At 44.8% G+C, this 57671-nt stretch carries 53 protein-coding genes (2 of these 53 only partly in view); 26 read left to right on the plus strand and 27 right to left on the minus strand.

Features of this window, described 5'->3' with window-relative positions; genetic code table 11:
• A protein-coding gene (locus JGK07_RS07630; RefSeq protein ID WP_293185051.1) for a PfkB family carbohydrate kinase crosses the window boundary here: on the minus strand, positions 1–990 show its 5' portion. It extends 102 nt beyond the left edge of the window; only the first 990 of its 1092 coding nucleotides appear in the window; the start codon lies at positions 988–990; its stop codon lies off the left edge, out of view.
• 303 nt (positions 991–1293) lie between these two features.
• Positions 1294–1851: a response regulator gene (locus JGK07_RS07635; RefSeq protein ID WP_293185050.1), complete on the minus strand. Its 558-nt coding sequence runs from the start codon at positions 1849–1851 to the stop codon at positions 1294–1296.
• Between the two features lie 1011 nt (positions 1852–2862).
• Here JGK07_RS07635 and JGK07_RS07640 point away from each other — a divergent pair.
• Complete coding sequence (locus JGK07_RS07640) at positions 2863–3834, plus strand: lipoyl synthase (RefSeq protein ID WP_293185049.1); 972 nt, start codon at positions 2863–2865, stop codon at positions 3832–3834.
• A 166-nt stretch (positions 3835–4000) separates the two neighbouring features.
• Positions 4001–4105, plus strand: a complete 105-nt coding sequence (psaX, locus tag JGK07_RS07645) for a photosystem I protein PsaX (protein WP_366934277.1) — start codon at positions 4001–4003, stop codon at positions 4103–4105.
• Between the two features lie 354 nt (positions 4106–4459).
• Here psaX and JGK07_RS07650 read toward each other — a convergent pair whose 3' ends face one another.
• Entirely contained in the window at positions 4460–4846 is a 387-nt protein-coding gene (locus JGK07_RS07650; RefSeq protein ID WP_293290803.1) for a hypothetical protein, read from the minus strand.
• Between the two features lie 78 nt (positions 4847–4924).
• Here JGK07_RS07650 and JGK07_RS07655 point away from each other — a divergent pair, with 78 nt between their 5' ends.
• Positions 4925–5515, plus strand: a complete 591-nt coding sequence (locus tag JGK07_RS07655) for a DJ-1/PfpI family protein (RefSeq protein WP_293185044.1) — start codon at positions 4925–4927, stop codon at positions 5513–5515.
• Between the two features lie 226 nt (positions 5516–5741).
• On the opposite strand, the gene JGK07_RS07660 is transcribed toward JGK07_RS07655, so the two are convergent.
• Positions 5742–6632, minus strand: a complete 891-nt coding sequence (locus tag JGK07_RS07660; protein WP_293185043.1) for a carbohydrate ABC transporter permease — start codon at positions 6630–6632, stop codon at positions 5742–5744.
• Between the two features lie 211 nt (positions 6633–6843).
• Between JGK07_RS07660 and JGK07_RS07665 the strand changes: the two genes are divergently transcribed.
• The 3 genes from JGK07_RS07665 (at position 6844) to JGK07_RS07675 (ending at position 9604) form a co-directional block, all read left to right on the plus strand.
• Positions 6844–7428: a GNAT family protein gene (locus JGK07_RS07665; protein WP_293190408.1), complete on the plus strand. Its 585-nt coding sequence runs from the start codon at positions 6844–6846 to the stop codon at positions 7426–7428.
• 278 nt (positions 7429–7706) lie between these two features.
• Positions 7707–8369, plus strand: a complete 663-nt coding sequence (gene purN / locus JGK07_RS07670) for a phosphoribosylglycinamide formyltransferase (protein WP_293185039.1) — start codon at positions 7707–7709, stop codon at positions 8367–8369.
• A 125-nt stretch (positions 8370–8494) separates the two neighbouring features.
• Positions 8495–9604, plus strand: a complete 1110-nt coding sequence (locus JGK07_RS07675) for a bifunctional 2-polyprenyl-6-hydroxyphenol methylase/3-demethylubiquinol 3-O-methyltransferase UbiG (protein WP_293241976.1) — start codon at positions 8495–8497, stop codon at positions 9602–9604.
• Positions 9605–9740: 136 nt separating this feature from the next.
• On the opposite strand, the gene rlmN is transcribed toward JGK07_RS07675, so the two are convergent.
• Both rlmN and JGK07_RS07685 read right to left on the minus strand, forming a co-directional pair.
• The gene (rlmN, locus tag JGK07_RS07680; protein ID WP_293185035.1) at positions 9741–10850 is read right to left on the minus strand and encodes a 23S rRNA (adenine(2503)-C(2))-methyltransferase RlmN; all 1110 of its coding nucleotides are present in this window, start codon (positions 10848–10850) and stop codon (positions 9741–9743) included.
• 111 nt (positions 10851–10961) lie between these two features.
• On the minus strand, positions 10962–12029 hold the full coding sequence (locus JGK07_RS07685; RefSeq protein ID WP_293185034.1) for an acyltransferase: 1068 nt from the start codon (positions 12027–12029) through the stop codon (positions 10962–10964).
• Positions 12030–12446: 417 nt separating this feature from the next.
• Here JGK07_RS07685 and lgt point away from each other — a divergent pair, with 417 nt between their 5' ends.
• From lgt to JGK07_RS07700, 3 genes are all read left to right on the plus strand, one after another.
• Positions 12447–13340: a prolipoprotein diacylglyceryl transferase gene (gene lgt / locus JGK07_RS07690; protein WP_293185033.1), complete on the plus strand. Its 894-nt coding sequence runs from the start codon at positions 12447–12449 to the stop codon at positions 13338–13340.
• 120 nt (positions 13341–13460) lie between these two features.
• Positions 13461–14240, plus strand: a complete 780-nt coding sequence (cobM, locus tag JGK07_RS07695; protein WP_293217227.1) for a precorrin-4 C(11)-methyltransferase — start codon at positions 13461–13463, stop codon at positions 14238–14240.
• Positions 14241–14456: 216 nt separating this feature from the next.
• Positions 14457–15293 carry a dienelactone hydrolase family protein gene (locus JGK07_RS07700; RefSeq protein ID WP_293185031.1) on the plus strand — a complete coding sequence of 279 codons (837 nt, stop codon included), beginning with the start codon at positions 14457–14459 and terminating at the stop codon, positions 15291–15293.
• Positions 15294–15359: 66 nt separating this feature from the next.
• Here the strand turns inward: JGK07_RS07700 and JGK07_RS07705 are convergent, their stop codons facing one another.
• Positions 15360–16559: a glycosyltransferase family 87 protein gene (locus JGK07_RS07705; protein WP_293185030.1), complete on the minus strand. Its 1200-nt coding sequence runs from the start codon at positions 16557–16559 to the stop codon at positions 15360–15362.
• 286 nt (positions 16560–16845) lie between these two features.
• Here JGK07_RS07705 and JGK07_RS07710 point away from each other — a divergent pair, with 286 nt between their 5' ends.
• Positions 16846–17328 carry a flavin reductase family protein gene (locus JGK07_RS07710; RefSeq protein WP_293149208.1) on the plus strand — a complete coding sequence of 161 codons (483 nt, stop codon included), beginning with the start codon at positions 16846–16848 and terminating at the stop codon, positions 17326–17328.
• Positions 17329–17370: 42 nt separating this feature from the next.
• Here JGK07_RS07710 and JGK07_RS07715 read toward each other — a convergent pair whose 3' ends face one another.
• Positions 17371–17907 carry a peptidase C15 gene (locus JGK07_RS07715; RefSeq protein WP_293185029.1) on the minus strand — a complete coding sequence of 179 codons (537 nt, stop codon included), beginning with the start codon at positions 17905–17907 and terminating at the stop codon, positions 17371–17373.
• A gap of 157 nt (positions 17908–18064) precedes the next feature.
• Here JGK07_RS07715 and hisH point away from each other — a divergent pair, with 157 nt between their 5' ends.
• The gene (gene hisH, locus JGK07_RS07720) at positions 18065–18700 is read left to right on the plus strand and encodes an imidazole glycerol phosphate synthase subunit HisH (protein WP_293185028.1); all 636 of its coding nucleotides are present in this window, start codon (positions 18065–18067) and stop codon (positions 18698–18700) included.
• Positions 18701–19319: 619 nt separating this feature from the next.
• Here the strand turns inward: hisH and JGK07_RS07725 are convergent.
• Positions 19320–20642: an NB-ARC domain-containing protein gene (locus JGK07_RS07725; protein ID WP_293205042.1), complete on the minus strand. Its 1323-nt coding sequence runs from the start codon at positions 20640–20642 to the stop codon at positions 19320–19322.
• Between the two features lie 350 nt (positions 20643–20992).
• Between JGK07_RS07725 and JGK07_RS07730 the strand changes: the two genes are divergently transcribed.
• Both JGK07_RS07730 and JGK07_RS07735 read left to right on the plus strand, forming a co-directional pair.
• Complete coding sequence (locus JGK07_RS07730; RefSeq protein ID WP_293182636.1) at positions 20993–21454, plus strand: CHAP domain-containing protein; 462 nt, start codon at positions 20993–20995, stop codon at positions 21452–21454.
• A 316-nt stretch (positions 21455–21770) separates the two neighbouring features.
• Complete coding sequence (locus JGK07_RS07735; protein ID WP_293211364.1) at positions 21771–22217, plus strand: hypothetical protein; 447 nt, start codon at positions 21771–21773, stop codon at positions 22215–22217.
• Between the two features lie 6 nt (positions 22218–22223).
• Here JGK07_RS07735 and JGK07_RS07740 read toward each other — a convergent pair whose 3' ends face one another.
• Both JGK07_RS07740 and JGK07_RS07745 read right to left on the minus strand, forming a co-directional pair.
• Positions 22224–22382 carry a hypothetical protein gene (locus JGK07_RS07740; protein ID WP_293224249.1) on the minus strand — a complete coding sequence of 53 codons (159 nt, stop codon included), beginning with the start codon at positions 22380–22382 and terminating at the stop codon, positions 22224–22226.
• A gap of 7 nt (positions 22383–22389) precedes the next feature.
• Complete coding sequence (locus JGK07_RS07745; RefSeq protein ID WP_293224251.1) at positions 22390–22536, minus strand: hypothetical protein; 147 nt, start codon at positions 22534–22536, stop codon at positions 22390–22392.
• Positions 22537–22609: 73 nt separating this feature from the next.
• On the opposite strand from JGK07_RS07745, the gene JGK07_RS07750 reads away from it, so the two are divergent.
• From JGK07_RS07750 to hpsO, 6 genes are all read left to right on the plus strand, one after another.
• Positions 22610–22753, plus strand: a complete 144-nt coding sequence (locus JGK07_RS07750; RefSeq protein WP_293182630.1) for a hypothetical protein — start codon at positions 22610–22612, stop codon at positions 22751–22753.
• Between the two features lie 225 nt (positions 22754–22978).
• Positions 22979–23521 carry a 16S rRNA (guanine(966)-N(2))-methyltransferase RsmD gene (gene rsmD / locus JGK07_RS07755; protein ID WP_293182628.1) on the plus strand — a complete coding sequence of 181 codons (543 nt, stop codon included), beginning with the start codon at positions 22979–22981 and terminating at the stop codon, positions 23519–23521.
• A gap of 352 nt (positions 23522–23873) precedes the next feature.
• Positions 23874–25334, plus strand: a complete 1461-nt coding sequence (gene glmM, locus JGK07_RS07760; RefSeq protein WP_293182640.1) for a phosphoglucosamine mutase — start codon at positions 23874–23876, stop codon at positions 25332–25334.
• 368 nt (positions 25335–25702) lie between these two features.
• Positions 25703–27400 carry a glycosyltransferase family 39 protein gene (locus JGK07_RS07765; RefSeq protein WP_293217233.1) on the plus strand — a complete coding sequence of 566 codons (1698 nt, stop codon included), beginning with the start codon at positions 25703–25705 and terminating at the stop codon, positions 27398–27400.
• Between the two features lie 18 nt (positions 27401–27418).
• Positions 27419–28393: a hormogonium polysaccharide biosynthesis glycosyltransferase HpsN gene (gene hpsN, locus JGK07_RS07770; RefSeq protein ID WP_293182624.1), complete on the plus strand. Its 975-nt coding sequence runs from the start codon at positions 27419–27421 to the stop codon at positions 28391–28393.
• 92 nt (positions 28394–28485) lie between these two features.
• Positions 28486–29655 carry a hormogonium polysaccharide biosynthesis glycosyltransferase HpsO gene (hpsO, locus tag JGK07_RS07775; protein ID WP_293182622.1) on the plus strand — a complete coding sequence of 390 codons (1170 nt, stop codon included), beginning with the start codon at positions 28486–28488 and terminating at the stop codon, positions 29653–29655.
• A 145-nt stretch (positions 29656–29800) separates the two neighbouring features.
• On the opposite strand, the gene JGK07_RS07780 is transcribed toward hpsO, so the two are convergent.
• The 3 genes from JGK07_RS07780 to JGK07_RS07790 all read right to left on the minus strand — a co-directional run bounded on the left by JGK07_RS07780 (position 29801) and on the right by JGK07_RS07790 (position 32550).
• Complete coding sequence (locus tag JGK07_RS07780) at positions 29801–30433, minus strand: DUF3455 domain-containing protein (protein ID WP_293196726.1); 633 nt, start codon at positions 30431–30433, stop codon at positions 29801–29803.
• 205 nt (positions 30434–30638) lie between these two features.
• Positions 30639–31271: an RloB family protein gene (locus tag JGK07_RS07785; RefSeq protein ID WP_293182618.1), complete on the minus strand. Its 633-nt coding sequence runs from the start codon at positions 31269–31271 to the stop codon at positions 30639–30641.
• Positions 31264–32550 (minus strand): ATP/GTP-binding protein, encoded by a 1287-nt coding sequence (locus JGK07_RS07790; protein WP_293205028.1) that lies wholly within the window; start codon positions 32548–32550, stop codon positions 31264–31266. The genes JGK07_RS07785 and JGK07_RS07790 overlap by 8 nt, the downstream gene beginning before the upstream one ends.
• Before the next feature lie 99 nt (positions 32551–32649).
• Here JGK07_RS07790 and hpsP point away from each other — a divergent pair, with 99 nt between their 5' ends.
• Positions 32650–33873, plus strand: coding sequence for a hormogonium polysaccharide biosynthesis glycosyltransferase HpsP (gene hpsP / locus JGK07_RS07795; RefSeq protein ID WP_293241970.1), 1224 nt, complete (start codon positions 32650–32652; stop codon positions 33871–33873).
• A 112-nt stretch (positions 33874–33985) separates the two neighbouring features.
• On the opposite strand, the gene JGK07_RS07800 is transcribed toward hpsP, so the two are convergent.
• The 3 genes from JGK07_RS07800 to JGK07_RS07810 form a co-directional block, all read right to left on the minus strand.
• A complete protein-coding gene (locus tag JGK07_RS07800) occupies positions 33986–34543 on the minus strand; it encodes a TerD family protein (protein ID WP_293182612.1) in 558 nt (185 codons plus the stop codon).
• A 540-nt stretch (positions 34544–35083) separates the two neighbouring features.
• Positions 35084–35488: a DUF4359 domain-containing protein gene (locus JGK07_RS07805; protein ID WP_293149171.1), complete on the minus strand. Its 405-nt coding sequence runs from the start codon at positions 35486–35488 to the stop codon at positions 35084–35086.
• Positions 35489–35787: 299 nt separating this feature from the next.
• Positions 35788–36753 carry a M48 family metallopeptidase gene (locus JGK07_RS07810; RefSeq protein ID WP_293196728.1) on the minus strand — a complete coding sequence of 322 codons (966 nt, stop codon included), beginning with the start codon at positions 36751–36753 and terminating at the stop codon, positions 35788–35790.
• Positions 36754–36980: 227 nt separating this feature from the next.
• Between JGK07_RS07810 and JGK07_RS07815 the strand changes: the two genes are divergently transcribed.
• The 3 genes from JGK07_RS07815 to JGK07_RS07825 are packed head-to-tail and all read left to right on the plus strand — an operon-like array spanning position 36981 to position 38277.
• Positions 36981–37532: a cupin domain-containing protein gene (locus JGK07_RS07815; protein ID WP_293182608.1), complete on the plus strand. Its 552-nt coding sequence runs from the start codon at positions 36981–36983 to the stop codon at positions 37530–37532.
• A gap of 2 nt (positions 37533–37534) precedes the next feature.
• Positions 37535–37951: a XisH family protein gene (locus tag JGK07_RS07820; protein WP_293182606.1), complete on the plus strand. Its 417-nt coding sequence runs from the start codon at positions 37535–37537 to the stop codon at positions 37949–37951.
• Positions 37939–38277 carry a XisI protein gene (locus JGK07_RS07825; protein ID WP_293182604.1) on the plus strand — a complete coding sequence of 113 codons (339 nt, stop codon included), beginning with the start codon at positions 37939–37941 and terminating at the stop codon, positions 38275–38277. Before JGK07_RS07820 ends, JGK07_RS07825 begins: the two co-directional genes overlap by 13 nt.
• A gap of 130 nt (positions 38278–38407) precedes the next feature.
• Here JGK07_RS07825 and JGK07_RS07830 read toward each other — a convergent pair whose 3' ends face one another.
• Entirely contained in the window at positions 38408–40030 is a 1623-nt protein-coding gene (locus JGK07_RS07830) for an NAD(P)/FAD-dependent oxidoreductase (protein WP_293224259.1), read from the minus strand.
• A 275-nt stretch (positions 40031–40305) separates the two neighbouring features.
• Here JGK07_RS07830 and JGK07_RS07835 point away from each other — a divergent pair, with 275 nt between their 5' ends.
• Positions 40306–40902, plus strand: coding sequence for a chorismate lyase (locus JGK07_RS07835; protein ID WP_293211350.1), 597 nt, complete (start codon positions 40306–40308; stop codon positions 40900–40902).
• Between the two features lie 408 nt (positions 40903–41310).
• Here JGK07_RS07835 and JGK07_RS07840 read toward each other — a convergent pair whose 3' ends face one another.
• Entirely contained in the window at positions 41311–42621 is a 1311-nt protein-coding gene (locus JGK07_RS07840; RefSeq protein ID WP_293196731.1) for a cytochrome P450, read from the minus strand.
• Positions 42622–42911: 290 nt separating this feature from the next.
• Positions 42912–49178, minus strand: coding sequence for a PAS domain S-box protein (locus JGK07_RS07845; RefSeq protein ID WP_293224261.1), 6267 nt, complete (start codon positions 49176–49178; stop codon positions 42912–42914).
• A 151-nt stretch (positions 49179–49329) separates the two neighbouring features.
• On the opposite strand from JGK07_RS07845, the gene JGK07_RS07850 reads away from it, so the two are divergent.
• The gene (locus tag JGK07_RS07850) at positions 49330–49539 is read left to right on the plus strand and encodes a hypothetical protein (RefSeq protein ID WP_293182595.1); all 210 of its coding nucleotides are present in this window, start codon (positions 49330–49332) and stop codon (positions 49537–49539) included.
• Between the two features lie 768 nt (positions 49540–50307).
• On the opposite strand, the gene JGK07_RS07855 is transcribed toward JGK07_RS07850, so the two are convergent.
• Complete coding sequence (locus JGK07_RS07855; protein WP_293241967.1) at positions 50308–52329, minus strand: ABC transporter ATP-binding protein; 2022 nt, start codon at positions 52327–52329, stop codon at positions 50308–50310.
• Between the two features lie 518 nt (positions 52330–52847).
• A complete protein-coding gene (locus JGK07_RS07860) occupies positions 52848–53360 on the minus strand; it encodes a hypothetical protein (RefSeq protein WP_293182591.1) in 513 nt (170 codons plus the stop codon).
• Positions 53361–53437: 77 nt separating this feature from the next.
• On the opposite strand from JGK07_RS07860, the gene JGK07_RS07865 reads away from it, so the two are divergent.
• A complete protein-coding gene (locus JGK07_RS07865; protein ID WP_293182589.1) occupies positions 53438–53620 on the plus strand; it encodes a hypothetical protein in 183 nt (60 codons plus the stop codon).
• Here the strand turns inward: JGK07_RS07865 and JGK07_RS07870 are convergent.
• The 5 genes from JGK07_RS07870 to JGK07_RS07890 all read right to left on the minus strand — a co-directional run.
• Complete coding sequence (locus JGK07_RS07870) at positions 53617–53823, minus strand: hypothetical protein (protein ID WP_293196734.1); 207 nt, start codon at positions 53821–53823, stop codon at positions 53617–53619. The two genes, JGK07_RS07865 and JGK07_RS07870, sit on opposite strands and share 4 nt — an antisense overlap.
• 321 nt (positions 53824–54144) lie before the next feature.
• On the minus strand, positions 54145–54585 hold the full coding sequence (locus JGK07_RS07875; protein WP_293190425.1) for a DUF3574 domain-containing protein: 441 nt from the start codon (positions 54583–54585) through the stop codon (positions 54145–54147).
• Between the two features lie 486 nt (positions 54586–55071).
• Positions 55072–56154 carry an ABC transporter ATP-binding protein gene (locus JGK07_RS07880; protein ID WP_293182583.1) on the minus strand — a complete coding sequence of 361 codons (1083 nt, stop codon included), beginning with the start codon at positions 56152–56154 and terminating at the stop codon, positions 55072–55074.
• A 247-nt stretch (positions 56155–56401) separates the two neighbouring features.
• Entirely contained in the window at positions 56402–57265 is an 864-nt protein-coding gene (locus JGK07_RS07885; protein WP_293182581.1) for a carbohydrate ABC transporter permease, read from the minus strand.
• Positions 57266–57439: 174 nt separating this feature from the next.
• Positions 57440–57671 carry the end of a carbohydrate ABC transporter permease gene (locus JGK07_RS07890; protein WP_293182579.1) on the minus strand. It continues 668 nt past the right edge of the window, so the window shows 232 of its 900 coding nt (coding positions 669–900); the start codon falls outside the window, past its right edge; the stop codon is at positions 57440–57442.

The following is a 57671-nucleotide window of genomic DNA, read 5'->3' on the forward strand; positions in this document are numbered from 1 at the left end:
AACTGCTGCTTCCCAACCGGATGCACCGACGCACAAAGCTAAAGTCATTGCTGCTACGACTGTATCTCCAGCACCAGTTACATCGAAGACATCAGTCTTGTTAAAAGGGGGAATATCCCAGCTTTGAATGGCAAATTCCCCGTTTTCACAAGTGGATGTTGGAGGGGGTGAATTTTTGATTGGTTCAACCTTCACCCTTTCAAACAAACTCATCCCTTCTTCGCCGCGAGTAATCAGGATTTTTTGAGCTTGAGTTAAGTTCAATAAATCGCGTCCTGCTTGCATTAAAGTTTCAGGGTTTTTGATAGCATATCCGACTGCTTGCTCGGCTTCCGGTAAGTTCGGAGTAAACAGCATCGCTCCAGAATATCGCTGCAAATTTGTTTGAGCGTCTACAATTGTTTTGCCGGGAACCACTGCCGATTCGATCGCCAAACGAGTCAAAACTCCGTCGCCGTAGTCGGAACAAACCACCGCATCGACTGTCGGAATTTGCTGCCGGATGTAGTCTGCTAATTGCAATTGCAAGTCTAAATCCGGCAACTCGTCAGATTTGCGATCGACTCGGACAATTTGTTGAGTCACCGACTGCCGCGCGTGCCCGGAAATGCGAGTTTTGGTAACGGTTGGACGCTGCGAATCGATTAAAATCCCAGCCGTATCAATTCCCGCCGCCTCAAAAATACCGCACAAAGCCTTTCCCTGGTCGTCTTTTCCTACCAAACCAGCAACTTTTACTTTGCCTCCCAGTTTGGCTAAATTGTAGACAGCATTTGCGCCACCTCCGGGTAATTGCCGAGTATTCTCGTAGCGCAAAATCAACACAGGTGCTTCGCGGGAAATTCGCTCTACTTGTCCGGTAAGAAACTCGTCCAAGGTCAAATCTCCGATCGCTAATACCTGGGCTCGATCGAAGCAGTCTAATCTTTTCAACAATTGCTCAGTTGAGGCACGCAGTTGAGGCAAAAAATCGGAATAGTCGTTAGTCATTAACCAAAAAAATGAGACTGAGGAGTTGATAGTTGAGCGTGGCACGAGCGGCAATTAAAAAATCTTAATAAAGATTAATAATTGATTTCCTCCCTGGTTTGATTTTTAACTTTTAATTGATTTTCCCACTGAGATTGTGAGAAATCGGTTGCAGGCGGTTGGCTATCGCGCGCGATCGACAAATTTAGCAAAAAAACTGCGGAGAGAAGGAACCCATTGAAATAAAGTGAGAAAGTTTCACCGTGTAGAAGTTTCCTTCTACATGAGTGTCTTCTGCACGAGTACCTGTAAAAGACCGCAGAATTATTTCGATTTCATCTGCTTGATGATCGTAATCACCTGAGTCATTTGTTTTTTGAGTGCATCAATTTCCGCTTGCATTTTCGCCATTTGCTTAGTCATCACCTGAATTTCGGCAGCACCGGCTCCAGAACTCGGTACAGCAGTGGCGGCGGCAGGGGCTTCTGGTACTGGTTTCTTTTTAGCCAGTACCATCGCCGATTTGATCGCCTCGGTTAGCTGCTTTTTCTCAAAAGGTTTAGCGATGAATGCAAAGAAATGCTTCTCGAAGGGTTTTGGAATTTTCTCCATCACCTCTTCTTCGCGCCCCGACATGATCACCAAAGGTATCTTGCAAAGCACCGGATGGGCTTGCACTTTTTGATACACTTCCCAACCACTGACTTTGGGCAGTAGGAAATCTAACATAATTAGATTCGGTCGGGCTTCACGGATCAGTTTGAGTCCTTCTTCGCCGTCTTTTGCTTCTAGAACTTCAAAGTTACCTTGAGGTAACATCTCTCGAACTCGAACGCGGATGACTTTACTGTCATCGATTACCAAGATTTTTTGACCAGCCACGACTGACTCCTTCAGTAATGAGTGTTGAGGGTCTCAGGGCCATTGAGAGCCACTGAGATTTTTTGAATAGATCGGAAACCAATTTCAAAGGCATTGTCAAGGTGCCTCGCTTTGGCTAAAAACAACTATCTTTCGATGCTGCAATCGCGCTTACGTTATCCTTTTCAAATGCTTTCTCGGTCTATCACTTTGGCCAGTTCGGTACGCTTCCCATCCTGCTGTTACTTGCTCTTTTTGTTTAACGCCCCAATGCGTTTACTAAGTGGCCGGAATTTCTCCGTACTAGGATAGTTCGTTACGCAGACAGATTTACTTACTTGCCTCTAGATTTTGACACTCTCCGACTATAGTGGAACGGAGATTCTTAAGAAACAGCCTGGCGATTGTTCTTAAAGGCGCTGTCAAATCGCCGCTACACGTTCAACCTCACTGACTTTCGCCACGATCGCCATGAGCATTACGTCTACTTTTTTGCTTTATGCTTTCGTTCGCACTTTTCAACACGAAGCCAGTTCGGTACGTTCCCCATCCTGCGTTGCTTGGCTGTGCTGCAAGTCTTTCCCAGTCTAAAATGCTGAGGGTGTCTTACTGCCTGGAATTTCACCGTTCTAGGAATGGTTCAGCAAGTTGATACGCCTACTTGTTTAGCACAATTCAATTCTAATCTAGAGTAATGGCAGCCTTCAAACGGCTGCTGCTGCGTTTCATCCCCGGCTTGAAAGACCGAGGTTTGCGCGTGATGCGCTATAGACTACATACCACGGGGACTAAAGTCCTCCGAGTCGCTTTCCTCTCAGGACTGAATGAAGTCTCTGAGTTTGCCGCTTCCCGTGTGGTCTTGTGATTTGCAATCTTTAGTATATCCCTAAGAGAATTCTACCTAGAATTCTGAACGAGTTTAGTTTAGCTGCAATTGATCCGGATTCTGATTTGGGGTTAGATTCCTACAAGTTGAGGGACTTTGATTTCGGATACGATCGCATATATTAACTCGATCGCCATGCAGGTTTTATGTCGCCCCAAACTCCTCAAACTCCTACTGTCAAAGCAACTGCCGCTCAAATGCGGAGCGAAATCGAGGCGATGCCGGATTGGCTGCGACGGCCGATTGGCAAAGCTAGCGAACTTTCCGCAGTGCAGAAAATTATCAAACAGCGGCAAATTCATACGATTTGCGAGGAAGGCAGATGTCCCAACCGGGGCGAGTGTTACGCCCAAAAAACGGCGACTTTTTTGTTGATGGGGCCGACTTGCACCCGTGCTTGTGCTTTTTGTCAAGTAGATAAAGGTCATTCTCCGATGCCCCTCGATCCCGAGGAACCGCAAAAGGTGGCCCAGGCGGTGCAATTGTTGGGTTTGCGCTATGCAGTGCTGACTTCGGTAGCGAGGGACGATTTGCCGGATGGAGGGGCGGGTTGGTTTGCGTTGACGATCGCCCAAATCCGGCACTTAAACCCCGATACTGAGGTTGAGGTACTAACGCCGGATTTTTGGGGAGGCATCGGTAGGGGCGGTGCCCCCGTGCCCGCCCCCGGGGAGAATTCCGGGCTTGATGAGTTGCAGCGGGAGCGGATTCGGACGGTGGTGGAGGCAAAACCGGCTTGTTACAACCACAATATTGAGACGGTGCGCCGGTTGCAAGGGCCGGTGCGGAGGGGGGCTAAGTACGATCGCTCGATCGACCTTCTGCGTATCGTCAAGGAATTTGACCCAACTATTCCCACCAAATCCGGTTTGATGTTGGGGCACGGGGAAACCGAGACCGAGATTGTGGAAGCGATGGCCGACTTGCGGGATGCCAAGTGCGATCGGCTCACCCTCGGTCAATACATGAGACCATCTCTAGAACACCTCCCAGTCCGCAAATACTGGACGCCAGCCGAATTTGACCGTTTCGGGTCGATCGCCCGCGAGATGGGGTTTGAGCGAGTGCGATCGGGGCCCCTAGTCCGCAGTTCCTACCACGCCGGAGAGAGCCATTGAAATCAATCTGAATTCAACTCGGTATCAAGTCCTAGTTACAAAAAATAACACTCTTAGATTGTGTCATGTGCGACGCTCTCTGCTATTTGTGAATACAGTGACTTGTGAATTAGGAGCTTGAATTATGGCAGACATAGCAAAGAACCAATTAAAATCCGACTCCGTGATGAAAACGGGCAAATTCCCTTACACCTTTCGCGCAGCCTGGTTTTTGGGTCTGTTAGGTATCAATTTGCTGGTTGCAGCCTATTATTTCCATATCATTGAATAGTTCTGCAAGTTGACTTTTAGCATACCCTGCTTTTGGGAACCTCAAAGTCGGAGAGGGGGAGAGGGAGAGGGGAAGAGTGGGAGAGTGGGAGAGTGGGAGAGTGGGAGAGTGGGAGACTTTTTCCTTCTTACTACTTACCTTTTCCTTCTTACTATTTCCCTCTTCCTTCTTACTATTTCCTTCTTCCTTCTTCCTGATGAATAATGACTAATGACTGCTGTTCGCGAGCGGGGACGCTCGCACTTCTGACTAATGACTAATGACTGCTGTTCGCGAGCGGGGACGCTCGCACTTCTGACTAATGACTAATGACTGCTGTTCGCGAGCGGGGACGATCGCACTTCTGACTAATGACTAATGACTGCTGTTCGCGAGCGGGGACGATGATGCTTCTAACTTAGACAACCGCTCTTGAATTTTGAGCACATCCTGCTTAGTTTCAATTGCCAAAGTTGCTAAATTGTCAAACATCGGATCTTCCGAAAGCATTCTAGGATTTGTCCGGCTCGAACTCGGACGGTTCGGAGACTGAGGCCGATTAACTCCAGAACCTTGAGACTGCAAACTGTTGATTTGTCCGCGGAGTTCAGCAATTTGACTTTCTAATTGAGTAATCCGAAACTCTAATTGACTGGTCAATTGAGCCGGGGTAAAAATTGGCGAAATAGTAATTGCTAACGCGCAAACAAGACACAAAAAACCGATTTTTATGGCGTCGCGATGGCGAATATTTTTCGGCATAGCTTTAATGATTTAAATCATAGCATTTATACTCTAACAAATCGCTGCTATTTTTGACCTCTATCAGAAGTATGTGTTATGCCAACTAGGAACGTAGTTATTTTCATGTTCGATGATGTCGAGGTACTGGACTTTGCCGGGCCTTTTGAAGTGTTTTCGGTGACATCAGAATTAAATAAGGATTCACGACCTTTTGCAGTCTCTACCGTAGCCGAAAATCCCGGTGCAGTAAGCGCCCGCAACGGTTTGAGCGTAAATCCCGATTGTACTTTTTCCGATTGTCCGCCACCCGATATTTTAATTGTACCGGGAGGACTAGGCACGAGAAAGTTAATCGATAATTCAGCCGTGATTAACTGGATAAAAGATTGTTCGCAAACAGCAGAATTAGTGCTTTCTGTCTGTACGGGTTCGCTGCTGTTGGCAAAAGCTGGCTTGTTGGAAGGTTTGGCCGCAACTACACACCATGGGGCATTGGATTTGTTGAGAGAATTAGCTCCGAATACAACTGTTGTTGAAAATCAGCGATTTGTCGATAACGGCAAAATCATTACATCCGGGGGAATTGCTGCGGGAATTGATATGTCTTTGCACGTTGTCGGCAAGCTTTTGGGAACAGCGCAAGCCGCACAAACAGCAGATCATATGGAATATACAATTAATAATTGATAATTGGGAATGGAGTATAAAAATTAGGTACGTTGTTGGGCTTTAGCCCTCTTTATATATACGTCGAAAGAGGGCTAAAGCCCAACAACGTACCTTTGTGTGTAGTTGGGCTTGAGCCTCCTTTATATATACGTCGAAAGAGGGCTAAAGCCCAACAACGTACCTTTGTGTGTAGTTGGGATGCGAACCCTCTTAATTTGACACTAATAGCTGTGTCCCTAGCTCATTAAGAATCTTCGCCCCAAACTCGAAGCTGAACATAAACTAATATCAAAGCTATCGCCATCAGAAAAGTTGCTGCTGCGGCTGCATAGCCAAAATCGAATTGGGAAAAAGCTTGCTCGTAAATATAATAAACTAGCAAATTAGTAGAGTTCAAAGGGCCGCCGCCGGTGATGACATAGACTTGCTCGAAACTGCGTAGAGTAAAAATAGCTGTAGTAATGGTAGCAAATACTAAAGTCGGCCGCAAACCGGGTAAAGTGATGTGCCAAAATTGCTGCCAACCATTAGCTCCATCCAATTCTGCTGCTTCGTAACGATTTACCGGAATTGCTTGCAATCCTGCTAAAAATACTACCATATTAAAGCCTAATTGTTTCCAAACAGTGAGCAGAATTATGACTGGCATTGCCCAAACTGTGCTGCTGAGCCAAGGAATTGGATTTAAGCCGATCGCCCTTAGCATATCATTCACCGGGCCTTCGGTCTGAAACAACCACCGCCAACCCAAGCCAACAGCCACTAGAGAGGTAATCGAAGGGATAAAATAAGCAGTGCGGAGAGCTCCTCGCCAAGCAAACGAGCGATTTAGCAAAACTGCCAAACCCAACGGAATTATTAAACTAGGAATGACTGTCGCGGTTGTAAAATAGATCGTGTTTTGGAGAACTTGCCAAAAATCCGGATTTGTGAGCAGGCGCGAGTAGTTATTGGCGCCAATCAAACGCACTCCCGACTGGGTAAAGCTGCCTCTGGTAAAGCTAAGGTAGAATAAATAGGCGATCGGCCCAATCAAAAAAGTACCCAGAAACAGTAAAGCCGGGGCCAGAAATGTCCAAGCTGCGATCGACTCATTGTCCAACCAGTTAAAACGCCCAGATTTTATCGGAACCATTGGCTTGTAAATTTTAGCTTTTAGTTTTAAATGGTATCACAATATAGCGCGTCTAAATGAATTGTACAACCGTCTTTAAGTGTCCGAAGAGAGGAACGAAGCAATCGCCAAGATTAAGATTGCTTCGTTCCTCTCTTCGGACAGGTAATATTTTTTTGTTTCACCTAAATTATACAATTGATTTAGACTCACAATATAGGTCAATGTCAAAATGAAATTGCTCGATATATTAGCAAATTTACCCATTATAGAAACTGAAAGGCTCCTGCTCCGAAAAATCACTTTAAATGATGCCAGCGATATGTTTGAGTATGCTTCCAACCCGGAAGTCTCCGAATACACAATGTGGTCAACCCACACCTCCATCGAAGACACTAAATACTTTCTTAAGTCTCTGACAAAAATGTACAAAAGAAAAGAGCTTGTAGATTGGGGAATTGTCCACAAAGCCGAGAAAAAGTTTATCGGGACTTGCGGATATGTGGAATGGAGCATGACGCACAGCCGCGCGGAAATTGGCTATGCACTTTCTGCGAGATATTGGAGAGAAGGATACATGAGCGAGGCTGTCAATGCAATTATTGAATTTGGCTTTCGGGAGATGTTGCTAAATCGAATTGTGGGTAGATGTGAAGTTAACAATATTGCTTCGGCGAGGGTGATGGAAAAAGTGGGGATGCAGTTGGAAGGGATTTTGCGACAGCAGCTATTTGTCAAGGGCAGATATTGGGATCTGAAAATTTATTCGCTTCTGAGGGAAGAGTTTTTTAATGGTATTGTTGTAGAATCTGATTGAATGTTTTTCAGGCTATTTAAACAGTTGACAGTTGACAGTTGACAGTTGATAACAATTTTTTATGAGGCTGCTCCCAAATCCGATCCCCCCCTAACCCCCCTTAATAAGGGGGGGGACAAGATTTTTCTCAAAGTCCCCCTTCTTAAGGGGGATTTAGGGGGATCCGATTCTATGCAACTTCACATTAAATTGGTATGACAGTTAACCAACAACCAACAACCAACAACCAACAACCAATAACCAATAACCAATAACCAATAACCAATAACCAATAACTTATGACGGTTAACCCAGTATCTACTAATTCCACTGCCAGCCTGATTTCTCCTGAGATTGGCTTTCCGGCGATCGATCCGACTCACCCACCGTTAAAACTAGGAGTTTTAGCCTCTGGTAGCGGTAGCAACTTCGAGGTAATTGCCGAAGCCATCCAACAGGGACAACTCAACGCTAAAATCCCAGTGTTAATTTACAACAATCCCGAAGCTAAAGCTGTCGCCAGAGCGGAAAAATACGGCATTCCCTCGATTTTGCTCAATCACCGCGATTGCAAAAGCCGCGAAGAATTAGATACAAAAATTGTTAAAACTTTTCAATCCCATGATGTAGAATGGGTGGTGATGGCGGGTTGGATGCGAATTGTTACCAAAGTTTTGCTTGATGCTTTTGCAGACAAAGTTATTAACATTCACCCCAGTTTGCTGCCGAGTTTCCCAGGCATTCGCGCCGTTGAGCAAGCACTCGCCGCTAAGGTGAAAATAACGGGATGTACGGTGCACATCGCTCATTTGGAAGTAGACAGCGGGCCGATTTTAATGCAGGCTGCGGTGCCGGTATTGCCTGATGATACGCCAGAAACGCTGCACGCGAGAATTCAGGTGCAAGAGCATAAAATTATGTTAGGCGCGATCGCACTTATTGCCGATCGACCTCCTGTTTAATGTCTGAATCTTGGCAGCAGACAATTATACCAAATTTCGCCACCGAGAGCAACCACCGAGGTTATGATTGTCCGTAATGTCGATCGCACTTTTCCGCAAATTGCGCGGTTATCATCGAAAACATTGTGACTAAAAACCCTACCAGTGCCGCATCTTCCCCAGAATTGCCTGTCAGCGACTCGCCCGAAACTGGCCCGCCGCTGACTGATTCTAATAGCCTGAAATTAATTCTCAAAGAAAGACTCAAAAAGAACATCGGCATCAAGGGAGAATTTTATCTACCTTGTTTGCCATCAATGCTAGACGACTATCTAAAATTACTCTCAGACTTCTTAAAAGTTCTCGGACAAAACCTCGACGCTGCCCAAACCGAAAATTTGCGAACATTAATCGCTAACGCCTTAACAGAAGGATTCAAAAATTCTCCCCACGCTAATCTCATCGTCTCATACTTTCCCGCCAATCCCCAAACTGGCTTAGGCGGCGGGATTACTCTGAATACCAAGATTCAAGTCGAATCGATGGCCCAGAAATATCATACCTGGCCGGATATTCGCCCCGAACCTTTATTTGGCAGCCATCCCGATGCTAAAGTCATGGCAATTGTCGCCGAATTAGGGGAAGCGGGTAAAGCAGCTATTTTAGATGTCGGTGCGGGCCCAGGGCGCAATAGTCTGCCTTTAGCTAGGTTAGGACATTCCGTGGATGCGATCGAGCTAACGCCGATATTTGCCGAAAAACTCTCAGCAGCAGCCACCGCCGAAAAGTTGCCGATTCATGTCATCCAAGGCGACGTTTTAGATCCTTTATTGAGGATGAAAACCTATCGGTACAAATTAGCGATTGCTACCGAAGTTCTCTCGCACTTCCGCTATCCCGAACAAATCCGCTTATTTCTCGGCAAAATGTCCGATGCTGTGTTAAGTGGCGGGTTTATCTTGTTCAGCACTTTCTTAGCTGTCGAGGGCTATGAACCAGATGAGATGGCAAAACAAATGTCAGAATTGTGTTGGTCTTATTTAATTACCAGACAAGAATTGGAAGCAGCTATCGAGGGTTTACCGTTAGAAATTATTGCCGATGAATCGGTGATTGAATACGAACAAAAACATTTGCCTGATTCTGCGTGGCCGCCGACGCCTTGGTTTGTCAGTTGGGCGAGTGGGCGCGATTTATTTCCGGTGCAAGAAACGCCGCCGTTGGAGTTGCGGTGGATACTGGTTAAACGCTTGTAGAGTGTGTTGTAATATCATGTCATCTCGCACAAACACAATCAAAAACGTTCGTAGTGAGGACTTTAGTCCGCATCAAATGAGAGAGGACTAAAGTCCTCACTACGAACCAATTTTACCTAACAGTAAAAATCTACTATTAAACCTCGGAGGCCCGCAATTGTCCGCAGGCGGCATCTGCTTCTAAACCACGAGAATATCGCACGCTAACTGCAATTTTCTTTTCCTTCAAAACCGTCACAAAATTGTTAATTCGATTGGGAGTTGGCCGCTGATATTCAGCTTCTTGAATCGGATTGTAAGGAATCAAATTGACGTGACACTGAAAGCCGCGCAACTGACTTGCTAACTCGGCGGCGTGTTCCGGTAAATCATTCACATTAGCTAAGAGTACGTATTCAAAGCTTAACCTACGTCCAGTCGATCGCACATATTCGCGGCATTCTGCCATTAACTCACCCAAAGGATAAGGGTGGGCGCTGGGAATCAACTCTTCGCGCAGTCTTTGATTGGAGGCGTGGAGGCTGACGGCGAGGGTAACTTGCAGTTGATGTTCAGCTAGTTGGGTGATGCGATTGCGGATTCCGACTGTGGAAATGGTGATGTTTCGCTGTCCAATTCCTACGTCTTGATTCAAACACTTGACAGCAGCTACGACATTATCGAAATTTAGCAGGGGTTCGCCCATCCCCATAAATACGATGTGGCTGACTCGGCGGCCGAAATCTTGCTGTACTGTCAAGACTTGATCGACGATTTCGTGTTTTTCTAAGTTGCGCTTGAAACCGCCTTTTCCCGTAGCGCAAAAGTCGCAGCCCATCGCACAGCCAACTTGGGCTGAGACGCACACTGTCAGCCGTTTTTCGGTGGGAATGCCGACGGTTTCAATGATTTGACCGTCTGCTAATTTTAGGAGATACTTTACGGTGGAGTCTGGTGCGACCGATCGCAAATGAATAGTCGATCGCCCGATCGGAATTTTAGCAACAGTCTCGCGCCATTGTTTCGAGAATACAGAAATGTCAGAGATCGATCGCGCCCCTTTCTCATAAATCCACTGATACAACTGTTTCCCGCGATAAGCCGGTTGTCCCTGCTGCTGTACCCACTCCGTTAACTCAGCCAAATTCGCGCCCAACAACGGCGGAATTTTACCAGACTCAACAGCCAAAGCATCAGTCTTGCGAGACTGATTCGCATCCCTGGAATTACCAGAAGAGTACACCTGAGAAACGGAAGTAGGAGACATAGGTCATCAGAAAATTTAAAACCACCCTCTATATTAAAACTTTTCGACCAAAGCTGCCACCTATCGGTGACGAAATTGGCGAAAATAGACTTGGTAAATTTTTTGTGGCACTTAACTTGATGAGGATGACAACTGCTTGCGTAGCTTTCCGCATGGCATCTCTATATACCTATATATTGCATAGGCTAATATCAAGGAAATCAGCATACTTATCGCTCCTTGCAAAACCACATAAACTTGAGGTAAATAAAGATAAACAGCCTTAATTACAGTATGGTGTACTAAATAAAGCGAGTATGAAAGCAAACCGATAAACCGCATCCAATTCCAATTGAGAATTTGAAATACTCCCCAATCGGGAAAACGGATAGCAGCCATAAAAAGACCATGTAGTGCAATACCTTGAATAGTGTAACGCACTGTACTTTCAAATTCACTAGAATCACATATAAACGATAAAATAATTACAGTAATTCCGGCTGGTAGTACGAAATACTTCCACAGTCTATCAGAGCCATAGGGAGCATCTAATACTGGGTTGCCATTGACCGCTAATGCACAGCCAAACAATATACTATCTATTCTCGTATCTGATAAAAAAATGATGCTATTTTCATCTGCTCCCCTGCCAAACACTAGAACACATCTCCAAATTAGAATAGCTAAGCAAATCCCCCAAATAATTAACATTTGCCTTTGGGGACTCACACGCATTTTGAGTAAACTTATGTAGAGAAAAGGGAAAAGACAGTAGAAGTGTTCCTCCACCGCCAGAGACCAATATACCTGAGTACCAGGAGCTACTCCGGAACCACCAAAAAAAGTTACATAATAGTTATAATAATGGAGAGCCTGGCTTAAAAAAGCTGGTAGTTGTATTTCTCCTTCAAGTACACCTATCCAGGTCAAGATAGATGCTAGGAATAAAATTACATAAAACCCAGGCAAAATTCGCAGAATACGTCGTAAATAAAAATGTTTTAAATTAATGAATTGGTTTTGTTCATATTCACGTCTCAGCAAAGTTGTGATCAAATATCCACTTAAAAAGAAAAACACTGTTACACCAAAGGCCCCAGGGAAAATATTCTCGCCCCCTGCATGAGATAAAAAGACAATGAAAAAAGCAATCGTCCTAATTCCGTCCAAGGAAGGAATGTAAAATTTGGATTTTACCATAATCTTTTTTTAAAGAATATTATTTTTTTGATTAGTGCATACTAACACCCATAGTTTTTTTATGTCAAGCCCGACTGATGCTTACAGCCTATCCCCAGTTTATGAAGTGCAGTATGGAGGGCAGTGCCTTGTCCCAACGGGAATTGCTCGATAAGCGGGTGTACTTCCTAAACCTGCAACCTGCTGTATATTCCTGGAGGCATTGCAAGGTAATTCTGTGATTCTGAGTGTAGCCTTTGAGTCCGTCGTGTCACGTCAACAAGGTTGCAATAACAGAAATCTCGACAACAAAGTTAATTTTCGGCGAAATTCCCCAAATATTGCGTGTAAATGACCGCAGTCACCTAAAATAAACTCTGTAGTTTGTGAAAGGGTATGCAAATTTGACAGCTTTCCACCAAAAATAATTCAACTTTCATGGTGCTAAATATTCTTGCGCTGCCTTTAGGTTTTCAATTCACATCCCCGGGCCCGATTATCTTTCAACTCGGCCCCGTAGCCGTTCGTTGGTACGGGCTGTTGATAGCTTCTGCCGTTTTGATTGGGGTCAGTCTGTCCCAATATTTGGCCGAAAAACGCCGCGTTAACCCGGAATTGCTGGGCGATTTAGCAATTTGGCTGGTTCTGGGCGCTATTCCTTGCGCTAGAATTTATTACGTGGCTTTTGAGTGGCAGCAATACGCCCAGAGACCTGAAGATATTATTGCGATTTGGAAAGGCGGAATTGCCATTCACGGCGCAATTTTGGGCGGCACGATCGCAGCTTTGATTTTTGCGAAAATCCAGCGAGTTTCTTTTTGGCAATTGGCCGATTTGATCGCACCTTCGGCAATTCTTGGTCAGGCGATCGGACGTTGGGGAAATTTCTTTAATTCCGAAGCTTTTGGCAGTCCTACGGATTTGCCCTGGAAACTCTATATTCCGGCAAACAGTCGCCCGATCGCCTATGCTAATTTTGAATACTTCCATCCCACTTTTCTCTACGAATCTCTGTGGAATTTGACAGTATTTGGGTTGCTGCTGACTTTGTTTTTCCGCGATTTGCAGGGCAAAATTAGGTTAAAAACAGGTGCTTTGTTTTTGGTTTACATCGCAGCTTACAGTTGCGGTAGAGTCTGGATTGAAGGGTTGCGAACTGATAGTTTGATGTTCGGGCCGCTGCGGACGGCGCAGATGGTAAGTTTGACTGGGATTGTGTTAGGTTTTGGCGGGTTGGCTTGGCTTTATTTGCTCGATCGACCTTTGCCAGATGTTGTATCAGCCACGGGCGATCGCACAAAGGTTGCTCCCAAATCCCCAGAGGATCAATAAAAAACCCCAGAGACGTTAGTCTCTAGGGTTCAAAACCAGGGTGCATCTACCATCCCTTACTTCCAACCAAAATAGGTGCATCCGGAAACGCCAGTAAATTTCGCAAATTTTTTATCAGCAATGAGTTTGACAGAGATTCAATCCCTAATTCCAGGCGTATACATTGTAGGTGCAGGCCCCGGAGACCCGGATTTGTTGACTGTTAGGGCTCAAAAATTGCTGGCCCAGGCCGATGTCATATTATTTGCCGATTCCCTAGTTCCAAAGCAAATTTTAGAGGGGGTGCGCGCGGATGCTGAAGTTATCCAAACGGCAGATAAGACTCTCGAAGAGATTGTACCTTTGATGGTGGATCGAGTGCGAGCCGGCAAAAGCGTCGTCCGACTGCATTCGGGCGATCCCTGTCTCTACGGCGCAGTCGGCGAACAAATGCACGCTTTGGCTGAAGCGGGAATTGCTTTTGAGGTAATTCCGGGAATTAGCGCTTTCCAACTTGCGGCGGCTAAACTTAAAATTGAGTTGACAGTTCCCGGAGTTGTGCAGACAATTATTTTGACCAGAATTAGCGGCAGAACTGAAGTACCAGAACGTGAAGAATTAGCTAGTTTAGCGGCTCATCAAGCGAGTTTGTGTCTGTATTTGAGCGCCCGCCACGTCGAACAGGCTCAAGCTAAGTTGATGGAACATTACCCGTCTGATTTGCCTGTGGCGATTTGTTATCGGTTGGGCTGGCCTGATGAGAAGATTGTGCTGGTTCCTCTTGACAAAATGGCGATCGCCACTCGCGAACATAATTTGATCAGAACGACGATGTATGTGATTAGTCCGGCTTTGGGAAAAGAGGCCCAAGGGCGATCGCGCTTGTACCATCCAGAGCACGATCGGCTATTTCGTCAGTAGTTATTGGTTATTTGTTATTGGTTATTTGTTATTGGTTATTTGTTATTGGTTATTTGTTATTGGTTGGTTCCTATTCCCTATACCCAATGCCCTATACCCAATGCCCAATGCCCGGCGCGGGCCTTCTTCCCAATAACCAATGCCCCATTCCCAATGCCCAATGCCCCATTCCCAATGCCCAATGCCCTATTCCCTATTCCCTATTCCCCATTACCAATGAAAGATTTAACTCGCAGACAATTTATCACTGTCACCGCATTAACCGCCGGATTTGCATTAGCAGTTCATCCTATTTCTTTGGCAACTATTACCACAGATGCAACGAATTTAGTTGCAGGTGAAGTTAAAATCCCCGTGAAAGACGGGCAGATTCCAGCATACAGGGCAATGCCGGCCAGCGGTAGCAATTTTCCAGTCATTTTAGTGATTCAAGAAATCTTCGGGGTTCACGCGCACATCCAAGATATTTGCCGCCGTTTTGCTAAATTAGGTTATTTGGCGATCGCCCCAGAGATGTTTGCCCGTCAAGGTGATGTTTCTAAAATCACCGACATTCAAGAAATTGTCAGTAAAGTTGTCTCGAAAGTTCCCGACGCTCAAGTCATGTCCGATTTAGATGCTACCGTCGATTGGGCGCAAAAGTCAGCCAAGGGCAATATTGATAAGTTAGGGATTACCGGATTTTGCTGGGGTGGCAGAATTGTGTGGCTGTACGCCGCCCACAACCCGAAAGTCAAAGCTGGCGTGGCTTGGTACGGGCGTTTGGCTAGCGATTCTACGCCTTTGACTCCCAAACAGCCGATCGACCTTGCAGCAACTTTGAAAGTGCCAGTATTGGGGCTTTACGGTGGCAAAGATGACTTAATTCCCAACGATACAGTCGAGAAAATGCAACAACTTCTCAAAACTGGTACCAGCGGTTCCGAAATTGTGCTTTATCCAGATACACCCCACGGTTTTAACGCCGACTATCGCCCCACTTATCGGGAAAAAGAAGCCAATGATGCTTGGAAAAAGCTGCAAGATTGGTTTAAAAAGCACGGAGTTGTTTGAGAGTTTTGAGCAAGGGAGTCGCCAGTGGACAGTTAAAAATATCGTCACTGGTAACTCGACCCAAAATCAAGCAATTTCTTGTTGCAATCCCTCACTCGATTTAGATTTCATGCTGAATAGAACAACACCAACTACTAGAATTAAAACAACAATTGTTCTCCAGTGAATCAAAAAAGGCAAACCCGCTGCTAAAAATATCCGTCTCGGAAAAAAGAGCAGAAAAACTAAGGCAATACTGCCGAGCAAAGCTTTGCGGTTATTGCTGCAATACAGCCACAGCGAAGTCAGAATCGGGAACAAACCTACATAATCGTAAACGTGAGTATATCCCAGAAAGGTGAAGGATATACCCATCAGCAGAGCCAACACATCTTCGCGATTAATTCTATTGCGAAACACCCACAGCACAACCGCTAAAATTACTGCCACAATCTTGATAGCCGGTACCTTCAAGCCTAAAGAAGCGAAAAGACTTTCCATACCAACTTTATCTTGAAACCCCGGTTGATTGAAAGGCAAAGAACTATAGCTGTCTAGAATTCCTTGATGCCATGCTGCCAGCATCCCAACTGGCCCGCCGTACAGCACCAATGGGTAAGCGCTCATAATTATAACCGTTGCCAAGGCTACAGCTAATATTTTCCAGTTCCGTTCTAGCAAAAACCAAATACCCAGCAATAAGCATAGTTGCGGCTTAAAACTGGCTATACCCAAACAGATACCTGCCAATACAAATTTTTGCCGTTGGCTGAAGAACCAAGCAGCCATTGTCCCGGCAAAAGCCATCAAAGAAGTTTGACCCATCCACACAACGTGGGCAGTGAATGGGTTGCCGATAATCATCGCAGCCATCACCAAACTGCCGAGTTGATTTTGACTGTTATTTTGATGTTGGTTGATGGTGCGAACTGTCATCGCAATAATAGCTGCGATTGACAGCAAGTTGAGTAATAGCCAAACGAATTTGGCAACAGGGTAATCGAAAAGACCGACAAACATAAACAATGCGGCTGATTGAGGAGGATAAAAGAAAGCCGCATCTTGAAGCGTGTCAATTTCTTTTATTGTCGCTACACTCTGAGTCAGCATATCGTGGTTGTAGGGATTTAAACCCTTCAGCCAAGCACGCCCAGCAGCGTAAAGTACAGAACCGTCAGCATTTAGCTGGCCATCTCTGCCAATCCCTATTATGCCGAAACAAATTAGAGATAATATACTGACTGCTACAAGACCTAAACCAAAGTTCCGTTTAAACGATTCTGTCATCGAATTATCTCCGGTTTTGTTAACTAATTGAGTGACTGCGTTTAGATTCTAAGATTAATAGCTAAAGTCTTAACATAGTATATAGTTGGTTGTCAAAACATCGGAAAAACTCAATTTAAGTTAATAAAAATAAATATTGTGGCAAGCAGAAAATTTGGTTGTGAAAAAACTAATATTGGCAATCTCAAGATTCTCCGTGTGGCGCATCGCCCTTAAGACAGTTGGGTTTGTGGACGGGACATTGGTAAACTGGGCGGTGTAGAATTATCGATCGACAGGTAAGCCCGTGCTAGACGAACAAGCTAAAAAGACCCTCCTCCGCAAAATCCCTCACGGATTGTACATTTGCGGTGTCAAAGACGGGGAAGAAGTCAACGGTTTCACCGCTAGCTGGGTGATGCAATCTTCCTTTACCCCTCCCTTAGTCGTCAACTGCGTCAAGCAAGACTCCAAATCCCACGCCATGATCAAAGCTAGCGGTGTGTTTGCTTTGAGTTTCCTGGAAGCTGGACAAAAAGAGTTAGCCCAGAAATTCTTCAAGCAGCAGCGCCGCGTTGGCAATAAATTTGAGGATGTAGAATTTTATCTAGGCGCCGAAACCGGTTGTCCGATTATTTCGGATACTCTGGGTTACATTGAGTGCAATGTTGTTGGTGCTGTGGAACACGGAGATCACACGGTTTATGTCGGTGAAGTTATCGGTGCCGGTGTTCATCGCGAGGGCGATCCGTTGCTATTAGAAACGACGGGCTGGAATTACGGCGGTTAACAACTTGGCAATTGGCAATTGGCAATTGGCAATTGGCAATTGTCAGTTGTCAGTTGTCAGTTGACAGTGGTTAATTGTTAGGCGATTGACAATAGATAAAAAATCGCCGACAATTTTGTCAGAATTTTCTAATGTTAAAATTGGCACGTGGACGAAAATACATTTAGCGGGAAGTTGAGCATTGCGAATATGTTTTAAAACTGCGTAATAGAGAGCTTCACAAACATATTTTCCGGCTTCGTAACTGATTTCTGTGGTGCATAAATCAGCGACTAGCGGTTCGAGATTGACTTTTGTTTTCAGAATGTCTGTATCGCAGCAAGCGCAAGATTCTACGGTTAATTTTTCCCGGCTTTCGGCCATGCCGCAGCAGATAATGGTTTCGGGTTGGATTTGGTTGATTTGGGCGATCGCCAAATTCGGCGCTTCCTGAAAATCTACGGGCAGTTTTCTCAAAAAAGTTAGCGAATCAGGCAAAGATTGAATTTGGGAAATTTTGGCTAATAAATCGTCGGAAGAGTTGGATTTCTGATGGGGAAGCCAAGTATCAAATGATGTTAATAAAAATTTTGTTGTCATAAATGATTGGGAATTGGGAATTGGGAATTGGGAATTGGGAATTGGGAATTGGGAATTGGCAGCAACATATAACCAATAACCAATAACTAATAACAACTGACTAATGACTGATTGTATGCAATAATAGCGATATTGATAATATAAGGCAAGTAAGTCAATGTCTGTCATCGCAGTAGTGGACTATGACATGGGCAATCTGCACTCTGTCTGTAAAGGCTTGGAAAATGTGGGTGCAGTGCCAAAAATTACGGATTCTCCTGCTATCATCGAGCAGGCTGATGCGGTGGTTTTGCCGGGAGTGGGTTCCTTCGATCCGGCAATGCAGAATTTACGATCGCGCAATTTGATAGAACCGATAAAAAGTGCGATCGCCTCGGGAAAACCTTTTTTAGGCATTTGTTTGGGTTTGCAAATCCTGTTTGAAAGTTCGGAGGAAGGCGTAGAACCAGGCTTGGGCGTTATTTCGGGCAAAGTCCGCAGGTTTCAGTCGGAACCGGGGCTGACAATTCCGCACATGGGATGGAATCAATTAGAATTTGCTCAGCCGAATCAACCGCTGTGGGAAGGTTTACCCTCCGATCCTTGGGTTTATTTCGTGCATTCTTATTATGTCGATCCGGTTGATTTGAAAGTGCGATCGGCTATGGTGACTCACGGAAGTCAAAATGTGACGGCGGCGATCGCTAAAGATAATCTGATGGCGGTGCAGTTTCACCCGGAAAAGTCTTCGAGTACGGGATTGCATATGCTGTCAAATTTTGTCAGTCTGGTGAGAACAAAAGTTGCTGCTTAGGTAATAGATATCTTGCAAAATGTCTATTAAATCCAGGTACGTAGTTGCGCTTTAGCGCTCTTTTGGGGATATCGGAAAGAGCGCTAAATCCCAAATTACGGACTTCTTAACACAGTCAAAAATATGTTGACTATCAAACGTCGGAAAGAGCGCTGAAGCGCAACTACATACCTCATACCTCAATTAATTTTAATATTTGCCGAAAGAGCGCTGAAGCGCAACTACATACCTCATACCTCAATTAATTTTAATATTTGCGGGAAGAGCGCTTAAGCGCAACTACATACCTCATACCTCAATTAATTTTAATATTTGCCGAAAGAGCGCTTAAGCGCAACTACATACCTCATACCTCAATTAATTTTAATATTTGCGGGAAGAGCGCTTAAGCGCAACTACATACCTTATACCTCAATTAATTTTAAGATTTGCGGGAAGAGCGCTTAAGCGCAACTACGTACCTCATACCTCAATTAATTTTAAGATTTGCGGGAAGAGCGCTTAAGCGCAACTACATACCTGCTTTTTTTTCAAAAGGTGTATAGCAATCCTTAATGATTTGCGATCGCTATCCCAATCCTAAAATTACGATCTCGCAGCATATCGTACCAGCTAATACCTATCGCTCGATCGCATATTTCCTCACCACCGGCTGTAACGTGAAAGCGACATTGCCGCTGACTGTGATTTTCTCAATTAGCGATCGCCATCCCAGAGATTCCAGCGCTTCCATCAAATTCGATGTTTTAACCGGTTCAGAAAGTCCGCCGCGCAATTGAGCTAGATCCATTGGTGCTCCCGCCGTAGCCAACTGCTTGATTACATCTTTTTCTAATACCGAAAGTCGCTGAAATTGCTGCGATAAAATATGGTTAATTTGACCTAAAAATACGGTATTTTCTCTGATAAACTCTGAACTTTTACCATTAAATAACTCTAAAATCATTGCTGAAACAATCCTCAGGGCTAAAGGATGAGCGGCATAACAGTCAATTAATTCGTCCCATTGTTTTTCTTGAATTAAGCCTCTTTCTGTCAGAATTTCCCGCGCGGCCATATTGTCTAAACCTGTGAGTTTATAAGATCGAACGGGACGAGTTTGACCTTCCAACATAGCTATGTCTCTAGATTTTTCCGAACTGGTAAGCAATAAACAGCTTTGATGGTTGGATTCTCCTATTTGTCTGAACAGCCTTTCGTAATCTTCGTAGCCCGATCGATATTTGCCAGCAAAACCGCCCGTATCTAAGATCGTTTCCACGCCGTCAAGCACGATTAAACAGCGGTGCGCTTGCAAATATTCAATCAGAACGGAAATGCCGTCACTGAGGTTTTCTGGCAATTTTTTGCCCTGACAGTCGCAGATAAATTGAATTAAGCCGATCGCCAAATCTTGACAACTCGGCTGATTCGACAAACTCCGCCAGATGACAAAATCAAACTCGTTTTGAATTTGCTTGGCTAATTGCGCGCAAAGTGCAGTTTTACCAATTCCGCCCATCCCGAAGATCGCAACTAACCGACAGCGATCGCCCGAAATCCAGTTTTTCAAGAAACCCAGTTCTTCCCGGCGACCGAAAAACCCCGAAATATCCGGCAATTCGCTGCAATTTTGCCGGGTTTGAGGAGTGGGCGCGGGCGCGAGATTGCCGGAAATATCCCCGGAAGTGCGATCGTCAGATTCGAGTCGCAGTCCAAAAGCTGCAAACAAACTCTCCATTTTGGCTGTGTCAGCGGGGGCTCGCCGGTTCAATATATTAGACACCGTATCCGTCGAGACGAAAGACGGAGAATTTCGATTAAGTCCAGGATCGGTTTGTTCAGAGATGGTTTGCAAGCTGGGGCGATCGGTAAATTTGAGATAAATCGCGTCCCAGATTTTCTTCCATCCTTTGTCTGTAAGTATTCTGCCGCGATCGCGCCTTGCTTTGGGTACATTCATTTGGATTTTAGATTTTAGATTTTAGATTTTAGATTTTAAATCGGGCTCTCTGTTAGCACGCGCACTCCGCTTGAGACGGCGGTTGGCGAGGGAAAACCTCGCGAGAGATGGGGTGTACGCCGGAATTAATCGGAATTTGCGATCGACTCGCCAGAAGCCGGAGTTAACAAACTGCGCCTCTTAAATTTTATAACGCCTGAAACCCTTTCCGAGCAAAGGCTTGACAAAAATATTTCTGACTCTTCCTTAACTCCTTGTTTAAGTCCCGCTTCTGGCGTTTCGGTTTTTTTGCGATTCTGCGAAAGTATCAACAGTTAAGCAAACAACCGCAAACAAACAAGGAATCAACCATGAAATTATTTACTTCTTCCTCCAAAATTTCTCTAGCTTTGTTAACTGCTTTCGCCGCCGCTAGCACAGTCGTAACTGCGAGTTTATCCAATATCAAACCAGCCGCAGCCGCGCAATTTTGCCAGTGCGTACACTACGCAAACAATCGTTTTCAACTGCGTCCTCCCTATGTTTGGAGTGCCAAAGATTACGGTTCAGTGTTGCAACGTAACGGCTTCCGTCAAGTTGGGCCTCAACCCGGTGCAGTCGTTGTTATGCAGTCTTCATTCCCCGGTGCCGATCGCACTCACGGACACATTGGAGTAGTTGAAAGAGTTAACGGTAACGGGACAATCGCCGTTCGAGGTAGCAACCAAGGAAATCGCGGTTTGTTCGGGGAATTCAACTGCAACAATGTCAACGTTACCCAGTTTGGAACTTCTGTTAACGGCCGCCGCGATGTCTCGTTTTGGGTGCGATGAAATAAATCCTAAGTTTCGGTATTTATCGAGATTCTTAACTCCTTGCTTAACTCCCGATTCTTCCGTAGCCCTTGCTTTTGGCTTGTGGGAAAGTATCAACAGTTAAGCAAGCAGCCACAAACAACCACAAACAAAAAAACCGGAATCAATACGGCAACGCGCCCAATTCTCGCCCCATGCCTTAGTTCTCGGCTGCATCTATCTATTCACCAACGCTTTAACTTTTAGATTTTAGTTGAATACCCATACTCATCTATGAATTCAATCTAAAATCTAAAACCTCTAATCTAAAATCACTTGACAAGGAAGACAAACCATGATTGCTCAACACCAACTGCAAAAAGGATTCGGAAAACTAGCTATTGTCGGAACGCTGTCTGTAATGGCGATCGGCTCAAGCGCCGAAATGAGTTTAGCAATTCCCCTGAGACCAATTCTCCGCCGCGCTGTTGAAGGCATCTTGGGAATTCCATCTTATCCTCAAAATCTCCCAGAAAATCAACAGCAATTTCCCCAAGGAACTGCTGGTTCTCCTGAAAGTTTTCCCGGAAATGCTGCACCTCAATATCCCGGACAACCTAATGTTGTACCTCAATATCCCGGACAACCCAATCAACAGCCAATTTATCAACAACCAACATATCCACCTGCACCTGGATATCCGCAACCAGGTTATCCGGTTTATCCACAACCTTATCCTGCTCCTGTACCGGCATCTCCTCCGGCGCGGCAAACCCAACCGATGATTATCAACAACTTTTGATAGTTGTTATTCCCTAGGGCAATCCTCGGTGGTTGCCCAAACTTCGGAATTAATTCCCAATTCCCAATTCCCAATTCCCAATTCCCAATTCCCAATTCCCAATTCCCAATTCCCAATTACCAATTCCCAATTCCCAATTCCCAATTCCCAATTCCCAATTCCCAATTCCCAATTACCAATTACTAATTACTAATTCCCAATTCCCAATTCCCAATTCCCAATTCCCAATTCCCAATTCCCAATTCCCAATTCCCAATTCCCAATTCCCAATTACCAATTCCCAATTCCCAATTACCAATTCCCAATTACCAATTCCCAATTACTAATTACTAATTCCCAATTCCCAATTCCCAATTCCCAATTACTAATTACTAATTACCAATTATAAATTTATGAATACTCCTCCTGTTTCGTTTCCTGTTAAAGTGGTGTTAGTATCACTGGTAGTCAGCAATGCTGTATTATGTGTCAAACAAGCCCAGACACCAGTACCTGAATCTAATCAAGCAGAAAATACTGTTAAGTCTGGGTTTTAAATAATACGATTTTCCCAAAAGAATGGAGCTGCTTTGTCGGCTCCAAATTCCATTTTTGGTCAAATTATAATATAATTTATAAAAATTAGTGGTACTCACCGAGTTGGTAGTTTGTTTCCACTAGCCCGAAGTGTAAGGTGCGTCGCTATGAGATTGTTCATTGAATTTAGGGATTTTTAATGGCGACGCACCCTACAAATACTAAAATTTAAATTCTAAAATTGTATGAGTATCAGAATCTACGGAAACCGCCAAATAAAAACTCTGCCGGGACTGGCAACTCGCCCGACTCTGGCGCGAGTGAGAGAGGCTTTATTTAATATTTGGCAAGGGTCGATCGCAGATTGCAAATGGCTCGATATCTGTACCGGCAGCGGTTCGATGGGTGCAGAAGCCTTGTGTCGCGGGGCTTTGAGTGTCACCGGCATCGAACAGTCGGCAAATGCTTGTGCGATTATCCGCGAAAATTGGGAGCAAGTAGCAGACTCTTCGCAAACGTTCCAAATTCTGCGGGGAAATGCGATCGCCAAATTAGCCTCACTATCACCACAGCAATTCGATCGCATTTATTTCGATCCGCCCTACGCCAGCGACTTGTACGAACCTGTGTTGAACGCGATCGCCAGCCAAGAAATGCTAGCACCTGATGGCGAAATCGCGATCGAACACAGCCCGGAGCGATCGACCCAACCGATACCCGGCCTAGAAATTTGCCGCCAAAAAGTATATGGCAACACAGCATTAACCTTCTATACCCGCAGTTGCTGACAAGCGAATTTCACAGGTGGTACCCGCCACGTGATTTATCCGTGGAATCAATCCCAAATCGAAAATCGAAAATCCTCTCTTCCCCCGAATTTATCCGTGGGGTCGATCGTCTCAAATCCGTGTGGAAGCGTCCCCAAGAGCGATCGCCACGATCCTCTTGGCGCGCCCCATAAAAGTTTTTCCCTTAGATACCATACAAATTTTTCTGAAGAAGTTAAACTTGCTCCGTAGCCTGTCAAAGCAAGTTTCCTGAGAAATCCTCGAAATAAATTAACTTTACGCTGAAAAAAAGATCTTTCAGTTGTAACATGAACTGCAAAGTGTGAGTGTGAATATTCCTAAAGGAGTGAATATGGTTCAGACACCTTCGCGCCATCGCGGCAGCGAGTTTTCGGCTACTAACTCGGTACAACCAGTCAAACGCGATACGATTTTGCTGGGAAATACCCTCTCCCTACCAAATACAAAACTTTTCGGCACCGACGGAATTCGCGGGAAAGTTGGAGAATTGCTGACTGCACCCCTAGCGCTGCAAGTTGGATTCTGGGCTGGGCAAGTTCTACGCCAAAATGCCCCCAACCAGGGCCCTGTGATTTTGGGACAAGACAGCAGAAATTCCAGCGATATGCTGGCAATGTCACTGTCGGCTGGTTTGACAGCCGCCGGTTTGGAAGTGTGGAATTTGGGCTTGTGTCCCACTCCCTGCGTTGCTTATCTGGCAAGCATTTCGCAGTCTGTGGGCGGAGTGATGATTTCGGCTAGCCACAATCCCCCAGAAGACAATGGGATTAAGTTTTTCGGCCCCAACGGGTCAAAGCTGTCTCAGCATTTGCAGGAACAAATCGAAGCGGGAATCCGAGGGGCTAAGGTTGCGGTTGCTAGCTTGGCTTTGGGGCATCACTACCACCGCCCGGAGTTGATTAAAGATTATGCTGATTCTCTCTCAGATTCGCTGCAACAGATGAATTTGCGGGGAATGCGGGTGGTTTTGGATTTGGCTTGGGGGGCTGCTGCTGGTTTGGCGCCGGCGGTGTTTGAGCAAATGGGGGCGGATGTGATCTGTTTGCACAATTCTCCTGATGGATCTCGCATTAATGTTAACTGCGGTTCTACTCATCTCGACAGTTTGCAAGCGGCGGTTTTGGAACACCAGGCTGATTTGGGATTTGCTTTTGACGGTGATGCCGATCGAGTTTTGGGTGTTGACAACAAAGGGCGATCGATTGACGGCGATTACATTCTTTATCTGTGGGGCCAGCAATTGCGCGCCTCCGAACAGTTACCGGATAATTTAATTATTTCTACTGTAATGGCTAACCTGGGCTTCGAGCGAGCTTGGGAAGAATTGGGGGGCAAACTAACTAGAACAAACGTCGGAGATCAGCACGTTCACGCTGAAATGCAGCGCACGGGTGCGATGTTGGGCGGCGAACAGTCGGGGCACATTCTTTGTCCGCATTTCGGTATTAGTGGCGATGGTTTGTTGACAGCTTTGCATATAGCTTCGCTGGTGCGTGAGTCAGGGGAATCTTTGTCACAATTGGTAAGTGACAGTTTCCAAACATATCCGCAGTTGTTGGTAAATGTGCGGGTGGACGATCGCGAAAAACGCTTAAGATGGCACGAGTGCGAACCCATGCAAAAGGCGATCGATCGCGCTAAAACTGCAATGGGAGAACAGGGACGGATTTTGGTTCGCGCTTCTGGCACTGAACCGCTAATCCGAGTTATGGTGGAAGCTGCCAGCGCCGACTTAGCTAACTTCTGGACTGAAAATTTAGTCTTAGCCGTTCAGCAACACATCGCTATCTAACAGTTGACAGTTGACAGTTGACAGTTGACAGTTGGAAGAAGGAAGAAGGAAGAGGGAAGTGTCAACTTGAGTCTGAAATCCTGTGTATCTCTCTAGGTACGTTGTTGGGCTTTAGCCCTCTTTAGGCGTATATCTAAAGAGGGCTAAAGCCCAACAACGTACCTACGGAGGGTTAGGGGGGATCTAGCTCTCGGCGATCGACATTAGGCTAAGACTAAGCTTGAGATTGAGTTGACACCAATGGCAAGAATCCTCTAGTAAAATATAGGGGATATTGAAACCACTTTCTCATGCTTATTCCCTCATCCTTATTACTTATAGACTAAACAACTAACTTCTTCTTTCTTCAATTCCCCATTTCTGATTTTATGAACAGCAAATCAATTAAAAATGGGCGGTTACACCAAACTTGGTTAAAAATTTTAATTGTCGTCATATTAATAACGGGGATATTTTTTAGATTTACAAACCTCGATCGCAAAGTCTACTCCTTCGACGAATCTATCACCTCGCTGCGAATTTCTGGCTACACCTGGACGGAAATGGTACAGCAAGATTTTCAAGGAAAAACAATTAGCGTTCAAGATTTGCAGCGGAAATACCAGCAGATAAATCCCGAAAAAAGTTGGTTGGATACAGTTAAAGGTTTAGCTACAGAAGAACCTCAACTACCGCCGCTATATTTTATTTTAGCCAGATTTTGGGTGCAGTGGTTCGGCCCGGAAGTGGCAACTGTGAGAAGTCTTTCAGCTTGGATGAGTTTGTTGATTTTTCCGAGCGTTTATTGGCTGTGCTGGGAATTATTTCGCTCTGCACGTGCGGGATGGATGGCTGTGACAATCATGGCTGTGTCGCCTTTTCACGTCTTGTACGCGCAAGAGGCAAGGCCGTACATGATGTTTGCTGTCCTCGTCTTGCTGTCGAATGCCATTCTGCTGCGGGCGTTAGCGAAGCCCGCCCCTACGGGGGCTGCGCCAACGAAGAGGATCGCCCTACAAAAATCTACCGCCACATTTAAATCTACATTTAAATCTACATTTAAATCTACATCGAAATTGAGCAAAGGCGTTTGGTTGATTTATGCGATCGCCCTAACTGTAGGACTGTATTGTAGTTTATTATTTTTTATAGTAATATTAGCCCACGGTATCTACGTAATTATCACTGAAAATTGGCGTGTTCGCCAAACATTAATTGCTTATTTACTAGCTTCAGCGGCAGCAACACTCATTTTCGCTCCTTGGATTTTCGTATTAGTTGATAACTCGCCCAGAATCGCTGCAACAGTAGGTTTGCCCCATCTTTCTCTTTCGGCCCTATCTTCACTTAAACCTTTGATTATTATCACCTGTAGAACTTTTATTGACACCCATTGGGCGGGTGGAATCATCAAATTAGGTTCGAGCAATACTACTGATTCAATCAGACTGATTGTAGCAGTTATATTAATATTAGCGATCGCACATTCAATCTACTTGCTTTGCTACTCAACTCCCAAACGAGTTTGGCTGTTGGTCTTGACAGCGATCGGAATTACAGCGATAGTATTGATAGCAGTGGGAGGCATTGCCGATCGCTATCTAGTTCCCTATCTTTTAGGAATCCAGCTAGCTGTTGCCTACCTCTTTAGCGCTAAAATTACCACCGCCAACAATCCACGACAAAAACTCTGGCAGCTCGGTTTAATAGCCCTAATATCGAGTGAAATAGTTTCTTGTGCCGTCAGCTCACAGTCACAACTTTGGTGGAACAAGTATCCTTCTAGCACTAAATACAATCCCGCAGTAGCGGCGATTGTCAATCAAGCCCAAAAACCTTTAGTGATTTGTCACGGAGGCAACAACCTCACCGGAAAAATACTGTCTGTCAGCTATTTGCTGAAGCCGCAAGTAGAGCTTTTGCTAGCAGTGAAACCCGAGCAAGTTAAAATTCCTGATGGTTTTAGCGATGTATTTCTCTACAGAAGCACCGAGCTATTGCGATTTGAATTAGAACAAGTGCAAAAATATAAAATTACACCAATTTACCCACCGGGCGATGTGTGGCTTTGGCGTTTAGAGAAATAATTAAAGTGGCAACTGCGAATGATGATTTCTGTTGTGATACCTACCTACAACCGCGAGCAACCCCTGCGAGAGACATTGGCTGACGCGATTCGGCAAAATTACCCGAATTTTGAAGTGCTGGTAATCGATCAAACTCGCACTCACGAATCGGAAACTCAAGTTTATTTAGAGGAATTGGCAACTGCGGGGAAAATTCGGTGGTTTCCGGTAGATTGGGCGAGTTTACCGGGAGCTCGAAATTATGCTGTGCGGCGCGCTGTGGGAGAGATTATTTTATTTATTGATGATGATGTACAATTGCCGGATGGTTTTTTAGCCGCTCATGCTGATAATTATTTAGCAAAACCGGATGTGGGATGTGTGGCGGGCAGGGTTTTTGACAGAATGAAACTGGGTAATTCTGGAGGCGATTTGGCGATCGACTTTTTGCCCCCAGAAGCCATGGATCCGGGCATTGCTTGGTATTTTATCGATTTGGTGCATACAGTCAAACCGCAGCAGGTACTCTCGGCTAGAGGCTGCAATATGTCGTTTCGCCGTCAGGTTTTTGCCGAGTGGGGTTTGACGTTTGACGAGCGGTTTGTAGGGAGTGCGGTGCGGGAGGAGTCGGATTTTTGTTTGAGATTGCGATCGACTGGCATGAAAATTTGGTACGATCCCAGTGCTTGTTTAGTTCACTTGGGGGAAGAAAGCGGCGGATGTCACGATGTCAGCACGCGATCGATCGAATATCAAACCACATTTTATCACAACCACTTCCTGATGGGATTGAAAAATTTAACCGTCTTTCAATGCCTGCGATTTTTTGCCAAACTCTTTGACTGCCACGTTTTGGGGCATCCACCTTGTCATAAAAGCCGATCGCCCCTAAAAATTATCACTAGATTTGCTTTTTATATCCTCGGTTTTATCAGTGCCCTCATAACACTCATCAAATCGCTCTGGAATGACGGACAAATTTACACAAATCAAGACAAAATCAACCCTAAATAATTTATGAATTAATTCGCAATGCCCGATGCCCGATGCCCAATGCCCCATTCCCAATGCCCCATTCCCAATGCCCCATTCCCCATTCCCAATAAATGAGAATCCTCGTTGCCAGCCACACCTATATAGTTGACATAAATCGGGAAAAATTCAAAATATTAGCCAACCTAGAACCCGATATTGAAGTAACAATTGTAGTGCCACGACGCTGGAAACCCGGAGGCGTACAAAATAAAATCATCGAAACCGAATTTTATCAAGAAGACTCATTTAAAATAGTTCCCATCTCCAATTTTAGTCAAAACAATCAAGGCTTGCTAACATTTGGTACAGATATAATTAGACTTTTACAGAAATTCAAACCGCAGATTATCCAAGTCGAACAAGGTTCAAAATCCCTAGCCTACAGCCAATTAATTATACTCAATAAATTACTCAAACTCCAAGCCAAAAATATATTATTTACCTGGTGGAATCTATCCTATGAATTGAAATGGCCTATTTCCCTATTAGAAAATTGCAATCTTCAGAATACCGACGGAATTATTGCCGGCAATTTAGATGGCTCTAAAATTTTGCACCAGCGGGGCTACACAGGTGCAATGGCAGTAATGCCCCAACTTGGAGTAGATGAAAAATTGTTTGTGCCTGCTGCTAAAGATATTGAGTTATCTAGAAAATTTGGCATTAAACCAACAGATTTTGTGGTAGGATTTGTAGGGCGATTTGTCGAAGAAAAAGGACTGCTAACTTTAGCTGAAGCATTAGCAGGATTGAAACAACTTTCTTGGAAGTGGTTGTTAGTAGGACAAGGAAAATTGCGATCGCACTTGGAAGAAAAATGTAGAGAATGGGGCATCAGCGATCGAATAATCTGGGTAGAAAGCGTTTCCCATGAAGAAATTCCACCTTACATTAACTTAATGAACTGTTTGGTATTGCCCTCGCAAACCAGCTATAAATTCAAAACTTTGACTACCGTGGGCTGGAAAGAACAATTCGGTCATGTTTTAATTGAAGCGATGGCTTGTAAAATCCCGGTTATCGGTTCCGATTGCGGCGAAATTCCCCACGTTATCGGCGATGCGGGGTTAGTCTTCCCAGAGGGAAATGCAGGGATTTTGCGCGATTGTTTGCAGCAATTGATGGAAGCGCGGGATTTTGCTGTTGATTTGGGCGATCGGGGTTATCATAAAGTTATGACAAGTTATACAAATCAAGCCTTAGCTGAGCAGTTATTGGACTTTTACAAACAACTTTTGTAGCAGAAGATAGAAGTCGTAGGGTGTGTCGCCATGAAAAATTCCTAACTACATATCAACAATCTCATAGCGACGCACCTGGGTTATTCAAGGATTCGTGCAAATAAACCAAACGCTTCTTTTGCCGCAAAACCTTTTAACAAGCGTATTACTTATTGGCAGCAAAGAAGTAGTAATCTGCTGTGTAATCCACGCGGGTAGTGCTATTTTGTTTTGAAGAATCGCATCCGGTAGCTGGGGCTTTGCCACCTTTAGTATTGACGCGCTGGATATAGGTAACTTTGCTAAATAAACCGTTACCTTCATTGCTTTTGGCACTTAGTAGCACCCAAGGAATGGTAGTGCGATCGGGCGAATCTACACGTTCTTTTACTTCGCCAACGACTTTACTCTTGTCTTTAGTATACTCCCAAGTTGGGCCACCGTAATGTTTGCCAACTAATGCGCCACTTGCATTAAATAAATCAGCTTCCGGTGCTTTTAATGTCCATTCAAATTGAGTGCGATCGCCAGTTTTGGGTTGACACACGTAAATTTGCACGCCTTTGGCTGACACTTCGGAGATTAAAGCATTACCAGCAGGCACTTGTAGCTTTGCCGGCACGTCAGGAAGCTTTTTATTCGTGTCGCTGGGAGTGGGATTCTGTGCGACGGTTATGGCTGATGCTGTTGGCTGTAATGGCGATACTTCGGCGGTAGCGGCTGCATTGGTTGTCGGATAACCAATGGCGGCTAACATCGAAATGGCGATCGGCATAAATGAGAGAGATTGTTTAGCCATTTTTGATTCAACTCCTAAAGTTACTTAAAAATGAACAGTCATTTTTGGTATTCTGCATGATTAATCTTGCTCGATCGTATCACAACACCATTGGGTTAGCCCGATCAGATAAATTTTATCTCGCGTATGGGATACACAGACTCATGGGAAGAAGTCAAATTGTGCTAATACCAAGTATATTTAAGGTATATCGTGTCAAAATTCATCAACTCTTAGGAATAAAACTATTAAGTTCTTCCACTAGCAGATGCACTGTTGTTGAAGGATTATCACTTTCAGGATTAGGGCGATCGTATTCCATTAAAAGCCGTTTTGCGTGTTTAATCGCATCCTGTTGTTTGTTTTTCAGTTCCTCATAAATCGTTTCACTGTTTTTCTGATACTCGTATCCGAGCAACTTCGTCAACATATTTTGATAATCCTTGCGAGAAATTCCAGTATTATAAAAATGGAAGTGTAGTAAATACCAAAGTTCAAAAGCATCATTGGAGTACGCTACTTTAATGCCGTTATTTTTTGCAAGAGTCATAGCTGCATTAAAATTTTGCGCGTCGTTAGAATTTTTACCGTTAATATCGCGATCGAAGACACACCAAAATCGATCGCTTTCGTCGTATTCTGAGTCATTTTTTAACTCAATAGCTTTTTCTACTAAACTCCTCGTGTTTTTCCCTTCTCCCTTGATATCAAGCTTGATTACCTTTGTGTCTACCGCGAAACTTCTAAAATAGTTGGGTTCTGTTTTTTCACCTTCGCACACGATTAAAAACCATCTTCTATTTTTAACTTTTCTTTTAGAGTAATCAATAGTTCTTCTGGACGAACTTTTTTTAGGCATAGAGTTCACCTAGAAGTTCTTTGAAATTACCAACAAAAGGGATAGCACCATACTTTCCGATGATGTAATCGTGTTCAAATGAGGCATCTTTTCCTACTTTATACTCTACTAAAGAGTACAAATCAGTAGCGCCCTTATTGTCTTTCTCGGTAAACCATATTTGATCTCGGCGAAAAGTCTTGCTGCTAAGCAGATTTGTGTCATGTGTCGTGAATATAAGCTGTGCGTTGTGGGGATTAGTCTCGTTAGAATTGAATAAGCAGATTAATTCACGAGTAATCAACGGATGTAGTCGGGCATCAAGTTCATCTATGAATAAAATCTTTCCTGTCCTCAAAGTATCGAGAAGCAGCCCTGCTAATGCAAACAATTTGTTTGTTCCCTCAGACTCATGCTTTTCAATATCGAATATTTCTATAGCAGTCTGCTTACCGTCAGCATCATATTTCCGATGAACTGTTTTCACGGCTGGTTTGCTTTCAGAAATAGGATATAAACTACCGTAGGAATTACCATATAATGCTGTATTATTGGAAATAATAAATACAGGTTGATTTGTGATTTGGATATCAGCAATACCCAAGTCTAATTTTTTAATGAATTCAATAATATCATGCCTGTGGCGATCGTTCTCAAAAGACTCTAAAGTTTCCTTGCGGTATTGCCTATCTTGCAAGCCTGATATCAATTGCAAAGTTTTACTGAACCACAGCAGGATTTTGCCAGAAAGTTTACCATTAAATTGTGCGACAACAGAAAGAAATAAAGCATTGTTTCTAGTTTTATCGCTAATACCTTGCCCTTCCGGGAAATCATCTAATATAAAGCTGTCAAAATCCCGTTCAAAAAGCATTGTTTCTGAATCTTCATCACTTTGAAACAACCACTCAGCAACAACCTGTTCAGAATTAATCTCAAAACCATATCTAAAATTTTTGCCTTCTAGCAAGAAAACTATTTCAAAGAATGATGGCTCTTTTTCTGTCTCTGTGCTTAGCCTGAATGCTTCAATATCGATCGCCTCTGAAACTTGCGTTTCTTTGGATGAGTTGAGAACAAACCACTTCATAAAGTTAACAGCAGCAACAAGATTGCTTTTGCCGCTGGCATTTGCTCCATAAATAGCAGCACTTTTTAGCAATTTTAATCTATGATTGATTTCAAATACATTATTTTCGTCAAGCTCTCGATCGTCCTCCGTAATTGACGAAGCTACCATGCTGAGTGTGACAGTTTCTTTAAAAGATTTGTAGTTGCCGACGCTGAATCCAATCAGCATAACTTGCCTCCGATCGCCTAAATTAGTATAAAGTGCAAATCTTGCAATTTTTTATATAATAACACAACCAGCTACCGCAATTAAGACCAAGGGCTAATCATGCGAATCCTTCAAATTATCCCCTCAATTTCCCTCGTCTACGGTGGCCCAAGTCAAATGGTATTGGGGCTTTCTGCCGCCCTCGCTTCCCAAGGTATTGATGTCACAATTATAACTACAGATTCTAACGGAGATATCGGTCAAGATCCTTTAGATGTGCCGTTAAATCTACCAATCAAACAAAACGGCTATGAGATTATTTATTTCCGCTGTTCTCCGTTTCGCAGATATAAGTTTTCTCTGAGTTTATTGCAGTGGTTGAATGAAAATGCGCGGCAATTTGACCTCGCTCACATTCACGCTTTGTTCTCGCCAGTAACTACTTTCGCCGCGACAATTGCCAGAGGGCACAAGTTACCGTATATTATCCGGCCCTGCGGTATGCTTGACCCCGCAGATTTGCAGAAGAAAAAGCTTTTAAAACAGGTTTATGCTACACTTTTAGAACGACCTAATTTAGCAGGTGCGGCAGCAATTCATTTCACTAGCAAGCAAGAAGCTAAAATTTCAGAAAGGTTTGGTTTGGATAGCACAGGCAAGATGCCTGTGCCACAAGATTGTTTACTATTAGATAGCACAGGCAAGATGTCTGTTCCAAAAGATTTGATAATTCCATTGGGGGTGACGGCAGATGCTTACCCTGAAATATTGCCTGATTCGGAAATACCAATCATCTTATTTATGTCGCGAATCGAACCTAAAAAAGGATTAGAATTGCTAATTACGGCACTGGAAAGTATTTTAGAAGATGGTCTAAAATTTAACTTTATTTTAGCAGGTTCTAATCCCCAAGATGCCGATTACGAAGCCAAAATTAAAGTCAAAATAAAAAAATCAATTTTAGAAAGATTTACTACAATAACGGGTTTTGTTAGCGGTGATTCAAAAGCTGAGATGTTGAGAAAAGCTGACTTATTTGTGTTGCCTTCTTATTACGAAAACTTTGGTATTGCCGTAGCAGAAGCGATGGCTGCGGGTGTACCTGTGGTTATTTCCGATCGCGTTTATATCTGGGATGACATTCAGCAAGCGGAGGCTGGGTGGGTGGTGCCTCTGGAGGTAGGGGCGATCGCCCGCGCGATCGAATCAGCCCTCCTCGCACCACAGGAAAGGCAGCGCAGGGGCTTGAATGGCCAAGAGTATGCCAAAAAGTATTATAACTGGGAGGCGATCGCCCGAAAAACCATCGAAGCTTACCAGCACATTTTGTCATCTATTAACTAACTCGACTAAAGTTTACCTTTTATTTCTTCTCCGGCGGCGAGTTTTTGTGCTGCTATCAGAATCTGTCGGCGATATTTTTTCATCGCTGCTTTGCAGTAATGTTATTGCTATTTCACCTACAATACTTGTCAACAAAACTCTTTAATCCAGCTTGATATCCTGCTCCTACCGCCTGAAATCTCCACTCTCCATTCTTTCTATACAAACGACCAAATTCTAGAGCCGTTTCTAGTGTAAAACTCTCTGTTAATTCATACCGGACAAGTTCGATTCCGGTATCCAAATTGACAATTTTGATGAAACTATTTCTGATATTCCTAAAACTTGCATTGATTTTATCTGCTTCGTGAATAGTCACAACAAAAGTTATTTCCACAATTTCAGGATTAACTTTTTCTAAGATAATGCCGTAAATAGTCTTATTTTCTTTAGCTGGGTTGTTTTCAGGAATCGATTGCAGTACCGAACCGTCAGAGGATTGCAGATTATTGTAAAAGATAAAAAAATTATCGTCAGGTAATTTGCCGTCCGAACCTAGCATAAATGCAGAGACATCAATGTCGTAGCTTTGTCCTGCCTCCGTTACCTGCCAACCGAGGGCGATCGCCATTTTTTTTAAATCCGGTGCTTCTTGAGAGAGATTAAATCTCTCACCCTTACTTAATTGCATAGCCATCTGCTTATTTGTCAAACATAAAAATTTATCTTATTTATTTTAATAGTAAGTGGGACGAGAAATTTTCGTGTTTAATAAAACTTAATATTTTTATAATATAGTAGTCTTCCCATCATTTGGATAATTTTTGTAGTTGCTCTTAAAGATCCAGGTTGCCCCGATAGATAGGTGGTAGGCACGCACCATCCACTACCGCTACCAATCTTCATCAATCATTTAGGATTGCTATAAATCTTTAATGATCGCAGATATCTTTTTGGCAAGATGTCTATTAAATTTAGGTACGTAGTTGCGCTTCAGCGCTCTTTTTGGATCTCGGAAAGAGCGCTGAAGCGCAACTACGTACCTGCTGCTAAAACTAGCATAATAAAATGCTAACTATTAATTATAGAATAGATTGTTTTTTGCAATAGGTCTAATAGTCTAATTTTAATTTCTCCCTACAAAGGTTCCGGCCTTAAACCAATTATTTCTAGTAAGTAAAAACCGGGTTCGATCGCAAGCCCGGTTTCTATAATTTAACTTAATTTGACATTACTTTTCAGCATTTGCCGAACTAGGTGGGAGGGTAACGAAATTGCCAAAAGCTCCAACCGTTTGATAGCTTTTTTTACCTAGTTGAGTTGTGTAAATGCTGACAACGCCAAAGTTCTGACGTTCCGTTGTATTGTCGAGCAAGTGTTCGATCGAGCCGCGCTGGGAAGTCAGGAAAGTCTCTGCAACGCCACTCAAAGCTTTGGGTACGCGGGAATCATTACGCACGGTGTTTTTAAACTCGGTTTCGAGCACGCCGGAAGCATAAGTTAGGTATTTATCTCTCGGAGGATTTGTAAAGGCCATTCCGGCGGCTAGCACGCTGAGGGCGATCGCAATTTTTCCGATATTCCCGAAAAAATTAGAAGTTGGTTTGTGAGTATTCATTGCTTTATCAATAATCATTTTTTTCTTGCCCCGATTGAGTTATAAGCTTATCTAGATTTAAACTACACCTTCTGAGAAACAGATTTCAGAAAAAAGAGGACAGTTTGTAGATTGGAGGCGAGTTGCAAATGCAGGCTATGGCTTTTGGGGACGATCGCACTCTAATATAATTCCGAGGTAGCGGGATGGGAGATCCGCAGCCTGTCTTCCTTTTACTTTCCTCCCTCCCCCAAATCCGGTAAATTTTCAAAGACTTACGCAAACAGTGGTTGAAGGCGCTAATGACAGCCGCAAGGTACTTGCGGCACATCCTCAACTTATTTTTGCTTAGATTTTTGTCGATCGATCTCCCGCTGCAACTCCTCAATCTGACGGCGCAAAGCCTCCGTCTCGCTGTTAGATGTTTGGGACTTCACATCAACCGCACCCTCAGCTACAGCCCGCTTGTAGTTACCCAGCTTAATTTGCCGGTATTCCTCGGAAGCCGCCCAATCTCGCAAATACCGCAGCCTTTCCACCGGGAAAGGGTGACTCAGCATCACGCCTTGGCCACCGTTGTAAAGTAAAAATTTATACACTTGGTTGAGATTGTCGCGATCGAGCTCTTGATAGTTGTCAGACTGGCGGATAAATTCTTGCAAACTGCATTGATCTGCATATTTACTGCTAACTCCCGCAAGTTTCATCATCGTCTTCATCACATTGTTCAAATCATCCGTCACCAACAAAGCTGCTCTATCTGCCGATAATTCAGCCTTCCGCCGCCACTCATAAAAAGCGAAAATTAAACCACTTCCGACAATATTTCCCAGCCCAAAAGTCATCTCGCCAATTGTTGATGCGATGCTCATCGCCCACATCGCCATTTGATTTAAAGTTGGATGCCCGCATTTGATGTGTCCCAACTCGTGAGCCAGGACTACTTTGATTTCTGACTCATCCAGCAAATCTAAAAGACCAGTGTTTAAAACTATATAGGGTTGATTTTTCCCGAGGGCATAGCTGTTAACAGCGGGATTCTGAGACACAAACAAACCCGGTTCTGGAAAAATATCTAAATCCTGCACGCACTCCCGAAATATATGATAAATGCTGGCATATTGGCGCGGGCCGACTTGTATGCTATTTCCCATTAGGTAAACGAATTGCGGTCGTTCGTAGACAAATTCTACAAATTTGCTGGCAATTAAGTCAAATCCAGGTACGCTGCGTAATGCGGTCTCGGCTTGGCGATCGAGGGGATGCTGAAAAGCTTCGCTAGAAATTCCAGTATAAGTAGGCATAGTTGTTGCAAAAGTTACATCTAAAATATCTCAGTGTTGCCGATCGCAGCGGTTGCTACCGGGCGCCTGACTTATCAATCTTATCGCGATAAATCTTCAACTCTTGTGGAACAGGCATCTTGCCTGAGAATGCTGCAAAATGTGAGTTAAAATTGTTTTTATTGTACAGGCGCGATCGACAAGCGTCTTTCGCTGTGTCTGTTAATCAAAAATAGGAACGTGCAAAAATGGCTATCCTGCGACTCGAAAACGGTAGAACCTATACTCAACTGAGCGATATTACCCGCGAACTTGCTCCTTTGAACATTCAACTCAATAGTTGGCCGGTGGGTGACAACCCAGAAATTCGGGAATTGCTGGCTCTCGATGCGATCGACGACAATCAAAAAGAGCAAGTGCTACAAGCCCTCGACGGCTACTTTCAGCAACTCAAGGAAAGCGCAGGCTATCAATCCCGCGACTTAATTGTACTACACCCAGACATTCCAAGCCTCGACACTCTGCTCTCCAAATTCGACAAGTGTCACATTCACGCTGACGATGAAGTCCGCTACATTGTAGCAGGAGAAGGAATTTTCGGTTTTGTGCGTCCCGACGGTAGTCAAGTAGAAGTGACTGTACAGCCCGAAGAATTTATCAACGTACCAGCGAATACGGAACACTGGTTTTATTTGACAGCAGCCCGGAAAGTTAAAGCTGTGCGCTATTTTACCACCACGGTCGGTTGGACACCGGAATATACGGATACTCAAATTCGATCGCAATTAGCTACTGTTTAAATATGCCAGCTAAAGATAAGTTTCACGAACTCGTCAAAACTGCCCTCGAAAATCAGGGTTGGACAATTACCGATGACCCTTATCATATCGATCTCGGATTTGTTGATTTTTATATCGATCTGGGTGCAGAACAGTTATTAGCAGCTACAAAGGATAATGAAAAAATTGCGATTGAAATCAAAACGTTTTTGGCACCATCGACGATTTCAGAGTTTCATACCGCAGTGGGACAATTTATCAACTATCGGATTGCATTAGAATTTGACGATCCAGAGAGAACTCTTTACCTGGCAATTCCATTAGGTATTCACAGAAAATTTTTCAAATACTCATTTATTCAAACGGTAATTGAACGCAATCAAATTCCACTTTTAGTTTACGACACCGAAAAACAGGAGATTTCTGAATGGATAAAGTAAGTTTGTATCGTCAATATATTCAGGAATTGCTAACTGAACGATCTCAGAGGCGATCGCCTCACGATCCAGTTTCCAGCGAGACAATTTTCGATTTAGTCAGCGATCGCTATCAACTGGTTCATGTGGGTTGGAAAGATAGTAACACTCGAATTTATGGCTGCATAATTCATGTAGACATTAAAGATGGGAAAATTTGGGTACAGCATGACGGAACTGAAGAGGCGATCGCCAATCAATTAATAGCACGAGGCGTCCCATCCCAGGAAATTGTGCTAGCCTATCATGCACCTCATGTCCGACAATACACCGAATTTGCAGTTGGTTGATCTGAGATGTTACATCAACAGCAACAGGGAAGATGCCTGTTCCACAAGAAATTTAATCTTTGTGGAACAGGCATCTTGCCTGTTCATAAAAGGCTAATTGACATTGTGCAAAATCTTAGTTAATCCTACCTCAAACTTTGTGCTTTAAAGATTGTAAAATACTCAAAGCAACCGCCTCCGCCACCTTAATCCCATCAATCCCCGCCGACAGAATTCCACCCGCATATCCCGCACCTTCCCCCGCAGGATAAAGCCCTTCAGTATTCAAACTCTGATAATCGTCTTTGCGCTTGATCCGAATTGGTGAAGAAGTGCGCGTTTCCACTCCAGTCAAAACCGCATCATCCATCGCAAATCCTTTAATTTGTTTGTCAAAAGCCGGAAGTGCTTCGCGGATGGCTGCGATCGCAAAATCCGGCAAACTTGCGCTCAAATCAGTCATCACAACTCCGGGCGTATAAGAAGGCTGCACAGCGCCTAGGGCGATCGAAGGGCGATTCGCCAAAAAATCTCCCACAAGCTGCCCAGGGGCGTTGTAAGTGCCACCTCCTAACTCAAATGCCCGTTCTTCTAGGCGACGCTGAAACTCAATTCCCGCCAACGGATGACCCGGATAATCTTCCGGCGTGATACCCACCACAATCCCGCTGTTAGCATTGCGTTCGTTGCGAGAATATTGACTCATCCCATTCGTCACAAGTCGCCCCGGTTCCGACGCCGCCGCCACTACCAAACCGCCGGGACACATACAGAAACTGTAGACAGAACGACCATTTGCACAGTGGTGAACCAGTTTGTAATCGGCGGCACCTAAAAGCTTGTGGCCCGCCCGATCGCCAAAACGACAGCGATCGATCGCACTTTGGGGATGTTCCACCCGAAAACCAATCGAAAAAGGCTTAGCCTCAATGTAAACACCGCGCGAGAATAACATCTCAAAAGTATCGCGGGCGCTGTGTCCCACCGCCAGAACTACATAATTACTAGCAATATATTCTCCGCTGGCTGTAGTAATTCCCTGCACTTTGCCATTTTCGATATGAATATCTTCGACACGAGTTTGAAACCGAATCTCACCGCCTAAGGATTCAATTTGGGCGCGAATACTTTGGACAATTCCCACCAATTTAAACGTACCAATATGCGGCTTATTAATATATAAAATTTCCGGTGAAGCACCCGCATTCACAAGTTCTGTCAGCACCTTGCGCCCGTAATGCTGAGGGTCTTTAACTTGGCTGTAGAGCTTGCCATCCGAAAAAGTTCCCGCACCGCCTTCCCCAAACTGGGCGTTAGATTCTGGGTTGAATTCTATTTTTTTCTTCCAAAATCCAAAGGTGTCAGCCGTGCGATCGCGCACAGCTTTGCCACGTTCCAAAAGGATCGGGCGAAACCCCATTTGTGCCAGCATCAGCCCTGCAAACATACCGCACGGCCCCGTACCGATCACAATGGGCCGAACTGTCGTCAAATTGCTGGGGGCTTGGGCTACATAGCGATAACTCGTGTCTGGCGTCACCATGACATGAGGGTCTTTTTTGAAGCGTTGCAGAAGTTCGTTTTCCTGTGTTGTCTCGACATCCACAATATAGACAAGAACAATTTCGGCTTTTTTGCGAGCGTCGTAGCTGCGTTTGAAGATGGTATAGCTGAGCAATTCTGCGGGGGGAATTTGCAGCTTTTTGAGAAGGGCGCTGGCGATCGCATCTTCAGGATGATCTAAGGGAAGTTTGATTTCGGTTATTCGTAACATATAGGGCAAAGAAGTTCGGCAACGGATTGGGTAATGGATTTAACTGAGATGTTGTAACATTCTCAAAAACAGGCAAGATGCCTGTTCCACAAAAACTCAATTTTATTGTGGAACGGACCGGAGAGCCCGTAACATTCTCAAAACAGGCAAGATGCCTGTTCCACAAAAACTCAATTTTATTGTGGAACGGGCCGGAGAACCCGTTTCTAAACAGATTTAAACTGTAGATTGCAGAAGCGTTATAATAAACAAAAAATTAAGTTTTGTAAAGACCCTTGACTGCAACATTTACACCAAAAAACAGCCAAACCTGGCACGCTCTCAACCCCCTGTGGGAAGGAGCAGAAGACGCAGTACAGAAGGGTTTACCCCACACCAAGCTAGCACCCGCATGGCAAATACTGCTCTTGGGCGACGGTTCCCCCACCCGTCACCTGCAACTGCTGACAGGGGAACCCACAGAAGTAGATGTGATCGATATGTCCTTAGTGGGTGAGGATGCAGACGGCGCGCCTGCACAAATTGTGGCGGTTCCAGGGCCGCGCCTGCGCCGTCAAGTGTGGCTGCGTACAGCTTCGGGACAGCGCCTCGCCTACGCGACTTCTTGGTGGGAAGCGAGTCACGTAGATGAATATTTGGAAAATAAATCTTTGCCAATTTGGGCAAGTTTAGCGCGCCTGCGAACAGAATTGTATCGCGATGTGCAAGGCATTTATTGCGGTGAGTCGGTGGCCTTGGAGTCGGCTTTTCAAGAGTCGGGGCCTTTTTGGGGGCGACACTATTTGTTTTGGCATCACGGGAAGCCGCTGACGCTGATTTATGAGGTGTTTTCGCCTTATTTGACTAAGTATTTGGGGCCGATGGAGTTGTAATATTGTAGGCGATCGCAGGTGCATCTGGGTTTGTCAAATATATTTGTAGGGGCGAAGCATGACCGCGGTCAATATGAGATTATAACTAATAACTTATCTGCGGTCATGCTTCGCCCTCTTCAAAAACCAAATGCACCGGAGCGTGATGACTTTAGTCCTCGGATAGATGCGGACTAAAGTCCTCACGCTTGGGAGCATCTCAATTTTGCAAAAAGCATTTTTTTTATTATAGTGCGAGCGTCCCCGCTCGCGATTTGTAGCATACGCGAGCGGGGACGCTCGCACTATAAATGCAAAACTGAGATGCTCCCCTCACTACGAACCTGAATGCGGACTAAAGTCCTCACTACGAGCCTGAATGCGGACTGAAGTCCTCACTACGAACCTGAATGCGGACTGAAGTCCTCACTACGAACCTGCAATTTTTCGCCGCAACTTCACTCGCAAACCGTCACGCGGGTGTGGAGTCGGTACTCGGATTAAATTCAAATCTTGATCCGGTAACAAATCCCATTCGCACTCTCGAACCATCCTCGCCGCAAACAGTTTCATCTCTAACCGCGCGAATTCTTTCCCCAAACATTCCCGCAAACCGCCGCCGAAGGGCACGTAACTGAAAGGTTTAGCATTTGTCGATCGCTCCAAACTAAATCGATCGGGGTCAAAGCGATCGGGTTCGGGATAAACTGAGCTATCCTGATGGGTCTGATTGATTTCGTAAAGCACGCTCCAACCCTGGGGAATTTCGTAGCCGCCGAACTCGCAAGCCTGAATTACCTGACGAAAACCGCCTGCCACCGGCGGAACCAACCGCAGCACTTCTCGCATCACCTGCTCCAAATAAGTCATTTGTTTGAGCTGTTCCAAGTCTAGCGGTTCAGTTGCCGAAAACTGCTGTTGTTCCGCGCGAACTTTTGCCATCACATCGGGGTTTTGAGCTAGGAGAAGGCAAAAAGAGGCGATCGCCGAAGTCAAAGTCTCGTGTCCCGCAAACAACAGCAGCAGCACTTGATCTTTCAACTCCTCCAAACTCAAATTGTTTCCGTCATCGTCGCGAGCCGAAATCAGCAAACTCAAAGCATCATTCCCTTCTCCCATATCTTGTTGGCGATCGCGAATAATCTTTTCAAGTTCTGATAACAGTAACTTTCGGCACTTTTTCGCCTTTCCAAACTTAGTCCACGGCACATCTAAAGCAATCGAAAATAAACCCTCGCACCAAGTTTCAAAATAATGTCCCAGCGCCGTCTCCGAACCAGCATCAATCCCAACTAACAACTTACTAGCAACATCAAAAGTATAATTTCTCAGTTCGGGATACCACGCAAACTCGCTCATCTGCGTCCATCTTTCCAAGTAGCGCCCAGTGATATCTTCCATCCCGCCGATGTAGCCCGCCAGAGCTCGCGGTTGAAACGCTTGGTACAGCAGCTTGCGCCGATTTTGATGTTCCGAACCCGTTTGCAGCGCCAAGGAAAGCGGCCCTAAAAGCGCTTTCATGCTCGGAGGCCAACTCATAACAAAATATTGATTTTCATGGCTTAAAACAAACAAATTCGCCTCTGAGCCGGACACAAACACGGTAGGCTGTCCGAAGATGCTGGTTTTGAAAATTGGCCCGTACTGTTGGTGGCGTTTTTTGGCGAATTGAGCATCTTGTAAAAAGTTGAGGGTATCGCCAATTAGCGGTAAACCCAAATTGCCTGGAGGTAATGTCATTTCAGATTTCAGATTTCAGATTTTAGATTGTTCATATCATATTAACTGAATTTACGCAACTGTATAAAGGTACGTTGTTGCGCTTCAGCGCTTTTATACATATGAAAGAGCGGGTGCATCTGGCGCAAGGAAGAGGGCGAAGCATGACCGCATATAAGTTATTAGTTATCATCTCATATTCACCGAGGTCATGCTATAGCCCATACGGATATATTCGCCTTGCGCCAGATGCACCCGAAAGAGCGCTGAAGCGCAACTACGTACCTAAGAGTTAACCCTATAGAACCTATTTAATTTTCTCTTCTTTGAATCGGAATCTTGATCGTAAATTCAGTGCCTTTCCCCACCACAGAGAAACACTTGATTTCACCTTTGTGTTTTTCGACAATAATAGAATGAGAAATCGCCAAACCCATTCCCGTCCCCGAACCGATCGGTTTTGTAGTATAGAACGGATCAAATATCCGCTGCTTGACTTGATCGGTGATACCTGCACCGTTATCAGCAATTCTAATCGCAGCAAAATTACCTTCTACCTCTGTAGAAATGCGGATAATTGCTGAATTTGGAAGCGGTTCTTGTAAAGCGTCAATTGCATTCGCTATAATATTCATAAACACCTGATTCAATTGTCCGGCGTAACACTCTACCAGCGGCAATTGTCCGTATTCTTTAACGACTTGAATTGCTGGGCGATGGTACTCCGTACCCGCTGCGCTAACGGGCTGAACTTTCAGACGGTGTTCTAAAATCATCAACGTGCTGTCGATGCCTTCGTGAATGTTAACTTTTTTCATTTCAGATTCATCAAGGCGAGAGAAATTTCGCAAACTCCGCACGATATCTCGGATGCGAGTTGCTCCCACCTGCATCGAAGACAGCATTTTTGGCAAGTCGTCTAACAAGAAATCTAGCTCTAATGCCTCTACTTCCTCCTGAATAGCTGCGGTCGGTTCCGGGTATTCATCTCGATACATTTGCAGCAGTTTCATCAGGTTTGTGGTGTATTCTTCTGTGTAGGTAAGATTGCCAAAAATAAAGCTGACTGGGTTATTGATTTCGTGGGCAATTCCTGCTACCATCTGACCGAGACTCGACATTTTTTCTGCTTGCACGAGCTGGGTTTGAGCAAGCTTAAGTTCGCACAGAGTTGCTTCTAGTTGGGCAGTTTGTTCTCGCGCCATTCGGGCTGAATCGACGCTTTGGGTGTAGAGTTCGGATTGGCTGATGGCGATCGACAATTGATCGCCAATTGCCGATAGCAAATCCACTTCGTCTTGTGTCCACCTCCGCATCTCGCGACAAGCCACGCAGTCTACAACACCAATTAAACCCCCTGCACTATTGACTGGCAAATCCAACATAGATTTGTAACCCAGCTGCAAAAAGAACTCTCTTTCTATGGGATCGCTCCAAATTGAAACATCATCTATCTGGCAGATTTCCGATTTGGCTATTTTTTGTACCAGAGTCCCCGTTAGGTTAGCAGGATAATAACCCACAAGCGAGACCAAGTCATCATTTTTAGCTTCGTGGACGACATCCCAAGCGGGTATCTCGACATCGGATACATACCAAATAAACAAGCAGCGATCGAGTTGCAGCAAGTCGCGAATTTGGTGCACAGTTGTTGCTAATATAGTATCTAAATCGAGAGAAGCGCGGATTTGACTGCCTAACTGGTTGAGCAATTTTTGCTTCATGGCTGCTGATGAAGCTTCGGCGGCGACGAGGCGAGATGTTTCGTAAAGTTCGGCTTGATTAATGGCGATCGCCAATTGATTGCCCACAGCCACTAACAGTTCCACTTCCTCATCGCTCCAACACCGGATGCTGCTAGAAGCGCTACAGCAAATTACCCCTATTTTACCTGAAGATGTCTGAATGGGAATGTCCAGCATAGACTGTAATCCTATACACATGAAAAAATTCCGCTCTACTGGATCGGTAACATTTTTAAAATCATCCACCCGAATTATTTCAATATTGGCAATTCGCTCGGCTTTAGAACCAGTCAAGTTAGCCGGAAATACACCCAGCAAGGAAGGTAGTTCATCATTTTTTGCCTCGTATTCTACATTCCAAAATGCTGATGTTTCGTTGGTTATATACCAGATAAATATGCACCGTTCGAGCAGCAGCAATTCACGTATTTGCTGCACAGTTGTGGCCAAAATAGTGTCTAAATCGAGAGATTTGCGGATGTTGCTAGCTAGTTGGTTAAGCAGCGCTTCCTGCTCTGCTAATTTGCGGAATCTCGCTTCCGACTCTTGCAACTGTCTTTGAGCTTCTTTTTGTTTCGTTACGTCCAAACCCAAACCGATCAAGCCGATCGCATTACCGCAATCATCTTTGACCTGAGTTTTAATTATCTCCAACTGGTGGTATTCACCGTCAACCAACTGGAGCAATTCTTCAGAATAACAGGGAGGATCTTGGCTCCAGGCTTGTGCATCTGATACCATGCAGTTAGCAGATGCTTCTAATCCAAAAACTTCGGAATAGTGAGAGGCTGCTAAGAACTTCTCTTCGGGAATAGCTACATCTTCGCAGAAAGTTTTGTTGGCTAATAACATCCGCCCGCTAGCATTTGCCATCCACACCCAGATGGGAGCATTGTCAATAATTCCCCTCAAAGTTTGCTTTTGGGCGGCGAGAGCAAGTTCTGTTTGTTTGCGCTTGATTCCCAGGGCGATCGAATCGGCAATTGACGCAAAAGAAATCAGTGTAGATTCCGTCAACTCCTGGCGAGCAAACATGGCGATTACTCCCACCAACTGATTGTCAACAATCAACGGATATCCAGCAAAAGCCACCATTCCTTCTCGTTTCGCCCATTCTTTGTCGCTGACTCGGGCATCTTCTTGCACAGAATTAGTGAGGTGAGGTTGTCGCTCTCGGGCGATTAAACCAATCTTGAACTCGCCGACCGCAATGCGGCTGTGAGCGCCGTCAATGTGAGTATAAATCCCCGCACTTGCTTGCAATTCCAAGACATTTCCCTCTTCATTGAGCGTCCAAATCCGAGCAAACGCAGCATCCAGATGGCGCACAACTGCATCGGTACATTTTTGCAAAGTTGCAGGTAAAGTGCGGTTTTCAGTCAGAGCAATTCCCACATCTGCTGTGAATGAAGAAAGTTTCAATTGTTCTGCTAAAGCTTGTTCTGCGAATTTGCGATCTGTAACGTCGGCAGCAACACCGAGACGCTGCTGGATTTTGCCCGACTCTGTTCTGCTAAATACAATATCGCGACTGACTAACCAGCGCCAACTATTTTGTCTGTCGAGTACCCGATATTCGTACTCAACCACCTCGCCGTCGGGAGCATTTTCTATTTGCTGGATATATCTGGGAAATTTAGCTAAATCTTCAGGGTGGATAATTGTCGGCAACAGATTGCTGCCCATTTCTTGAACTTCTGCCACTGTATAGCCCAGGAGGTCGGTGATTTCGCGGTTGGCGTACACATTTCGCTGCTCTATTTCGTCGTAAACATAGAGAATATTCGGACTGGTATCGGCAATGCGCTCAACAAAATGCTGACTAGCTTGCAGCGCTGCTTCTGCAAGTTTTCGATCCGTAATGTCGGTGGAATTACCAATAATTCGGTAGATGCTGCCAGAGGCATCGTGCAGGGGCGTCATAGTTACGATAAACCAATTTTCTACACCTGCCAATTCGGCGCTATTTTCGTAAGAAATCGAGCTGTCTGCGGCCAAACAATCGACGTATCTTTGCCGAAAATTTGCTGCTACTGCTGGGGGAAACACTTCTTCGGGAGTTTTGCCTTTGACATCAGCACTCAAAATGCCTGTAGATGCTTCTGTAGCTGCATTCCAGCCTGCATAGCGGAACTCTCCGGCGGCGACATCTACCACGAAAATAACTTGATTCGATCCGTTATAGATGCTGTTTAAAAATTCTTCTTGTTCGCGCAATTGTGCTTCGGCTTGTTTGCGTTTTGTAATGTCGGTAGCACTTCCCACAATGCGACAAATTTTCCCAAATTCGTCTCGCAGCGGAGTCAGAGTTGTGATAAAGCAGACTTCTTGAGTCTCAAGACTAACAGATTCTTCGTAAGAAAGAGAGCTATTTTTTAGCAGGCATTCTCTTAATTTCTGCCGGAAAAACGCTGCCGTAGATGCTGGGAAAAGTTCTTCTGGAGTTTTGCCGCATCCTTCCTCCTTGCTGATGTTACTGAGTAACTCTGCTGCTCGATTCCAGCCGGCGTAGCGAAATTCTTCGTCTGCGCCGACATCTAGTACGAAAATACTGTAGTTCACACTGTCGTAGATGCTGCTCAGAAATTCTTTTTGCTGCCGCATTTCTGCCTCGGCGCGGCGGGCTGGGGTAATGTCGGAGTGGATGCCAACCCACTCGCGAACGCTGCCATCTGCATTCAATACGGGTATACCGCGCACGGTCATATACCTGTACTCGCCGTCGTGCCGCAGCAAGCGGTGTTCTATTGCGAATAAGGTGCGATCGGCAAGTGCCTCAGACCACATCCTGGCAGTATATTCTCTGTCGTCGGGATGGATGTTATTGAGCCACCCCCATCCTTTAATTTCGTCGTAAGTCGCTCCCGTAAATGCACTCCATCCTGTTTGTTCGGCGACAACTTCGCCTGCGGCGGTAGTATCCCAAATAATTTGGGAGGTGGCTTCAGTTAAACACCGATATTTTTGCTCGCTTTCTTGGAGAGCTTTTTCGGCTTGTTTGCGATCGCCAATATCAGAAATAGTGCCAATCATTCTCACCGGAGCATTATTTTCATCTCTTTCTACGACTTTCCCCCGCGCCAAAATCCATTTAAATTCGCCGGATTTAGCTAACATTCTATGCTCAACAGCATAGCCATTTTCTGGATTTTCCAAATAGGCATTTAATTTCTGGTTCAATACCAGTAAATCGTCGGGATAAACTAGCTGTGACAAACCGATCGCATTTGCTTGTAGTTCGTCTGGTTCGTAGCCCAACAAAGCACTGTACTCGTGGTTGCAATACATTTCGTCAGTAACTATATTCCAATCCCACATTCCGCTGTCGGAACCCCAAAGAGCTAGCTGCAACCGCTCTTCGCTGCGCCGCAGGGCGGCTTCTACCTGTTTGCGATCGCTAATATCGCGAGCAACTCCCACCACGCCCGTGATGTTTCCAGAGCGATCGCGCAAAGGGCTTTTGGTAGAAAGAAATGTCAGGATGTTGCCCTCACTATCTTTTACTAATTCTTCGATGCTTTCCTCAATCCCAGATTGCCAGATCCGGCGGTCATTTTCCGCCAGCATATTCGCAATCTCCAGCGGAAATAATTCGGCATCATTTTTGCCAAAAATTTCTGATTTTGGCTTGCCAATCATGCCCGCAACCGTAGAATTGACCAATAGGTAGCGGCCCTGAATATCTTTGACAAAAATGCTGTCGCCTGTACTTTCGATGACGTTTTCAAAGAGGATGTTACTTTCTTGTAGTGCTGCTTCTATTGCTTTCCGATCGCTGATGTCGCGTGATATACCAATGATGCCGATCGCATTTCCTTCCGAGTCGTACCAAGGGCATTTTGCTGTCAGAAATGTTTGCATTTGTCCATTTATATGGAGATTTTCTTCCTGATTGAAATGTATTCTTGATGCTAGAATTTCGATGTCTGAATCTATCATTCTTTTGGCTATTTCAGCGGGAAATAATTCTGTATCGTCTTTGCCTATAATTGCCTCAATAGGTTTTTCAAAAAAATTAGCTAGGGCAGAATTTCCGATCGCGTAGCGGCCTTGAATATCCTTGACAAAAATGACATCCGGCGTGCTTTCAATCACGGAACGCAAGATTGAATTGCTGTGCTGGAGCGACTCTTGGGCGAGTTTGCGATCGGTAACGTCGCGGGCGACAGCATAGATCAATTCTTCTTCGCAGAAAGGGCTAGCAGTCCAGGCTATCCACTTGTAAGACCCCTCGCGACACAGCCAGCGGTTTTCAAACCCAACGATATTATTCCCCGCAGCAATCCTTTCAGCTTGTTTTAGAGTAGTTTCGCGATCGCCTGGATGGACGAATTCAATGAAGAGTTTGCCCACCATTTCGGCTGGGGAATAGCCGAGGATTTTTTCGGCTGCTGGGTTGATGTGCTTAATATAACCGTCAAAAGCAACTACGCAGAGCATATCTGGCGACAGGCTAAAAAATCGATCGCCCTGGTTGAACTTGCTGGATTGGCGATCGTTATAGGCCCAGACAGCAGAGGCGTGCGATCGCGCGGACACCACCAACATGACAATATTGGCTACAGCCAAACATCCCAGGGCGAGTTGGCTCTTGCACAAACCATCGCCTCCGCCTGTTACCAGCAACCCGTTTAATACAAGCAGTACCACACTCGCAACTGAGAATACACTGCCTGAGGCGATCGTCGCGAGGCTGATTGTTTGTTCATACTGCATACTGCATTCTGCCTTCTGTCTGCTGGTGACTGCTGCCGTTAATTTTATCAATAATAGTTGCAGGAATTTAAACAATTTAGTGTTTTGTGATTCTTCTATATGAACTAGATCTTTCATTTTTTTGAATAAGTTTAATTTTTGATGAGTTAAGACTTAAAAACAACTCTAAAGATGTTAAAATACTTTCAACAGTTGACAGTTGACAGTTGACAGTTGACAGTTGACTATTTGAGAGCTACCTCTACCCTTAAGTCCGAGGATTGGAGTAATGAATAGTCTGATTTTAATTTCTCCCGAGCAGGCTTGGGGCTTTCAACCAATTCTTTCGGGTAAATTTTTTCTAGCTGGCGAAATCAAGCATTGGCATTTTTTCCTTATTTTATGCAACACAACCATAAAATTAAGTGTATTTACGGAATTAGCGAGTAATATTTTTTTAGCTGCGGTGCGGCTTTTATCATTTTTTGTAAGGGCATAAAGGGTTTATCTTTAATAATGGACTAGATATTGCTGTTGGTCATTGGACATTTGGCCTAATCTAGCTAGTCCAGCACGCAAAATTTAATTATCTAGAGTGCGCCTGAAGCACATTACCGCGTAAGAGTATCTTGTCAAACCACTTTTTGCGTAAGTTATGACCCGGTTTGATGTACTAAAATACTGCGGGGAACTCTCTGACTGCTGGTTGAAAAACCCGCACTCTCCGTCAAATTCAACCAAATTTCATACTACCTATTAATTGTGAAGTTAAAATGAAGATCGACTGTTGATTTATGAAAAAAAAATAAAAAGATGTTGGTAGGAGTTGTTAGTTAAACTCCTATGTTCCCGGGTAATTGGGAATTGGGAATGGATCCGTTGTACTTCGCGAGTGTTGCAAATTGCTATAACCGGACATTCTCCATACCGAAGGCAGAATCCAGTGTTAAGTGTTTAATTTGGATTTTGATTTTTTTAACTGTATTAATACAAGTTCACAAAACTCTTGCTACAATTATCAATCTGGTATTAATATCGTGTCCGGTTGATTACCATCACAAAAACGGTTTGTAGTGCGGACTTCAGTCCGCAGTATAAAGCGGACTGAAGTCCGCACTACAAACCTTGGTACAATCCATGTGTAGGCTTAATTCTGGGATTTGGTTAGAATTGTATCCCATCAAACCACCACAATCAAATTGGTTGGATGAGGCATTTAGTCCGATGCTGCCAAAGGCTCGGGGTTAATTTTAAGGACTAGATAATATCACATTTGTTGCGATTCATCCCCAGGCGATAGGGGCGCATTCGCAGCAGACAAAGCAGATTGGCGACCTAATTGCTGTTGCCGAATGCGCTCCAAATTCCCCGCCGGAATAGCAGCTATCAGTTGCCGCGTGTAAGCTTGCTGCGGTTGGCGGTAAATGCGCTCGGCTGTGCCAATTTCCTCGATTTTACCTTTGTTCATGACGATCGCGCGATCGCTCATAAACTTGACCACGCTCAAATCGTGAGAAATAAAAATATAAGTCAGTCCAAACTCTGTTTGCAACTCCTTGAGCAAATTTAAAACTTGCGCCTGCACCGATACATCCAATGCAGAAACCGATTCATCGCAAATAATAAACTTAGGATTCAAAGCCAAAGCTCTAGCAATACAAATTCGCTGCCGCTGTCCCCCGGAAAATTCGTGGGGGTAGCGCCGCATAAAATCGGGATTTAAACCCACTCTATCCAACAAATAAGCGGCGCGATCGCGCTTTTCTTTCGGGTTTTTGCCAAAGCTGTGAATCACCATCGGTTCCATCACCGCTTCCCCAACACTCAGGCGCGGATCGAGAGAACTATAAGGGTCTTGAAAGATAATTTGCAAATCGCGCCGCAGCCGGCGCAATTGGCGATCGTACTCTTTTTTGAGCCGATAATTAGCCATCCACTGCCCTCGGGAACTACTTTTGGTAGGAGGGGTAATTTCTTGACCTTCAAAAAACACTTTGCCGCTGGATATCGGAATTAATTGCAGCAATGCTCTCGCTAAAGTTGATTTACCGCAGCCAGATTCGCCGACTAAACCCAAAGTTTCGCCCGGGTAAACCTCAAAAGAAATATCGTTTACCGCCATAAACAAGCGTTTAGTTTCGCCAAACATTCCTTGCACCGGAAAACCGACTCGCAAGTTATTAACAGCTAGCAAAGGCTCGGAAATATTCGGCAGCCGAGGGGGTTTTCCGGTGGGAAAAGTGGAAAGTCCGCCGCTGCTGTCGCCGTCTAAATCGACATTTTTCTCGACAATTACCAATTCGCCGCTAGCATTTGTGGTGACTTCCATAAAATCGGAAACTGTCGGTAAGCGGCGCATTTGGCGTTCGAGAGTTGGGCGGCAAGCTAAGAGACCTTTTGTGTAAGGATGTTGGGGATTGCTGAAAATTTGCTCGATCGCACCGCATTCAACAATTTTACCTCGGTACATCACCGCCACCGTATCGGCAATTTCAGCAATGACGCCTAAATCGTGGGTAATAAAAATCATTGCCATGCCTCTAGAGTCCCGCAACTCGCGCAGCAAAGCTAAGATTGTTGCTTGCACGGTTACGTCTAAGGCTGTTGTCGGTTCGTCAGCAATTAATAAAGTGGGATTGCAAGAAATGGCCATCGCAATCATCACGCGCTGGATTTGACCGCCGGAGAGTTCGTGGGGATAGCGATCGAGCATAGCTTGTTTTTGGCTGTTGACTTGTGGCATGAAATCGCGATCGTCCTGGGCACCTGCTTCTTGCCGCAAAGCCAAACAGCGCTGCCGCAGTTCCTCGTCCCCCGGTAGCAGCTTCACCTCTTGCAATAGCGAAGCAGCTTTGCGCCGCGCTGCTGTCTGGGATATCTTTTGGTGGAGACAAATGGCTTCTGTGAGTTGAAAGCCGATCGTAAAAACGGGATTTAGCGAACTCATCGGCTCTTGAAAAATCGTCGCAATCTGGCTTCCCCGGTAGGTTTGTTTTTCCCGATCGGGCATTTCCAGCAGATTCACAGGCTGCTTGGTAACGCCATCTGCTGTCGGAGAAAACCATATTTCGCCCTGGATTTTCGTTAACGAACTTGACAGCAAACCCATAACAGCGAGGGATGTTACCGATTTTCCCGAACCCGACTCTCCGACAATTCCCAGAGTTTGCCCTCGCTTCACCTCAAAGGAAATGCCGTCAACAGCTTTGACTGTTGCGGACGCATTGTCTGCGTCCGCAGATTGAAATTCAACCCGCAGGTTGCGAACTTCTAGGACGGTTTCACTCATGGAAGTCTATGGCAAAAGTTAAAAGGAGATTAAGTGGATTGTAGCAGGGCCTGTTAAAGACAGAAGGCAGCGGGAAACTCTTAAATTTTCAGTTTTAAATTTTAAATTCTTTAACTGATGGTGATTTTCACGCTTAGTAAAAAAAATACAGATGCTACGGTAGGGACACTGCACTCCCTCCGCTACGCTTCGCCCAAGGCGTGTCAACTTAAGGCTGAAACCCTTGAGAAATATGGGTTTTATGCCAAGTCTAGATCCCCCTAAATCCCCCTTAAGAAGGGGGACTTTGAGTAACTTCTTGTCCCCCCCTTCTTAAGGGGGAGTAGGGGGCAAGCTAAGGGGGGATCTAAGTTTAATGGTCAAACAGCCATCTGTGACTGGGTTTGAGCTGGTTGTTGACACCAATGTGCAATGCCGTTTCCCTACTATATTTCATAGAATTGAAAACTGCCTATAACAACACCCAAAACTCAAAACCCAGAACTACTTAACTGCCGAATGCGGGGGAAGAATTTTCCTCAATAACCGATGACTTGAGTGCCAGCAGGCAGTGCAGTGGTCTCGGAGACCTTTTTAAACACGGTTGCCTGGTCGTTTAAGGAATTCGGTCTTGGCAGTCCGGGATTGGTGCCTTCCACCTGAAGGCGCATTTGACCTTCGGGAGTCAACTCAAAAACAGTCTCAACGGTTTCGGTCTTGTTGAGGCTGACATCCAGGTGCATCGGTTTTGCAGCGAGATTAACTTTATACCTCGTTTCTTTGGCGCAGGGGGCTCCGTCGGGGCATTTACCCATCATGAACAATTTGCCTTCTGGGGCAAAGACGAAGGTGAAAGACTGACCGGAGGGGATTGTACCTTGCCATTGACCTAGAAGTTGCTTGTCGATATTGCTAGCGGCGGGGGCTGCTGCTTCGGCAATTGTTGGTGCTGCTGCGGATGCTGGGCCTTGCGCGCCGTTGAAGCTGCTGGCGAGGATGCCGAAGCAAATGCCACCTGCGATCGCTTTGCCAATCATTTTTAAATTAGACATGAGACCGATCTCAAAATTGGTTGTTTGTTCTGTACACTGTAGCTATAAAACCGTAGTTTGTTTAATGTAAATCCCTTTTGGGTAAAATAAAATATATTGAGGTAAAATGGCATAAAAACCGCTGCAATTTCGGGAATCTGCCGAAAAAGTCGATTCCAATGTGTTCGAGCGCGATGATTGTGATGGTTCGCCGGTGCGCGATCGATCGCTTTTCTGTAGATGAAAGCAATTGCGCTGTTTTCGCAGCGGCGGATGTCTAAGATTCTGGTTGAGATTCTGGTTGAGATTCTGGTTGAGATTCCGGCGTAGCTTTCTGTTCTTTTCGATCTCGTTTTGTTCGCTCCAATGCCTCTGCGTAAGACCAAGCCACGCTCACAATCAAAGCTTTCCCAATACCGTCCAAATTTTTTTGTACATCGTCGTTATCCGGCGCTTGGGCTTTTGGGTTGCCATCGTTCGTCATATTTTTGTTTTCTCCCGGGCTGGTTTTTCTGGCGACTTTTTGCAATGTGCGATCGATACCCACAAATTATAATTTTTACGAGAAAAAATTGGTTGAAAGCCTCTCCCTTTGAGGGAGAAATTAAAATCAGACTATTCATTATTCCAATTCTCTGACTTAAGGGTAGAGGTCGCTCCTAAACTGTCAGCAGTCAGCAGTCAAAATTCAACTGTCAACTGTCAACTGTCAACTGTCAACTGTTGAATGCACCCTACTTATCTCTGAGGGTATGACCTTGATTACTAGGAATAATATCATAAAAACGCTGATTGGATGAGCTAATCAGAAAGAAACCTTAACTGCGCTGGTCGTCCGCAGCACTGACTCCTGCTGAAACCTGCGCTTGTAATTTTCGATAATTTCCTGAATAGCTCGATTTTTTTCCTGGCTAGTTTCATAAATCAAAATAACTATTTTAGAGTTTTCTCGAATCAATATTCCGCCCTGGTTGAGAAACTGCCCGGAACCGTCTAATACAGTTAGCCCTTCCCGAAAACGAGGGGTAATAACTTCCTTGACAAACTCCTGCCATTCTGACTCAGAAATTGTCTCGCCTCCGGGTTTAGTTAAGCCAAAATACAGTTCATCTTTGAGGAAGGTTTTTGGACTGGCGTTAGTATCGGAAGTTTCGGAAATTTGAGCGCGGGCAATTGTCCCCGGACAAATCGGCACGAGCAACAGCAGGCCTGCCAAGCAAAGACTGTTAAGATGTTTGTTCTTCATGTCATTATTTTCTATAAATAAACAAGTAGTAGGGTGCGCCAGTGCGATCGCTCTTTAACTACCGACTATGAGACTATTGGTACTGAGGCACCGCCCGAGCGATCGCACAATACCGATGCTACCGTTCGCGATATAATTTAACATAAAATGTGCAGATTAGTTTGTATAGCCTTTCTTAAAAAGATTCGCGGACGTAGTTGGGCTTCAGCCCTCTTTGTTTATTATTATATAAGCTGTCAGTCATACCTCATCTTTCTGAAAACCTCTATACTGCGGACTTAAGTCCGCACTACAAACCTTTTTTGTGATGGCGATCGATCGCAAATGATACCAGTCAACTAGCTTTTTCAAGCACAAATATCACCTTAACAGCAGCCAAATACTTATACCTCTTACTACAGTCATAACTTAGTTAAAAGCAGAAATAGTATTTTTCAGCACAGGGTTAGACTATTTTCAATCGATCGTGTTATACAGGCCAAATTTTCATTTCAAGCGATCGCCAGTTTTGACATCAAACCAGTGCAGCAACTGAGACGGAAAAACCAGCTCGACAATTTCGGAACTCCACTGACGGTCATTTGGGAGCAAAGCGCGCACCGTTACTGACTCCAAACCTTTAACTCGGACGCTAACTAAATTTTGCATTCCCAAGTTTTCTACTAAATAAACCTCACCTTTAATTGCCTCTGGATCTGGCTTCTTCCTGGCCTCTACATCTGCAAAGCTGAGGTGTTCCGGGCGAATTCCCAAGACAATCTCTGGTGGGACTGTCGGCAGATTTGGTAGCGGAACTCCAGAATCGCCCAACATCGCAAAATTTCCCTGGCATTTAAGCACTAGCAAATTCATTTGCGGGCTGCCTACAAAACCCGCTACAAACTGATTTGCCGGACGGTTATAAATCAAGTGTGGCGGGTCTAATTGCTGGATGCTGCCGCTGTTGAGAACTGCGACTTTTGTAGAAAGTGTCATTGCTTCGGTTTGGTCGTGGGTAACGTACACTACAGGGGCTTTTTGGGATGAAAACAATTGTTTGAGTTCGGCCCTAACTTTTTCTCGCAATAAGGCGTCGAGATTGCTTAAAGGTTCGTCGAGCAAAAATACTGCTGGTTGGCGCACTAAGGCGCGTCCGAGGGCTACTCGCTGCCGCTGTCCGCCTGATAGTTTACCCGGTTTGCGATCGACTAATTCGGTCAATCCGAGGGATGCTGCAACTTCTGTCACTAAGCGATCGATTTCGCTGTCGGATATTTTTCGGAGTTTGAGGCTGGATGCCATATTGTCGTACACTGTCATGTGCGGATACAGCGCGTAACTTTGAAAAACCATTGCAATATCCCGATCGCCCGGTCTGAGATATGTCACATCGCGATCGCCAATTCTAATCTCGCCTCTAGTCGGCTGTTCCAACCCTGCAATCAACCGCAGCGTGGTAGATTTGCCGCACCCGGAGGGCCCCAGCAAGGTCAGAAATTCGCCCTCGCTGACATCTAAGCTAATGTCTTTTACTGGTACAACTTTGGGGCTGTAGGTTTTATTGAGGTTTTTTAGTTGCAGTTTTGCCATGATTTTTTATTGGTTATTGGTTATTGGTTATTGGTTATTGGTTATTGGTTATTCGTCACTAGGAATCAACTTAGGAATGATAATTAAATAACTTACAATCTTTATTGTTCTTGTGGAATGGGCGTCCCGCCCGTTCTTTCTGGACGGGCGGGACGCCCATTCCACAAACTTGTGTAAATTATTTAATTCGCGATCCTTAACTATTTGACTGTTTTATTGACAAATTCACCACTCAAAACTCTCCTTACTATCCCTTGACAGCCCCGGCTGTTAAACCCTGAACGATGCGCCGTTGGAACACCAAAACCAGCAAAACCAAGGGTAAGGTTCCTAAAACTGTGGCTGCTGCGATCGGGCCGTAGGGAATCTCAAAGACTGATGCACCGCTGAGTTGAGCCGTGGCGACGGGAATTGTTTTTAGAGATTCGCGAGTCATAAATGTCAGTGCGAAAATAAACTCGTTCCAAGCTGAAATAAATGTCAAAATTCCGGTTGTGACTAAGGCGGGAAATGTCATCGGTAGCACGATTTGCCACAGCATTTGAAAGGTGTTGTAACCGTCAACTTTAGCTGCATCTTCTAAATCTTTTGGCAGTTGCTGAAAGAAACTCCGCATTACCAAAATTGTCAGCGGCAGATTGATGGCGGTGTAAGGGATAATTAAGGCTAAATAATTATTTCCTAAATCCAAAGCTTTGACTATTTCCAACAGTCCTAAAAATAACAACACCGCCGGAAATAGCGTCACAATTGTCACACTTGCCAGAATAATTCTCTCGCCCCACAGCCGCAATCTGGCTAATGCGTAAGCTGCGGGAGCACCTACTGCTAAACACAGCAGTGTGGAAGTAATGGAAACAAAAGCGCTATTTAAAATGTAAAGTGCAAACGGACGGCGCTGGAATAAGGACAGGTAATGATCGAAGGTAATTCGTGCGGGAATGTAGACGTTGGGAATTGCTGAGATATCGCCGTTTACTTTGAATGATGTCAGCACCTGCCAGATGATGGGTGCGAGGAAATAGGCGACAATTAATATCGCTGATAGGGGCAAGATTAATTGCCGGATGTTAAAGGGTTTTGTGGTAGGTTGTTCGCGGGCGATCGACATAGTTTATACCAATGAAAGGAACGTTTCATTCAGTTGACAGTTGACAGTTGACAGTTGACAGCTACCTCTACCTGGAAGGAAGAAGATTGAAGCAATGAATAGTCTGATTTTAATTTCTCCCTCAACGTATCTGATTCATTAACTACCACCAACCTAAAATCCCCAATCCCAAATCTAAACTTGAGTGGTGCGGGCTCTCGATAATAGGTAACTGGCGATCGCAACTGCGGCCACTAACAGCAAAAAAGTACACACCACCAAAGCCGCCCCGTACCCAAAGTCTAAATACCTCATCACCGTGCTGTAAATGTAGATAGAAACCGTCTCAGTCGCCCCAGCCGGCCCCCCTCCCGTCATCACCTGAATCAAGTCAAAAATGCCGAAAGCTTGGGCAAATCGAAACAGC

Source organism: Microcoleus sp. PH2017_24_DOB_U_A (assembly GCF_020738205.1).
In the GTDB taxonomy this organism is placed as follows: domain Bacteria; phylum Cyanobacteriota; class Cyanobacteriia; order Cyanobacteriales; family Microcoleaceae; genus Microcoleus.

What these genes read in the sequence shown, in the direction of transcription:
- JGK07_RS07875 (WP_293190425.1), bottom strand. Translation starts at nt 54,585, where the DNA reads ATGAAGAACAAACATCTTAACAGTCTTTGCTTGGCAGGCCTGCTGTTG.
- JGK07_RS07845 (WP_293224261.1), bottom strand. Translation starts at nt 49,178, where the DNA reads ATGAAAGATCTAGTTCATATAGAAGAATCACAAAACACTAAATTGTTT.
- JGK07_RS07820 (WP_293182606.1), top strand. Translation starts at nt 37,535, where the DNA reads ATGCCAGCTAAAGATAAGTTTCACGAACTCGTCAAAACTGCCCTCGAA.
- JGK07_RS07730 (WP_293182636.1), top strand. Translation starts at nt 20,993, where the DNA reads ATGAAATTATTTACTTCTTCCTCCAAAATTTCTCTAGCTTTGTTAACT.
- JGK07_RS07735 (WP_293211364.1), top strand. Translation starts at nt 21,771, where the DNA reads ATGATTGCTCAACACCAACTGCAAAAAGGATTCGGAAAACTAGCTATT.
- purN (WP_293185039.1), top strand. Translation starts at nt 7,707, where the DNA reads ATGACGGTTAACCCAGTATCTACTAATTCCACTGCCAGCCTGATTTCT.
- JGK07_RS07880 (WP_293182583.1), bottom strand. Translation starts at nt 56,154, where the DNA reads ATGGCAAAACTGCAACTAAAAAACCTCAATAAAACCTACAGCCCCAAA.
- JGK07_RS07860 (WP_293182591.1), bottom strand. Translation starts at nt 53,360, where the DNA reads ATGTCTAATTTAAAAATGATTGGCAAAGCGATCGCAGGTGGCATTTGC.
- JGK07_RS07750 (WP_293182630.1), top strand. Translation starts at nt 22,610, where the DNA reads ATGAATACTCCTCCTGTTTCGTTTCCTGTTAAAGTGGTGTTAGTATCA.
- JGK07_RS07705 (WP_293185030.1), bottom strand. Translation starts at nt 16,559, where the DNA reads ATGACAGAATCGTTTAAACGGAACTTTGGTTTAGGTCTTGTAGCAGTC.
- lgt (WP_293185033.1), top strand. Translation starts at nt 12,447, where the DNA reads ATGGTGCTAAATATTCTTGCGCTGCCTTTAGGTTTTCAATTCACATCC.
- JGK07_RS07665 (WP_293190408.1), top strand. Translation starts at nt 6,844, where the DNA reads ATGAAATTGCTCGATATATTAGCAAATTTACCCATTATAGAAACTGAA.
- JGK07_RS07825 (WP_293182604.1), top strand. Translation starts at nt 37,939, where the DNA reads ATGGATAAAGTAAGTTTGTATCGTCAATATATTCAGGAATTGCTAACT.
- JGK07_RS07840 (WP_293196731.1), bottom strand. Translation starts at nt 42,621, where the DNA reads ATGACATTACCTCCAGGCAATTTGGGTTTACCGCTAATTGGCGATACC.
- JGK07_RS07855 (WP_293241967.1), bottom strand. Translation starts at nt 52,329, where the DNA reads ATGAGTGAAACCGTCCTAGAAGTTCGCAACCTGCGGGTTGAATTTCAA.
- rlmN (WP_293185035.1), bottom strand. Translation starts at nt 10,850, where the DNA reads ATGTCTCCTACTTCCGTTTCTCAGGTGTACTCTTCTGGTAATTCCAGG.
- hisH (WP_293185028.1), top strand. Translation starts at nt 18,065, where the DNA reads ATGTCTGTCATCGCAGTAGTGGACTATGACATGGGCAATCTGCACTCT.
- JGK07_RS07725 (WP_293205042.1), bottom strand. Translation starts at nt 20,642, where the DNA reads ATGAATGTACCCAAAGCAAGGCGCGATCGCGGCAGAATACTTACAGAC.
- JGK07_RS07830 (WP_293224259.1), bottom strand. Translation starts at nt 40,030, where the DNA reads ATGTTACGAATAACCGAAATCAAACTTCCCTTAGATCATCCTGAAGAT.
- JGK07_RS07650 (WP_293290803.1), bottom strand. Translation starts at nt 4,846, where the DNA reads ATGCCGAAAAATATTCGCCATCGCGACGCCATAAAAATCGGTTTTTTG.
- hpsN (WP_293182624.1), top strand. Translation starts at nt 27,419, where the DNA reads ATGATGATTTCTGTTGTGATACCTACCTACAACCGCGAGCAACCCCTG.
- JGK07_RS07885 (WP_293182581.1), bottom strand. Translation starts at nt 57,265, where the DNA reads ATGTCGATCGCCCGCGAACAACCTACCACAAAACCCTTTAACATCCGG.
- psaX (WP_366934277.1), top strand. Translation starts at nt 4,001, where the DNA reads ATGAAAACGGGCAAATTCCCTTACACCTTTCGCGCAGCCTGGTTTTTG.
- JGK07_RS07715 (WP_293185029.1), bottom strand. Translation starts at nt 17,907, where the DNA reads ATGACAACAAAATTTTTATTAACATCATTTGATACTTGGCTTCCCCAT.
- JGK07_RS07810 (WP_293196728.1), bottom strand. Translation starts at nt 36,753, where the DNA reads ATGCCTACTTATACTGGAATTTCTAGCGAAGCTTTTCAGCATCCCCTC.
- hpsP (WP_293241970.1), top strand. Translation starts at nt 32,650, where the DNA reads ATGCGAATCCTTCAAATTATCCCCTCAATTTCCCTCGTCTACGGTGGC.
- rsmD (WP_293182628.1), top strand. Translation starts at nt 22,979, where the DNA reads ATGAGTATCAGAATCTACGGAAACCGCCAAATAAAAACTCTGCCGGGA.
- JGK07_RS07765 (WP_293217233.1), top strand. Translation starts at nt 25,703, where the DNA reads ATGAACAGCAAATCAATTAAAAATGGGCGGTTACACCAAACTTGGTTA.
- JGK07_RS07800 (WP_293182612.1), bottom strand. Translation starts at nt 34,543, where the DNA reads ATGCAATTAAGTAAGGGTGAGAGATTTAATCTCTCTCAAGAAGCACCG.
- JGK07_RS07655 (WP_293185044.1), top strand. Translation starts at nt 4,925, where the DNA reads ATGCCAACTAGGAACGTAGTTATTTTCATGTTCGATGATGTCGAGGTA.
- JGK07_RS07660 (WP_293185043.1), bottom strand. Translation starts at nt 6,632, where the DNA reads ATGGTTCCGATAAAATCTGGGCGTTTTAACTGGTTGGACAATGAGTCG.
- JGK07_RS07640 (WP_293185049.1), top strand. Translation starts at nt 2,863, where the DNA reads ATGTCGCCCCAAACTCCTCAAACTCCTACTGTCAAAGCAACTGCCGCT.
- cobM (WP_293217227.1), top strand. Translation starts at nt 13,461, where the DNA reads ATGAGTTTGACAGAGATTCAATCCCTAATTCCAGGCGTATACATTGTA.
- JGK07_RS07780 (WP_293196726.1), bottom strand. Translation starts at nt 30,433, where the DNA reads ATGGCTAAACAATCTCTCTCATTTATGCCGATCGCCATTTCGATGTTA.
- JGK07_RS07870 (WP_293196734.1), bottom strand. Translation starts at nt 53,823, where the DNA reads ATGACGAACGATGGCAACCCAAAAGCCCAAGCGCCGGATAACGACGAT.
- JGK07_RS07700 (WP_293185031.1), top strand. Translation starts at nt 14,457, where the DNA reads ATGAAAGATTTAACTCGCAGACAATTTATCACTGTCACCGCATTAACC.
- JGK07_RS07685 (WP_293185034.1), bottom strand. Translation starts at nt 12,029, where the DNA reads ATGGTAAAATCCAAATTTTACATTCCTTCCTTGGACGGAATTAGGACG.
- JGK07_RS07805 (WP_293149171.1), bottom strand. Translation starts at nt 35,488, where the DNA reads ATGATTATTGATAAAGCAATGAATACTCACAAACCAACTTCTAATTTT.
- glmM (WP_293182640.1), top strand. Translation starts at nt 23,874, where the DNA reads ATGGTTCAGACACCTTCGCGCCATCGCGGCAGCGAGTTTTCGGCTACT.
- hpsO (WP_293182622.1), top strand. Translation starts at nt 28,486, where the DNA reads ATGAGAATCCTCGTTGCCAGCCACACCTATATAGTTGACATAAATCGG.
- JGK07_RS07815 (WP_293182608.1), top strand. Translation starts at nt 36,981, where the DNA reads ATGGCTATCCTGCGACTCGAAAACGGTAGAACCTATACTCAACTGAGC.
- JGK07_RS07790 (WP_293205028.1), bottom strand. Translation starts at nt 32,550, where the DNA reads ATGCTGATTGGATTCAGCGTCGGCAACTACAAATCTTTTAAAGAAACT.
- JGK07_RS07785 (WP_293182618.1), bottom strand. Translation starts at nt 31,271, where the DNA reads ATGCCTAAAAAAAGTTCGTCCAGAAGAACTATTGATTACTCTAAAAGA.
- JGK07_RS07850 (WP_293182595.1), top strand. Translation starts at nt 49,330, where the DNA reads ATGAATAGTCTGATTTTAATTTCTCCCGAGCAGGCTTGGGGCTTTCAA.